Source organism: Paenibacillus sp. FSL E2-0151, assembly GCF_037993015.1.
GTDB lineage: Bacteria > Bacillota > Bacilli > Paenibacillales > Paenibacillaceae > Paenibacillus > Paenibacillus amylolyticus.
The window spans coordinates 5,935,168-5,992,838 of sequence record NZ_CP150308.1; the positions used below are offsets into that span (position 1 = coordinate 5,935,168).

Below are 57,671 nucleotides of genomic sequence, written 5' to 3' on the forward strand. Positions count from 1 at the left end.
AGAAAAAATGTTGGCCTGGGTAAAACCAAAGGTTTTGAGCATTTTATCAGGTTGCCCTTGTGGGGCTTTTATAAAACGTATAAAATAGGTACATCCCGTCCAATCTGGACGGCTCACTGTAAGACCGGGAGGGAAATAACGATGAGCGAAAATAACGAACCGAAAAAGGTCAGTTTGCAGGATGCTATACGCCAAAAACTGGCGCAAAAGAAAGAACAAGCAAATTCTGGTAACCAATCCAGCGCCTACTTTGAAGGCGGACCTAAAGCGATGAAGAGTCAAAACAACAAAAAGCCTAACAACCAACGTCGCCGTACTGGTGGATCTTAGGTCTTAAAGCCGCCGAGAAACCATTGAATTACAAAAAGAACCGCAAGCCCTCTTCACAGAGGCTTGCGGTTCTTTGGTGTTCCTATAATCATGTGCCGCAGATGATGCTTAGATTAAGCTTCTACCGGATACATTTTATTGCGCAGTTCTTTAATTTCATCACTTTCCAGATATTCGTCATAGCTCATTTGGCGATCGATGATGCCTGTTGGCGTAATTTCGATAATCCGGTTAGCAATCGTTTGGATGAACTGATGGTCATGGGATGTAAACAGCATTGTGCCGTCAAAGTCAATCATACCGTTATTCAGTGCTGTGATGGATTCAAGATCCAAGTGGTTCGTTGGCTCATCCAGAATCAGTGCGTTTGCACCTGTCTGCATCATTTTCGCCAGCATACAACGAACCTTCTCCCCCCCGGAGAGTACGCTAGCCTTCTTCTGGGACTCCTCACCGGAGAACAGCATACGGCCCAAGAATCCACGCAGATACGTTTCATCCTGATCTTTCGAATACTGACGGAGCCAATCCACGAGAGTGATGTCTACACCGTCAAAATACTGAGAGTTGTCTTTCGGGAAATAAGCCTGAGTCGTAGTTATACCCCAAGTATATTCGCCGCTATCTGCTTCGGTTTCACCCATGAGAATATCAAATAACAGTGATTTGGCATTTCCGTTCGGGCCAACAAATGCAATTTTGTCACCTTTGTTCACCACAAAGCTCACATCATTCAACATTTTCACACCATCGATGGATTTGTCAATACGATCTACCGTCAGCAATTGTTTACCTGCTTCACGTTCAGGCTTGAAGTTGATAAACGGGTATTTACGGTTGGATGGACGAAGGTCATCCAATGTGATTTTGTCGAGTGTTTTCTTCCGGGAAGTCGCCTGTTTGGACTTCGAAGCGTTCGCAGAGAAACGTTGAATAAAGGCTTGCAGCTCTTTAATCTTCTCTTCTTTTTTCTTGTTGGCATCCCGCTGCAGAGCAAGTGCCAATTGGCTGGACTCATACCAGAAGTCATAGTTACCTACGTACATCTGGATTTTACCGAAGTCAATATCTGCGATATGCGTACATACCTTGTTCAGGAAGTGACGGTCATGGGATACCACAATAACGGTACCTTCATAATCCATCAGGAAGTTCTCCAGCCATTGAATGGATTCGAGATCCAAGTGGTTGGTAGGCTCATCGAGCAACAGGTTGTTTGGACGGCCAAACAACGCTTGTGCCAGCAATACACGGACTTTTTCGTTTCCGCTCAGCTCTATCATTTTTTTGTCATGCATGTCACGAACAATGCCAAGACCGATCAGGAGCGCCGCTGCATCTGGTTCAGCATCCCAGCCGTTTTGCTCAGCGAATTCCCCTTCAAGCTCACCTGCACGCAAACCGTCTTCTTCTGTGAAGTCTGCCTTCGCATACAAAGCATCCTTCTCTTTCATGATGGAATACAGACGACTATGACCCATAATTACCGTTTCGAGAACCGGATACTCATCATATTCAAAGTGGTTTTGCTTCAAAACGGCCATACGTTCGCCCGGGGTGATGTGCACCTCTCCCGAGTTGGCTTCAATCTCACCAGACAAAATTTTCAAGAATGTTGATTTGCCGGCTCCGTTGGCGCCGATCAGGCCGTAACAGTTCCCTGGCGTGAATTTGATATTTACATCTTCAAAAAGTGCACGTTTTCCGTAGCGGAGCGTGATGCCGCTTGTACTGATCATTAAGCATACCATCCTTTATTGGTTAATCTGCATACTGCATGAATAGCAAGTTGCGTAAATCATGGATTCAATATCCCGATGCCTATTCTGGCACCATATTATAACACAAAAAAGCGGCAAATTCGAAAATTGGCCGCTTTTTACTTATTAAAGATTTGGTAAATGTACTGTTCATGCAGGCATACCCCTACATTAACATATTTGGCTCACTTTTGTTAGTCCTGTTTACCTTCCTCGTGGTGAATGCGGAGTGTTTCGCCATGACCAAGCACCCGAATCCGCTCTTTACCAATGCCTAAACGTTCACGTTCAACTTCCAGCCGATCCAGCGCTTCCTTGGGCGTATCATCCGCCAGCTTGAATGTGCCGTAATGCATTGGCACCATGAGCTGTGAGCCGGATTCAACGAACCCCTGCAGCGCTTCTTCGGGTGTCACATGCTGAGAAGTCATGAACCATTCCGGATCGTAGGCACCGATGGGCATCAGGGTAACACCAATGTCAAAGCGTTCTCCAATCGTTTTGAAACCCTGGAAGTAACCTGTATCACCCACAAAATACAACACAGGCGGACCGCCTGATGTTTTGAATGTTTCGTTCTTCCCTGATTCCGTGGATGATTCATCCTGATTGCTCGTTGTTGCAACACTTTCCGTTGCTGAAGTCGTTGCCGAATGATTCGATTCCAATACATAACCGCCCCAATGGGACGTATTGGTGTCAAACAACGTTCGGCGCGTCCAGTGCTGTGCAGGAACAAAAGTTATTTTGACTCCGCCAAGTGTCATATGATCCCACCATTTCATCTCCTGGCATCGATGAAATCCTTTGCGAATCATCTTGCGCTTCAGACCATCGGGTACGATGAGCAACGTCTTGGCTGTAATCAGCTTACGCAAGGAAGCCAGATGCAGATGATCATAGTGGGAATGGGATATCAGAATCACATCCAACGGTGGAATATCCTGAATCGGAATGCCGGGGGCACCGAGCCTGCGTTGAAATCCCATTTTTTCGGCCCACACCGGGTCAGTCACGATGTTTAATCCATAATATTGAATGAAAAACGTGGAGTGACCAATCCAGGTAATACTTGTGTCATCCCGGTTGGCATGCAGATAATCCAGTTCAGGCGGGTGTTTGGGCACGGTGTAGGAGTAGTCCTTCACTTTGCTCCGCCGTTGCTCCCTCCATTGTTTGAATTCCTTCAGCGTTTTGTCCGTACTTACATTATCGATATTGTTATAACGGATTTTCGGCATGAAAGGGCCCTCCTCCCTTCCTCATTTCTTAACAACAGATTACCCCAAACGGGAATGGACGTACCAACCAATCAATCCTTTGGGTTCTTATATACGGCCAGATATACAAACAGAAAGACAATAGCAGCCGCAATGATCAGTGGAGGGGCGTACATAATGGTGAATGTCTCAAAAAAGCTCAATCCGGTTATACCGGGTATCCCCGTGACTCCCTCAGTAGATAGTGGGTCCATCAAGGGAGTCATGAGTAAGAACATGTTTGGGTGCATGAACAGACTCATCCTTTCTTTTTACCAGAATTACCGCGCACATAATTGGCATCAAACAGGAACAGCTTCATAATCAGCACAAGCGAAGGAATGAGCACGAGTAACCCCAGACTAAACGCTGTAATGAGCGCAATCCCCATCGTGCGATTCGTAAAGCCGTCGTAAATATTGATGTAAGGATACAGAATGTACGGAAGGTGGGATCGCCCGTAACCATACCAGGCAAAGGCAAACTGAAGCATGACAGCAACAAAACACCAACCCAGATATTTACTTTTCCACACCAGCGACACGGCAATGACAAAACAAATAAACGAAGCGATGAACATCCACGAAATATTCACCATCTGCTCAAAGTGTGCGGGATTCTGTTTGTTAATCTGCAGAAAAGCCAGAAAGCTTGCAAAAATGGTAGGCAAACTCCAGAGCAGCGCGTACTCTCGAAGCACCTCATATGCTGGCTCATCCCCCGCCCGTTTTGCATAATAGGAAAGAAACATCGCCGAGATGTACAGCACACTAACCAGTGCAAGCAAAACAACCGACCAGGTATAGGGATTCGTCAAAAATTCACGCCAGCGAAAAAACACCTGATCGCCCACCTCTTCAATGATCCCGCCTTCGGATATTGCCAAAATGGTGGAGAACACGGCTGGAATCAGCAATCCCGTCGCCCCGTACAATGCCATATAGATCCGGCTGTTCTGCCCATGATTGCCATAGGTATTGTAGGCGTAATACACGCCCCGGATCGCAAGCAGTACAATGGCCAGGGAACCCGGAACCAGCAAAGCCGTCCCGTAATAAAAGGCGCTGTCCGGATAAAACCCGACCAGTCCGACCACAAAAAAGATCAAAAACACATTCGTCACTTCCCACACGGGAGACAGGTAGCGCTGAATGATGTTATGAATTTTGTTCTCATGCCCGGTCAAAATGCTATAAAAGCTGAAGAACCCGGCGCCAAAATCAATCGACGCAACGATCAAGTAACCGAACAAAAACGTCCACAATATTGCGATGCCTGCAATTTCGAAACTCAATGCACGATCCCTCCTTCAAGCCCCAGAGACTCTAGTTCCTTCTCTGCTTCCTTGTTGCGGAACAGCTTGCTGAGTACCCGAATGCACGAGAAACACAGGATCAGATACAGCAAGATGAACAACACTAACATCCATCCTACCGAAGTTGACGTCGTGGCCGCTTCCGCCACCTTCATATATCCGCGTAAGATCCAAGGCTGCCTGCCCACTTCAGCGAACATCCACCCCAACTCGATCGCAATCATGGCCAGAGGCCCCAGCAAGACGATGCCAAGCAACAGCCATTTGGGGTATGGCTTACGCCCTGGCAACCAGCGCCGCAATACATATAACACAGGAATCATCAGGATGATTACTCCCGTTGTGACCTTCAGGTCGAACATATAATGAATGGACAGTGGTGGCCTCAGATCCGCCGGAAATTCTTCGAGACCTTTCACTTCCGTATCGGGACGATTCCCCGCCAAAATGCTAAGTGCATAGGGAATCTCAATCGCGTATTTCACTTCATTGTTCTCATCCAAAATCCCCCCATAAACGAGCGGTGCCTCTTTCATCGTCTTGAAATGCCATTCTGCGGCAGCCAACTTCTCCGGCTGATATTTCGCAAGAAATTTACCGGAGGAATCGCCGATCATGACGGTACTAATGGCAAATACGAGCGCAGATACCGTCGTGAGTTTCAGTGCTTTTTTGTAATACACATGATCCCGTCCCCGAAGCAAACTGAAGGCGGCTATCCCCGCCAGGATACCTGCACTCAAGGTGTAGGATGAGGCGAGTACATGGGACACTTTGGTTGGCGTTGCCGGATTCAACATGGCAGCAATCGGATGAATGTCTTTCATGATGCCATTAATCAGGGTAAATCCCTGAGGCTGGTTCATGAAGGAGTTCACCGTTGTAATAAAAATCGCAGATGCAGATGAGCCGAGAGCTACCGGAATCAACAGCAGCATATGCGTATATTTCTTTTTGAAACGATCCCACGTATAGAGGTAAATTCCAAGAAAGATCGCCTCTATAAAAAAGGCAAACGTCTCCATGAACAGCGGCAGGGCGATTGCCTGCCCCGCTACCCGCATAAACATCGGCCACAGCAGACTGAGCTGTAATCCGATCGAGGTGCCTGTAACAACGCCCACGGCAACGGTGATGACAAAACCTCGTGCCCACCGGCGTGCCAGCAAGGTGTAATGCATATCATTGGTTCGGAGTCCTCGCCACTCGGCCAAGGCAATCATAAGTGGAACACCTACACCAATAGAGGCAAAAATAATGTGTACAAACAGGGTAAGGCCGGTTAGTATCCGGCTGAGCAAAACAGGGTCCAGGGATGACATGGTTACACTCCTCTTTCACATAATCGTTATGTACGACAGCAGTTACTCTGCTTGAACGTGTATCTCAATAACTCATGATTCGGATGATGCTCTTCACAACGGCATACAGCACAACCACAGCTGCAACCAGACAGACGATAATGAGTGTTTTCTCTTGTTTACGGAACATATACCTGCCGTCCTCCTTTTGCACGGGATGCAAATTATGGCTCTATAGACAGTTTGCAAAAGAAGTTGTTTTTTTATCCGGGGAAATTGAAAAACAAAAAAAGCCTTTCCCCTTATCACGCTCACGCGCTGAAGGGCAAAGGCTCTATTCGTAGGTCTCGTACATAAACTTGGTTCATAAAAAAAGTGAAATACATTTCTTCATCCAATCTTAAATTCACACCAATACGTCCTGCTTGGGCAGTCTGACCTTGAACGTACTTCCTTTGTCCGGTGCAGATATAAAAGTCAGCGTACCCTTGTGATCCTCTACAATTTTACGGGAAATGTACAACCCAATTCCTGTTCCACCAATCTGCCGATGATCCGAATTATCGACCCGATAGAATTTATTAAACAGCATGTCCTTCTCTTGCTCCGCAATACCTATTCCGTAATCACGCACATCAAGACATAACCATTCCTCTTCTTCCCATAACGTAATATCAATACGATCGGCTCCCGGAGAATACTTAACTGCATTGCCCACCAGATTATGCAGAACCTGAACCATCCTGTTCTGGTCCGCATAAGCAAAGAAGTCTCCATTAAACGTATGCACGTAGATACGTTGGGCAGACTTCATATTCCACTGTTCGGCAACCCCTTCTACCAACTCCACCAGCGGTACATACGTCATGTGATAAGTCATACCTTCGTTGTCGAGGCGCTGAATATCGAGTACATCATCGAGCAAACTGCTCAGCCGCTTGCCCTCCGAAGAGATGGTCTGCATGAATTCCCGCTGTTGAGCTGCCGGAAGGTCATACATCATCATAAGTTCCACATATCCCATAATGGTGGCTACAGGCGTTCGAAGCTCATGAGATACCACACTGATCAGCTCATTTTTCATCCGATCCAGCCGTTCTTCTCCTGTTCGGTCACGGAACACCAGCAGAAACCCATGGTTTTTACCGGGGACATCCATCTGCTTCATGTACAAGGAAAATACACTTTTATCCACATTATTGAATATAAATTCGGTCTCGATAAACGCCGTTTCTCCATTCAGGAATGCTCTCGTCTGTTCCATCAGATTGAAGTTGTCCGTTAATACCATCGTATCAATCGCCTGCGCCAAATCCTCAATGGATCTGCCCATAAAATCACCCAAACCAAACATCTCTTCTATCCTTCGATTGACGATGGTTATGGTACCTGATCGATCAGACATCACGAGCCCTTCTCGTACGGATTCAATAAATTGCTCACTGATATCTCGCTGTTCCTGGATGGCAATCTTCTCATTGAACAACTCCGAGTTCAGCTTCTCCAGCGCAAGGGCATGACGTACACGATCTTCTTCTGCTCTGGTCCGCTCCGTAATATCCTTAATAAACAGGTTATATAATGTCTCATTTTTGCCCAACTGGATCTCAACAATTTTGTACTCAATCGGAAATACGGAACCATCCCGTCGGATACCTGAAATTTCTTCAACGATGGTGTATCTTTTACCTTCAACATATTCAAATCGCTCCAGCAAATTCTTGATCTCCTTGCAGCTGGCCCCTTGAAAAAGAGATGGCGCTTCCTTGTGCAGGATCACTTCTTCCCGACGCAATCCAAACATTCTTTCAGCCTCCGGATTAAACTCAACGATCAGCCCATTGGAGTCCACAGCGATAATCGCATCAATAGAGGATTCAATAATGGCACGTTTGACCTCTTCACTATTCTTGAGTTCCTTGGTACGCTCGATAACCCTGTCCTCCAGCGTTAACTTGTCGTGACGAATCTGTTCGAATTGTTCCAGCAGCACATCGGCCATTTTGCGCAAATTACCAATCAGGATCTGTACTTCGGTTACATGGCTGGTTGGCCACTCCATCTTCCCATTTCGAAACAGCAGTCTCGGAAGAGAGCCTGTCATTCGGGTCAGTCTTAACAGCGGGCTAACAACCTTACTGCTGAGAGGAGCCGCTACGATCATGGAAGCCACGATGATGATGAACAGGGATTGCAGCGTGGTCAGATAAATGGATTCGATTCGGGGGTAATACTCGGACGAGTCAGTCACAATGAATACCCGATAAGGTGTTAACCTTGTCATTTCTGCTTCATAGATAAAAGAGGCTTGTTTCCAATGATTCAATACATCGCTGTAATGGATATTTGCGGAACTTAACAGAATGAGGTTATCCCTCGACTTCAGAAGACGGAATCTGTCCATGTCCAGATACTCGCCCACCTGTAGTGTATTCAAACCAGAAGCGACGACTGTATCATTGCGATTCAGCAGAATCACATTCACACCCAGTAGATGATGATAACGCGCCATATTCTGATCCATATTCTCAGAGGTAACGTACTCTTCATCAAGATCCTGAACAACCGCAGTTGCTGCATATTTCATATCACGTAATATGGCATCATTCATTTGCCCCAATTGTCTGCGGCTATCTGCGGATAACAGTACGAGAGAAACAAATACCACAAAGGCGACTACGTATTTAAACGCAATTCTTGTTAGTGGAATGGTTCCCATGCGTTTTGATTTGTGTTCACCCGTGGTGATCCAAAAATCAACTACAATTCCCGCAATCAGCGCATTCACCATACCAATCACAGCAATATACATATACTCATACTTCAAATCGTCTATATTTAGACCCAACATAAAATGCCCGCCATAGATAACAGGAAGTAACATCACTACCCAAAAGACAGCATCAGCCTTGATTAAGCTGCCATTCTTCCAGCGGATCTGCCAACCGAGCATCCAAATTAATTCCATGAAGTGGGCAAGCATGACAGTTAAATTGTGCGGCACAAAGCCGACAAAGACGGTATTCAGGAGATGGATAACTGTAAGGGTGACAAATCCATAGATGGCCCCATGCAAACGAAGAGCAATGAGTGCTGCCGCGCTACCAATCATAAACTGTACACCATAGAATAAAGTAAACGGAAAAATAGTGCTTAATGAGCCCAGAATGATCAGAATGCTGGTCCCAATCCAGGGTATTCTCAGCTTCAACACGACCCAATCTAGCATAAGTCTTACCTTTATACGATCCATAAGCAATTGCCCTCATGGACCATTTTTTCTTCTGTTTTCAACAACAACGTTGGTTCCCCCTATAAACTTAAGCGGATACAATATTACTTTTTTCCCCTTAACTCGTTCTGATCCATTATACTGTAATTAGTACTTGGTGTAGCTTTGGGAAATTCTGATTGATCGGCAACCAAACTACATTCATGCTAGAATATTGAAGTTCATTCAAAAAGCGTATTCTTTCTCTACATATACATCCTATATTTTGGGATAGAAACATTAAAAAATTTGCGGTATTTATTCGCAATTCACCTTGTTTTTTTAGCATTTTCTTAACATATTATTTTCACCAGGAGTGTGACCCTATGACTATCAAAGTACTTCTTATAGAAGATGAGAAAAATCTGGCCGACATGATTGCTTTCTTTCTTGAGGAGGAAGGATACATCACTGAACGGGTTCATCATGCCCGCGAGGCACTTCAACTGTTTCCACAATTCCAGCCGGATATTGTTGTAACGGATCTCATGCTTCCTGAAATGGATGGAAATGATCTCGTAGAAGCCTTTCGCCAGCACTCCACTGTGCCCATTCTGATGATCTCGGCAAGCACCATGCTGAATGATCGACTTCGTGCATTGCATAACGGTGCGGATGACTTTCTGTGCAAACCATTTAGTTTGAAAGAGTTGGATGCCCGGATTAAAGCACTCCTGCGAAGATCAATCATTTCCTATAAGGATAAACCGGTAAAAGAAGATAAGCAGGCAGAGGTTACTGGACATGTGAATGTGAATGAATACAGGAGAACTCTGTTTGTGGATGGCGTTGAAATCGAGGTCACTCATATTGAATTTGAGATTATGAAGGAATTGTACCGAAATCCGGGCAAAGTGTTCACCCGCAATGAATTGATGGATCGGATCAAAGGCTCCGAACGCGCCTATCTGGATCGTACTATTGATGTTCATATCTCAAGTCTGCGTAAAAAAATTGAGCCTGACCCCAAGAACCCACGTTATATTAAGACGGTTTGGGGAACAGGCTATAAATATGTGATCTAATACGATCGTAACGATTAAACAGTTAAACACTTTTGGCCATATCCCTCTTTTATCTCATGGATAAGATGGGTGGTATGGCTATTTTTGAGTTATGGATAGACGAAGAATGAAACCAATTTTCCATATCCTTGATGAGTTGATTCGGGTCTTGCTCATTCCAGAGAATCATCTTCATCTCACCCGTACCTGTAATTTCTTGCAGGTGACGCTTACGAATAAGGGATTGGAAATCCGTAATGACTAGTAACGGAAGTTGTGGCATAAAAGCCCGAATGGCATTTGCTGCTGACACCGCTTCTTCGGCAACCTGATAATCAACAATACAATAACGGGCATTTTCCCAACTTCCCCGATGTGTTTCTATCGCAGAACCAGATGTTGAGTCCTCAATCCAGTTCGTGAACAATTGAATAATATTCTCATATGCAATACGACGTTTTCCATCCGAGAGCACGGTAATGGGTTCCATAGGTATACCTCCAGTTGATTCTTATCTTTATTGTGCCAATTTTCGTTTAAAAATGTTTGTGCGTGAACATGAAAGAAGTGTTAACAAATTTCGCACTTCTTCACATTAAGTGTTAGACACGTCCACTTCACTTCTGGATGATTTCGCAGATTCCACACATTGATGTAAAATAGAGAAATACCCGTGTGATTTAATTTACGGGAAGTTAAAGATGAATCTGGTACTATAGGAGGTTACATTGATGAATATTGTTTCCATTGAACCAACACCGAGTCCAAATACGATGATGTTACATCTCGATGAACGTCTGGAGGACGGAATTCGCAAAACATATACACTGGACAACGAACGATCTGCTCCGGCGTTCATTCGCCAGATGCTTCATATTCCCGGTGTAAAGAGTGTGTTCCACACAACAGACTTTGTCGCACTTGATCGTAAAGGGAATGCCGACTGGTCCGTTATCTTGGGCGAAGTCCAAAATCGCCTTGGACAGCACGGCATCGATCTGGACTGGATTGAATCCGAAGATGGTTCAGGCGAGCACTTCGGAGAAGCACAGGTATTTGTACAATTCTTCCGAGGTGTACCGATGCAAATTAGGGTCAAGGCCGGGGTCAAGGAAGAACGAATTTCGTTGTCAGACCGCTTTGTCAAAGCCGTAACAGAAGTCGCCAGTGCAACGATGATCAAAGAACGTAAACTGAGTGATTACGGTGTTCGATATGGTGAATTGCCTGATATTGCACGTGAAGTCGAGCAGGAATTGGAAGCCGCTTACCCGCCGGAACGGCTGGAGCAAGTCATTAAACAGGCCATTGAACATGGTACCAAATCCGAAGAGTTCGTCGAGCGCCGCCGTGAATTGGATGGAGCCGAACTTGAAGAGGCTCTGCGAAACGAAGACTGGAATGTTCGCTATGCGGCATTTGACAGCATGGAGCCTACGGCAGAAAGACTGCCTCTCGTAGCCCATGCCTTGCATGACAATAAAATGCAGATACGTCGCTTGGCTGTCGTATACCTGGGTGACATTCGTACACCGGAAGCGATGGAACTGCTGTATGAAGCACTTCAGGACAGTTCTCCTGCGGTACGCCGGACTGCCGGGGATACCTTGTCGGATATCGGTGATCCTGCCGCCACTCCAGCCATGACAGCTACGTTATCCGATAAAAGTAAACTTGTACGCTGGCGTGCAGCACGTTTTCTCTATGAGGTCGGAACTGAAGAAGCAGAGCAAGCGTTGCGCGTTGCAGCCGATGATCCTGAATTTGAAGTCAGCCTGCAGGCCAAGATGGCTCTGGAGCGGATCGAATCGGGCGAACAGGCTGCTGGAACGGTATGGCAGCAGATGGCTGGCCGTAACAAAAAAGAGGAATAGTCGTCTCTCAGACCTCATATCCAACAATTGTTATTGCACTGGAAAACCATGCGCGTTATACTGATTGTCTGTTTACTAAACAGGACACACGGTGTTAAGTTGTGTTGTTCATAATTTCATAGACAATAGATACACCTCATCCATTGATGGTGAGGTAGAGGTCGCGGGTGCGATCAGTACGCTGATGGAGGCGCTAAGGAGCCGCTTATGAGATCAGCCGAAAGGTGTACCCGCCGAAGCTCGCTGGACGTTCCTTATACGGTCCAGTGAGCTGGGGCTGCTGTCGAAAGGCGCAGAACTGTCACGGAAGTACATTTCCTTTATATAAGGTATGAATTCTTCTGTGTTGAGCTATCTTAATCATCTGGGACATGGTGCGGACATTGAAATATTAAAGACCGCAGGCTGATGCCTGTGGTCTTTTTGTTTTTATGAATTCAAGTATCGCAAACATCAGTATATCGAATGAAGGAGTGTTTCCATGCAAGACCGCAGTAACCCAACAACAACTGGACCTTCCCTGAAAAAAGGATTACGCGCACGCCATATGACGATGATCGCCCTCGGTGGCTCAATTGGTACCGGGCTGTTTCTCGCAAGTGGTACCGCCATCTCAACCGCAGGCCCTGGTGGAGCATTAATTGCCTATGTGGCCGTTGGCATCATGGTTTATTTCCTAATGACCAGCCTTGGTGAGCTTGCTACCTTTATGCCGGACTCCGGTTCATTTAATACGTATGCCGCACGTTTTGTCGATCCTGCTCTCGGGTTCGCCATGGGCTGGAACTTTTGGTACAACTGGGCGGTAACCATTGCAGCAGAGCTTGCTGCCGCTACTGTACTCATTAAATACTGGTTCCCCGACAGTTCATCCATGTTATGGAGCTTATTGTTCCTCGTGCTGATCTTTTCCTTGAACGTGTTGTCTGTTAAAGGTTATGGAGAGTCCGAGTACTGGTTCGCCATTATCAAAGTCGCTACTGTTATCATCTTCCTGGCCGTTGGTGTGCTCATGATCTTTGGTATTATGGGCGGAGAAGCCGTTGGTTTCAGCAACTTCACCATCGGTGATGCGCCCATCCATGGCGGATTCTTCGCTGTGCTTGGTGTGTTCATGGCTGCTGGATTCTCATTTCAAGGTACCGAGCTTATCGGAGTAGCTGCCGGTGAAAGTGAAAACCCGCGCGAGAATGTCCCTCGTGCAATTCGTCAGGTATTTTGGCGCATTCTGATTTTTTACATTTTGGCGATTACCGTGATCAGTTTGATCATCCCGTATACTCATCCGAATCTGCTCAAAGGTGACCTGGAAAATATCGGTGTCAGCCCGTTCACACTGGTGTTTGAGAAAGCTGGCCTCGCCATTGCGGCTTCCGTCATGAATGCCGTTATTCTGACTTCTGTACTCTCTGCCGGTAACTCAGGCATGTATGCTTCAAGCCGGGTTCTCTATGCTCTTGCCCGTGATGGTAAAGCCCCTCGTTTCCTCGGCAAGCTGAATAAAAAAGGCATTCCAATGAATGCACTTTTGCTTACAACAGCCGTTGGTATGTTGGCATTCCTTGCCTCCCTGTTTGGAGATGGGATTGTGTACACCTGGTTGTTGAATGCATCCGGGATGTGTGGTTTTATCACTTGGCTGGGTATCGCTATCAGTCATTATCGCTTCCGTCGTGCATACGTTGCACAAGGCAGGGATCTGAGCGATCTGCCTTACCGTGCACGCTGGTTCCCGTTTGGGCCGATCTTTGCTTTTGTCCTGTGTATCATCGTGATCATCGGACAGAACTATCAGGCATTCACGGGTGATCAGATCGACTGGAGTGGAGCCATCGTTGCCTACTTGAGCGTACCCCTGTTCCTGGTGTTGTGGCTCGGTTACAAATGGATCAAAAAGACCAAAGTGGTGCCGCTGCAGGAATGTGATTTCACACCTACCGATTCACCAACTGGTAAGCACTAACGAAGCAATATTTACACTTGCCACTTCGATGACAGAATAACCTTCCGATCGCTGTTATCCCCAGATTTTTTGATTCACTTTTACAAAGGTGAAAATCTGGTGATAAAGGCGCAGCGTATGCTTACGAAGTAGCTTTCTTGCAGAAAGCTTTTAGCTTCGCTTCTTCACGTTATTTCTGTCCTCTACGTTCTCATGTAAATGGTTAGTTCAGCTTATACAGCTGATACGATTTAACTTCATATTAAAAAAACCTCCCCTTGGCGTTGCAGTTTTCCTACTGTAGTGAAACGGGGAGGTTTTGTTTTGGGTCTACTCTTTCCCTGATCAATTCCTGTACGTCCTTTCGTCCTGTCCATATTTTGTATAGGTCGGTAAGTAAAATAGAGAAAGGTATACTATTTTTCTTGGACAATGGGAGTTGGTGTATAATGAAAAAATTCTCTATTCTGCTCGTTCTATTGGGCATCCTGATCATCAGCTTTCCTTTCCTGCGGGAAACGTATTATGACTGGCAGCAAACCCGTGTCATGAACGATCTGGAGCAATTGCAAAACGGCTTGTCTAAGCTTAATCACTCCTTCGAACAAGGCATACAGGATGCAGCTTCTGCCGAGCCAACTACTGACAATACAGGTACAGTGCAAGAGGCCTCATCGGATACGTTGGGGGTGTTATCGATTGACAAGATTGATGTCCGCTTACCGATTCTGGAGGGTGCAACGGAAGCCAACATGAAGGTAGCTGCAACCCATCTTGTTGAAACCACCCGTATCGGGAACAAAGGTAATGCTGCCATAGCGGCTCATCGCGCCCACAAAAAAGGACGGCTGTTCAATCGTCTGGGAGAACTACAGATTGGTGATTCTATGGAAGTCACCCTGGCAGATCGAACGATTATTCAATACAAGGTAGATCAGATATCCGTTGTGGAGCCAACTGACTTATCTGTGCTGGAGGATCCCGGGCTTGGACAGGTCCTTACCTTGATTACCTGTGATCCACTCGTCAATCCAACACATCGCCTAATTGTAAGAGCTATTGCAGTGAAACCAACTGTTACGGGGACCTGATCCTCCCTAAATATCACCCAAAAATACCCTCTTAGCATATTCACACGTCGACGCTAAGTCTTCGTAGTGATTGCTAGAGGGTATTTCTATCTCACACGATGAATTTTAGATACTGCGTGTTTCGATCTAGCGATGAAGCTGTTTTCTGCGGCGGAAGTACATGAATCCCGCGCTACCTAGCGCCATCAGCATCATGCCCACAGCAGTGTAAGCCATTGTGCTCTCTTCACCTGTTTGTGGCAGCATTCCCTGAGATCCAGAATTTCCGTTTGGCTGTGATGCGGAATTTCCATTGCCCTGTGATCCATCTGTATCCGTTCCAGCAGGAGGTGCAAGTGCACCATCCCCATCAGGTGCATCTGTATCCCCAACTGGAGGTGCAGTATCGTCACCGTTGGAATCGCCTGGTGTCGGTGTCACTACCCCGGAATCTTCATCTGTCGGACTTTCGCTTCCTCCCCCAGACTCTGTAGGTTCAGTTACAACTGTGCCTGGAACCGACGGATTTGGTTTTCCTGGTTCCGGAGTTACTGGTTTCTCTGGATCTGGTGTTACACCCGTAGTAGGTGTTCCCGGATTATAAGGTCCACTAGACCCACCACCCGATACCGGGATAACCTGATTTGTTTTTTCCACAACTACGGCTTCTGTTTGTATGTTCGTAATTTCAAATGGTACGGGTGTTGTTTCCAACATGTATCCGTTAGGCGCTTTTATTTCAACCAACTGATATTTATTGATATCCAAGCCTTCAAGTACAATTTCACCTTGTTGATTGGTTGTCAATGTAGCTTCATCTAGACCTGTTACCTTGTGGAACTCCCAATTCCCATTTGCATCCATCAATGCAGTCTGAGCCCGTAATTCAAATACAGCTCCTTGAAGGTGCTGAGTTCGACCCGCATTGGTTTTAATCAATTTCACAGAACGATCATTTTTTTTATTTTCAATGGTTATTTGAGTTTCCGGTTTGATAATAGATACAAGGGTCTCCGGCTGTTCAATAACAAAGCCTTCTGCCTTGGTCTCTACCAATGTATATGAACCATAGTCCAAACCATCGAATTCAATGACCCCATTTAGGTCGGTTACTTTTGTATCGATGACAATGTTGGAACGATCACGCAATTCGAATTCAATTCCGCTTAATACGGACTTATCCTTGGCATTTACTTTGGTAACGACAAGTTTACCACCTGCACCCATTGCATTAGACTTCGTCAATGTAATACTCTCCGTCTGATTCTCTACAATCGTAAACGGAATTGGTGTAGCATCCAATTGATAAAACTCAGGTGCCACGACTTCTACCAGCTCATAATCCCCTGGCGACAGTCCACCTTTGGCGATCCTTCCATCTTCCCCTGTCGTTAACTCATCGATTTTCTCTCGCGTTGCGCCGTCCTTGGAGTACAATTCGAAAGTTGCACCCTTAAGTGTCTTGGAGGAGTCCACCGCATCTACCTTGGTTAATTCAAACCCTTGACGAATCTTTTTATTTTCAATTTCAAAAGCGATATCCGCATCCTTGAATTCAATCGTTTTACCTGAGGCAGAGCCATATTCAGGATCAACCAAATATCCTGCCGGTGCAGATAATTCTTTTAACTTATAAGGTACACCGTTGGTTAGATTGTTTAATCGATAGTTTCTGGAGCTTTCAACCACACCATTCTCGTCCGTTGGTTTCAATGTTTCCAGAAGCGTAGTTCCAGAAGCATTATAGATTGCAAATATTGCCCCCTCCAGCGGAACTCCTGTATCACTGACTTTGTGAATTCTGATTTTGCCCAGACCTGTAGAGGCTCCTCCACCAGCTCCAGCTAAGGAAACTTTGATTCCCGACTGATTACCTTCTCCGATTACCGAGGAAGATTGGCCTGCAAATTCAACCTTATTCTCAATTCGGGCGCCATGATCGGCATTAATATAAGACTGATATTCCAAAATGAATGCGGTATGGATATCTTTCTTGAAGGTGAAGGTAAATGTATTGCCCTCTGCATTCAATTCATAATCAGCCGGATCAACAAGTCCAGCTTTGGTGGATACATTGCCTGAATTGTTGGCAGGTAAATTGGTTGCATATAATTTCAATGAATCAGCCAATAAAATCTGGTTCTCTGACAAGGTATCTGTTAATTGATTACCCGCAGGAATGAAAGATTGACTTGGATTGATATTTACCGTCCATGATGCTTTATCCGTTGTACCTTCTTGCTTGCCTGCTTTGCGCACGTATACACCACCGTTGGCAGGTGTAACACTGGCTGATCTATTAAATCGTATTGCACCACCCTCACCATCCGTCAGAACAGCCTGGTTGGCATATGCGCCTGCGACAGAATATGGTCCATCCAGACTTGTTTGGTACTGAATGCGATAAGCCATTTTGCCCATGTTACCCAGATCCAACACAAAACTTTTACCGTCCGGGTTCAGCTGGAATTGACCAGGTGTGAGCGGAACCTCGCTACCTACAGCAGTAACATTATTGGCTCCCTGCAACTCTAACTCATGAACTTTCAATGAGCTGTCTACGAAAGATTGGTCTCCAGTGTAAGCATCCTTAAGGATTGCGTCCTGAATATCAAACAAATTGTAGTTTACATCGATTGTCCAGGTGATCTTTTTATCTTTGGCGCTATATTCACCCTTTTTGTTACCATTTTGAATCGTGTAGTCCTGCGGTTTGACCGCAGCAGATTTTGTAATCGAAGTCTGTTTTACATCAGACTCTTCCCAATCGATCTTGGCTGAGTTGCGATATTCATCATTCGTTGGCATACCCGCTGTGGGATCAAAGCTTGTCTTATAAGTAATAACATGCTCCGTACTGAGCGTTACGCCGTCTTTCAAGCGAAGTGAGAATCCTTTTTCATACGTTGGATCAGCCGGGTCTGGAGTCAGTTCAAAGTCCTCTTTGTTAACACCACTCACTTGAAGACTACCCGGAATCAGTTTCATATGTCTGCCTTCGTAATTGTCGGTGATGACGATATCCGTCATGTCCTGCAAATCACGGTTCAAAACAATCTGCCATTCGATTTCTTTTGTGTTGAAGTTTTCACTTTTTACACTCTTTGCAAAAATGACTTCCTGAATATCTCTTCGGCCTGTTTTGGAAGTACCATCATACATGTTCACTGTGTTCGTAATGGTGTCGTTTGTATACACACGATGAATAGATTGAGTATCATATTCGATCTCATAGGCCTTTGTAATATCATTCTTAAAATGTAATTTGAAGCCATTATCGAACCCTGTACCCATCGCTTCGAGTGTGTATTCATTTGGATTGATCAGTGTTCTGTTGGAAGCCGCTCCACTTGCATTAATGTCCACTTGATACACTTTGACGGAATTGTTGATCAGTTGCTGTTTTGCCGTATCAAAGCGGTCTTCAATCCATGCATTCGTTTGCATAATTTCTTGCTGATTGTAGTTATATTGTACTTTCCATGTGACCGTCTGTGTCACCGGATCATACGCACTATCTTGCCCTGATTTGTTCAAAGGCTCATTAAAACTCACACGAACTCGGCCAATATCTGTTTCGTTGTGCTCGCTCTGATCTGTTGTAAGCGCAACCTGGTTTTGATACTCCACGTTAGTGAACGGAGCAGTGGTTGGTGCTTTAACACTTGTCGTATAGGTTACACGATAGGCCTTATCTGTATCTCCCAATTGAATTGGAAACTGTGGTTCCGTTTGAACTACTGGGCCTTCTTTAACAGATCCATTCAATTGCACTTCCAATTCGCGAATTTCGATATCGCCCTTGAGCTCTAGCCCTGTTGGGAACGTGTCTGCAAGAACAGCATTTTTCATAGCCTTCTCACCTTGGTTAAAATCTACAGTCCATTTAATTTCATCCGAGTTGAAGTTCTCTTTGTTTGCGCTTCCCGATTTCTTCAACTTATCTACGGCTGTGTTGGCAAAATGTACATCAATGATGCCCTGCCCTACGGAACTAAAGTCTATCTGTTGTTTCAAGCCATCTTCCATCTTGCTCTCATCGAACTTGATCCACACGTAGAAGTTACCTTCCAGCTTCGCATGCTCGATCAGTTCATTAAAGGTAAAGATGATTGTGCCATCTGGATTCACCACATACTCTCCAACACCGCCATCCAGATTACCCTTAAGCTGCGATCCGATGATGAATTTATCGGGCAAGTTAAAGGTGAACGTAGAGCCATCGCTGTAGTTGTGGTTGTCATCTGCAAGTCCCCATGTAAAGACTACAGCCACCTCATCCTGAATGCGTGGTCGAATATCCCCGATTTTATCTCCTTTGACTTCAATCGTGCCATTCCCGTTGTCTTCTGGTGCCTGATTGTACATCTGCACACTGGTAATCAATTGATCTGTAATTACCGGACCTGCAGCTGCCATTGCTAAACTGCTCTGGTTGAGGTTTCCCTCCCCCTCTTCTTCCGGAGTGGCAGCAACGTCAACGTTGTCCACCTCTTCCGAATCTGCCAAACCTTCTTCTGACGCTGTATCGCTGATTGCACTGGCTGGCAAATTAGTTAATTCATCCTGAGCATGCATTGTTGGTGTAAATATCCAACCCTGCATCATTTGCGTGACCAGTAACAGAGCAATGATCACTATGCTCACTTTTTTCCTCATTGTTTGCATATCCTCCTCGTACATAGTGTTGGCATACGCCGAAGATTAGAATAGCAAAGCGACATATACAAAAAATAGACAACACTAAAATCCTCGTTTTTGAACACAAAATTGAACACAAAAAAGGATACTCCTCAATCGGAGCATCCTGTTCAAATGGTTGTTATAGTGTCCAGTTAATTTTGACGCGCAGATCCGTAGTACCTTCCATTTTGGATACATAATAAGATATCGATTTCATGCCAAGTTGGTACAAATCCTGCAAATCTTCAATCAGCCCAGCCTCCGTACCCTTGTACCTGAACGTGAGCGAGGTTCCGCCTTCCTTCAGCTTACTCTGAACCTTGGTCTTCAGCGCAGCATGGCCTTTAACCGCATCCTGTTCATCATACAGGGAATAGTCCAGAGCGTGGTACAGCTTCTGATAAGCGGCTTTTTTGCTATCTCCAGCCTTCACCAGCTTTAATAAAGCTTCTCGATATGGGGCTGGCGCAGCGGGGTACTTGCTTTTGCCTGTCCAGATATGGTCACGTGCCATCTCATCATCACTCAGCAAATAGTAGCTGTGGCTAACCTTACCTTTGCGGTCAGGGGTAGGATCATCCCAGGTGGTGTCCATGTGATACCACTTGCCGTCCAGGCTCACGATATTCCAGGCATGAAGCTGCCCGCCCGCTGTACCTTCCACAATCCGGTTATCGATACCTACTCGCTCCAGCATCCGATATGCCAACAGTGAATATCCCTGACAGACGGTACTGCCTGTAACAAGCCCGTCGTAGGCCGTATATTTCTTCAACGAAGTATCGTAGGAAAGGTTAAGTACAATCCAGTCATGGATGACCTTGACCTTCTCATGATCCGTCATGCTTGGTTTGACGATCTCTTTCAACACGTTTGTGACTTTACGATTCACATAATCGGTCTGCTCCTTGGTCTCCCGGTAGGAGAGAGTCACATGCACCTCGGCCGACACATTGGAGCCTTTATAATTAAATGCATAACTTTTAACGGTGTATTGGATATAGGGGTCACTCTTCATTGCCTCATCGATGGAGGTTTGTAATTGTTTTTTGAGGCCTTTCACATTGCCTTTGTATGTAAAAACAAGTTCCTCCGTTCGCTGTGACATTGCGGTAAGCAAGGTCTGGCGCAAATCTGTTGCCGTGGATATATCTGATGTCCCTGATGCAGCATACAGTTGATCCAGATCAACCGTACGTGGTAATGCTACAGCAATCAGACAGCCTGCCAGCAGTATGGTGATAATTCGTTTCCCGTTCTTACCCATGAAAGGAACCCACCCTTCTTTGCAAAGTTCTCACGCCCTATTGTATCACAAAAGGCTCTGTCGTCATTGTAGTTTTGTCAAAGCAAATCAAAAGAGACCTTCTATGGAAGGTCCCTTTGATCTTTAGTTCATTGAATCACGATTACCCGTTATCTTCATCCTATGTTTCGTTTGGTCACGATATGAGTGATTCCTCGTCTAATACAGGCGATTACCACTCATAAACGTATCTGTCTTACCTTGAAGCTTCGCCAGCCGTTCCAATACCTGTGACGCTTCAGCTACCGTCACTTTACGTGCAGGCATGAATCGTCCTTCAATCGAAGGAAGCAATCCCAGCTTCAGACTCAGGGAGACCGCTCCCTTACTCGTAATGGCACTTGCATCCGCAATGTTGGGAAGATCCGATGGCAACGAATAGAATCCGGCCAGCTTCTCATAGCGTAAAATACGTACGAGCAGCACTGCCAATTCTTCACGTGTCATCTCTTCCTGCGGATTCAAATTCTGTTCAGGGTCCGCTCCGGCAAGCCAGCGCTGATCGATTAATGCCCGAACTGCCTTATAATACGGGCTGTCAGGTGTCACATCAGCGTATAACTTGTCATCTCCGTCCCCACTGTAGTACAGATCCATATTTGGATTAATCGCTCTTGCCAGATAGTTAAACCAATCTCCTCGGGTGATCACACGATCCGGGAATACGCGTCCCTGTTCATCAGCAAGCAATACGCCATGCTGGGTCATATTGCGTAGAGCTGCTTCGGCCACATGACCCAAGATATCCGTAGGTTCAGCCTTGGTTGCAGAGCTTGTGTCCCCGTATAAAAGCTTCCACTCCCCTGTGTTCGCATCCAGCGCTTCATAGTTGCCATAGATCGAATTCTCATCACGTGTAGGCATATAAGCAAGGTTCACCCCCGCTGGGATGACTTGACCACCGTTCATACCATATCCGCCATAACGGGAATATGCGAGGATCAGCTTGAATTCCTCCAGATAGAGTGCCTTGGCCTCTTCATAACTGATGGCTGGCTTAACATCTGCTGGCAGTTGTTCAGGCGTTGCCGCAATACGTGTATAGAACTCGTTAATCGTCCCGTTGTTTAACACCTGTACTTGTGCCGTATCTTCCTTAACCGGAATTCCGTTCAGATAACGCTGGAACAAAAATGTGCGAGCATCATCCACCTCAATCACGTTAGCCAGTCGGAACTGCTCCGTTGCGTCTGGAACTAGCGCAATCACCGTGTCCATCGCCAGTTTCTCAGCCTGCTTCCGGGTTACCAATTTGCCTGCCTTCTCCTCAGCCGGCTTCTCCTGTTCCATCTCCGGTCCCATTCGTTGCATCATCGTATAACTGTAGATCTGCCCGGTAACTGCATCTACCTGTGCTGAGATATCCCGCATGAACATATAGGACATATTGGCACTTCGATCGCTCCAGCTCAGACTCCACACCTGATTGTTCGGACTTGAGTAATATCCCTTGCCCAGCTGGTTATGCTCCAGCTTATATCCCTTGGGAATATCAAAGTTTGTTGCGACCCGATTGGCGGCCTGCTGAACATTTAACCTCGTACCATTGGCCGGGACAAAAGGCGTTACATCACCTTTTAACTTCGTATCCTGCTGCAAAGAATCTTCATCTACAGCTTTACCTGTTAATGTATTAATCCGTTCCAACGTATTGGCTTCAATCGGAATGATACTGATATTTTTTGGTGTATATGCAAGGTAATACTGCTGACCCTGTTTGGAAGATAGACGATCTTTGGCGATATAAGCCAGCTCCACATCGAACTGTTCTTCAAACTGCTGTCTGGCCTTCTCTTCTGAAGCTGCCGGTTTCGATGAGGGATACTTGGCTTCAATAGTACCCCGTGAGTAACCTGTCACCAAACCACTTTCATCCACATTAATGTAGACTGTCTCTGCGTCAGATAACAATCCATCATGTTTTAACTGGTACCCGTATCGATACTCTGTTCTGCCAAACAATGACTCTTGTTCGATGGAAGAATACAGATCTCCAAGCGGAGCATATTCATTGTCCTTAAGACCCGGAATCGCTTGGTACAACAGTGTCACGGCCTTTTCTTCAGCTTGAGCTTTGGTTAACTTCACATCTGATTCCGAGACATGTTTATCCAGGATATCCGACGGCAAATGTACACTTAACACTTCCCCTGTGCCTGCATGTACAGTTCCACTGAATCCCGACGTATGATTACCTTGTGTAATCTGGAACCCGATCTCCCACGCCTTGTAGTCTGGCGGTGGATAGGAATTAGGTGAATCGAATCGTGCAGATGAGATCGTTGCTTTTTTTAATAATGGAAATAATTTCAGTATATTTTCACTGGCTTGCCTGGATGAGATTTTCGCTCCCTCAGGCACGTCATTGCTCGTTGCGTCTAGTTGTTCATTTTCCCCCGTTGTCGCTGCGGTCAACTGCTCTGCTTGCGCGGCTGATGCACTGCCTGCAAAACCTGGTGTTTGCGAAGCAAGCAGCAGTGTTGCCATCGCTGCGGTTGTTGCTTTGGTTGCGAACATTTTCAAACGTAGATTAAACTTCCAATTCAAACTCAAATCTGGACCTCTCCCTTCAATTTCATACAAAGAAGCATAACAAATAACCTCGCATGAATATTGCCAGTCTATTCTATGATACCATAAGCTTCCTTTTTAATCGTCGTTTTCCGGGCAATTTTACAAATGTGAATTTCTGCATATTGCTAGTAACAGCAAAAAAAACGCCAATTACGTTGGCGTTTTATCTGTTAGCCTGCACTCTTATGTAGGCTGAATCTACCTTGTCAACTACTCGCTTTAGACGAATCGTTCAACTTCGCCTGACCTTGGACATGGGTTTTCAAAAATGGAATAACGGTGTCCCAGAAGGTGGGATCTTCCTCAGAACAACTGTGTCCTCCGCTGTTGACCCATAGATGTTCAACAGGCGGATCGGCTTTGGACATAAAATATTCAAGCTCACTCGGGGGAATGAAATTATCTCCCTTGGAGTGCACCATAAGCATCGGCAGTTGCATCCCCCTGCGCCGTTCATTCAGCATCATCACCGGATCACGCTGACGATAAGATTTCAGAGATTCACCCAGTCGCCAGAACCAGATTCTCGGAATTAACTGGGCCAGTGGAAACAAGGGCAGACGCCGGCGTCTCAGCTCTGCACTGACGATTACTTCAAATTGCGATGGCATCGAGTCCGTAATCACTGCTGATACAGGAATTCCCTCCGTCACTGCAAGAATCGTACCCAATCCCCCCAAAGAATGACCAAGCACTCCGATGGCATCCGCATCAATCTCTGGTCGTGCAGTCGTATACTGCAATGCCGCGAGCAGATCATCCCGGAACAGGTAGGCAGATGCAGCACGAACCGGATCACTGGCCCCATGACTACGCACATCATACATAAATAAGGCATATCCAGCTTCCCAGATCGGACGTGCGTAACGAAGAACACGGGAGCGATTGGAGCCCCAGCCATGTGCAATAATAACGAGCGGCCATGGTTTCGGAATGTCGGCACTGGCCGGGATGAACCAGCCATGCACCCGACCTCCCCCACTGTCAAAGGTCACATCCTCAAATGGCATTGGGGGTGTGAGTGTGATTGGAATCTTCTTGGGGGTTTGGCTCTTTACCGCTGCCTTCCATAATCCACCTGCCGTTACTGCGGCCACGGCGAGCATGCCGCCTATCATTGTTTTAGCTTTCACAGGGCATCTCTCCTCTCCGAATTCTGGCATACATCCATCATAAAACAATAGAATGAACGGCACGTTAAGCGACATGGGTTTTTATGATAAAGATTAATCCAACAATTAATCTAAAGGCACCTTCATATATATACCCAAATATACATATCCCTCATCTGACGTTGGAAACCTAGGCTTCAGCTGCTTCCACAAATCTCCGTGCACATGCTGCAATCTGCTCATGATCTCCTGCCACAAGAGCTTCTCGTGGTAAAAGTGCACTTCCCAGACCCACTGCAGCAGCGCCTGCTGCGTAATAATCAGCAATATTCTCCAGTGTGGCACCACCTGTTGCCAGCAGTGGAATATGATTCAGTGGAGCTTTGATCTCCCGCAGATACGGTATGCCCAGACTCGCCATCGGAAACAACTTCACAACTCGTGCTCCCGCTTCATGGGCAGCGACAATCTCCGTAGGTGTCATGGCTCCAGGCCAGATCTCGACACCATGTTCTACAGCATATTCAATGACAGACAGATCGACATTGGGAGACACCAGAAATTGTGCTCCTGCAGCGACTGCTTCCTTCGCCATCTGCACATTCAGTACCGTACCCGCTCCAACATAAGCCTTTCCTTCATGCCGCTCACGCCAGTCTGCAATAATATCATGTGCTCCAGGTGTGTTCAGTGTGACTTCCATTAGTCGGATGCCGCCACCTGTCATACCTTGTCCAGCTGTTACTGCCGCTTCGCGGCTTATACCGCGCACAATCGCAACCAGCCTTGACTCCAATAGTACTTCCGTCAAATTCATATCCAGTTCCCCTTGCTTCATCAATTCGGCAGCCGAAGACAGGCAATCATGGTCACCGCTTTTCCGTTATTCATTATTGTAAGGCATATCCTCTCCTGGATGAAATCATTTGATCCAATATTCACTTCTTCCTTTTAAAAAGACATTGAATTCAACTTGGTTTTGTAGTCAACCTGAAGGAAACAAGGGCAATCGCCAAAGCCAACAGCAGGACCATACCACCAATCCACCCCAAATTTTGAACGGAATTGTATTTCACAACTACACCTCCCAATCCGGCACCGAAAGTCATACCTATGTTCATTACTGCCGTATTGTAACTCAGGACTGTTTCAGAAGACTGTGGTCTCAATGTTATCAAATAGAACTGATTCGCGGGCGTTGTTATCCAGGCAGCTGTGCCCCAAATCATGATGGTCAGAAGAATACCTATTGTGGAACCTGCTGTGATGGGCAAAATAAAGAGGGCACCAGCATGAATAATCAAACTGATTGGAATCGTGCGAACAGGTCCCCATCGATCTACCGCATAGCCACCAAGACGGGAACCTATGAATGCAAATACACCCAATATAAGTAACGCCGTACTAATCATTTCTATTGAAAAGTCGGCTACAGAACTTAAAAGTGGAGCGATATAAGCAAATACCATGGTGTAGCCCAGAATCCAGAAAACAGTCGTTAATAATCCGGTGATAACCTTTTTATCTTTGATAATCAATAATTGTTGCTTCAGGGAGAGAGACGGGTTACCCTCCATTCGAGGAATAAATCTGTACAACAGCATGAAATTAGTAAATGCGATAATTGCAATCATGATATAAACGTAATGCCAATCCATGTAGGCAGCAATGAAGGTACCAATCGGCACTCCTAATACCAATGAAACGGTGAATCCTGTGATGACAGTTGCAATGGCACTACCCTGTTTGCCAGAAGGAGCTAGTCTTGCAGCATAGTTCGTGGCTAGGACAAAATATAGACCACCACTCATGGCCAATACGATGCGTGAGAACATAAGCATGCCAAAGTTCAAACTGAAGAATGCAATGATATTTCCCAAGATAAAAATAAGCATGGAATACAGAAGTACTTTTTTACGTTGTAACTTGGAAGTCAGCATGACCAGAGCCCAGGCTCCCAATGCATGAGATAGTGCATATACGGTGACCAATTGTCCCGCTAATGAGATCGAAACCTGTAAATCGCGGGCAATAATATCTAAAACGCCAGATACGACAAATTCGGCTGTTCCCACAACAAAGGCTCCTAAAGCCAATAAATAGATAATAAATGAATTCATTTCAATCTCCTTTATTCAAAAGAATAGTGTGTGAAATCTTCTGGATATATTCGTTTGTTGAAATTTATAATAGATATAAAAGACAAATTATATCTATTAAAAAAACAAAAAAATATTTAATGCATCATTGATATTTTACCGGCAATCGAAGATAATTTTCGATTTTTAAACACTTCTTCCATCTGTCCTTCGGCAGTGATCATGGTTTCTTGAATTAAGCATCCCTGTTTATGATGACAACAATCAAACAGAGAGGTTGTACCCTCAATGGCCTGGATGATGTCCAAAAACGTAAGATCCTCCCACTTCTCCTGAAGTGTATACCCGCCATGGGCACCAGATGAAGAATGAATCATCCCCTCTTTCGTCAATTTGGTTAAAATCTTGGACAGATATGTGGGTGAAACATTCTGCCACTTTGAAAGCTGCTGCACACCCACAGGTTTATCTGAATTGGATGCCGCAAGAAAAAGCATCGTGTGCAGGGCGTAATTGGTAGCTTTGGAATACTTCATCATCTCATTCCTCCCTAATAAAAGACTTAATATATCTACAATAACTCCTTTAATACAATTACGTCAATAACCCCCTCTCATAAAAGTGGCACATTGCGTCCACTCTTTTATCAGAGGAGGCTCTTGTTACAAACAACTGTTCCAGCAATATCTATACCTACAGTTCCAATCTATATGCATGCTTTAGGCATTTTCCAATACGTTATCCTTCTCCAAATCTTTAAAGTATCGATCGTTATATAACATGCTTGGATGTGTTGGATGATAGGCGAGTGCGATATCATTATGTTCCCGGGCCTTGGCACGGTTACCCATCCGGTCATAACACACACATAGTTGCAGATGCGGCATCCAGGTCCAAGCTGCTTCATTCAGCACTACCATAGGGTCATCAGGACGTACAGCACGAGTCGCCTGTTCGTACCAGAACAGGGCCTTGCGATAATCTTCACGGTCGGCAAAATAACCACCCAATCGACAGCAAATCTCGGCTCTTGGCAAATCATAGGCAAATGATCGGAACAACGCCGTGACTTCCTGTTCCGGATGTTCAAGTGCAGCTTCACAATCCGCAATTTTCTGGCAAGCAGCGATCTGATCTTCCACCCAGCCCAATCCGGTATCCAGAAACTTCTCATAGTACTTCACCGCATCCTCATGCTGTCCATGGTCCTTCAGCTCATTACCGAAATAGTACAAGTCACGCGGCCCGAATTCCTCTCCGGCCTGTTCCCTTTTGCGATAGATCCGCAGATTACGATCGGTATACACCTTATCTTTCTTGTGGGTAACCGCTATATCACTATGCAGCAGATTGCCCGCTACAGCCAGATATTCATGGACCGCGCCAATCCAGCGAAATTGCCGATCCCGACGCACCAGACGATTCCGGCGCAGGCTGTAGGCTACCTTGCCATCTGCTGTGAATGACAGATTATAATCCATTGTGACACTATCAACATCCGGGTCCAGCGAACGTTTCAAGGCGATCAGTTTCGCCCGATCTTCCGGTTCGAACACATCGTCTGCATCCAGCCACAGAATATATTCACTCTTTGCCTGATCGAAGGCATAGTTGCGTGCTGCTGCAAAGTCATCCACCCATTCAAAATCAACGATACGATCCGTATATCTGGAAGCAATCTGACGGGTACGATCCGTTGATCCGGTATCCACGATTACAATCTCATCGGCAATACCGTTGACCGAGTCCAGACATCTCGCAAGGGAAGCTTCTTCATTTTTCACAATCATACACAGGGTAATACTGATCGTCTCCTCACCTCTTCTCGCCCTGCGATTAAAGGCGGAAACCCCCGGCAGTTCGGACAATCGATAGATGTGGTACGCAGGGAAATGAGTATCAACGAACAAACGAAAACCCAGTGCTTGAGCACGGATGCAGAAATGACGATCTTCGCCCCAGAAGGATACATTGGGAATCTGGTCATATGAAGCTCCTGCTGCCAGAACATTTTTGCGAATAAGAGTACATGCCCCTAGCCCTCCAACTTCATAACAACCCGGGATCCGTAGCTGATTTAGAAAAGCAGTCGTTTGCGTGCCCTCGTCCTCCGTCTCGGTTCCGTCTAATGTTTTGCCACCGCGGCGAAACAAAGCATACTCATCTTGCAGCCATACCTGCGGCATTTCCCTGGCATCCGGCTGCCAGCGGGTCCAAAAGATATTGGATACAATGTCTTTGCCACTCGATACAAGTTGTTCCAGCGTCCGCGGATGCAGCACCAAGTCAGAATCAATCAGGAAAACCGCATCGTAGTGATTGTCGCGTGCATATTGCAATATGCGATTTTTCAAACCGGCTACACGCCAAATCTGATCATCCTGCCAATAGTGTCCTCCCTCATCCTTGCTGTACACCCCTTTGTTGTCAGGACTACCGCTACCATGTTCATCTGCTTGAATAACCGTCCCCTCATGCTGAAGCACAAATTCACGTAATATATTCGATGCGGCTTCTTCCACGTTATCGTCAACAAACAGATAGTCCGTCTTCACTGTTGTTCGTTCCAGTGCATGCAGAGAATCCAGAAATTCACGGAGCACTGGAGTTGTCTGGCGAACCGGGCTGGCGATCAGTATTCTTTCCTGGCCAAGCTCTTCAAGCTTTTCCGATTGGCGGGTTTCTTGCGATGTAGCAGAACCTCCGGACGGTGGATGATTACTCTGGCTCTCTTTCTGGCTCTCATGTTGCTCCTCTTTTTGATGTTCTTTCTCATTCTCTTTTTCTTGTGAATTCAGCTCTATTTGAGGTTGGGATTCTTCTTGCGATTTGCGTAACGGTTCTTTCTTCAACGTGCTCACTCCCCCTCTCCTTATTCGAACCATGCCAACAGTCGTGGCTCTTGATCCAATATCGATTCGTACTGTTCCTTCCAACCGTATCTTGCTTCAGGGTCCAGTGCTTGATAGCGTTCATATTTACGGATACGGTCTTCTTCCCGCGCCCAACCATAGTGCTTCACCCGGGGAGCATGACATCCATAGGACCAATGCTGGATCGTTAACGGAAAACGACCACAATGCTGGGGTGTCTCCTTCCATTCATAGCTCATCCCCGGGTGATAACGAATCAGAAATGGCCGATAATAGGCATGCGCCTGCCAGAACTTATCTTCCCGATAATGCGTCTCACTCCACATATCAAACAATCTGAAATAGATCGCATCTTCATTGCCACTGAGCAGCAGATCCCGTACCACCCCAAAGTCACTGGTTAGAATCTCATCCGCATCCAGATTCAAAATCCACTCTGGATTGGTCGCCACCGTCTCTTCCCATTGTTGTTTTCTCAGGCTTACCTCGTCTGCAAAACGTGAAGCAGTGTTCTCCACTAATACGAGTGGAATACCGTCCAGAAGTTCCCTGCACAGCGCGACCGTTCCATCCGTGCTTCCGTCATCAATGATTACTGCGCGATCAATCCAGGGACGATGTCTCTCCAGTGCCTGCCTGAGATAACGATTTTCTTCATTACGAACGATCATCGACAAGGTAATATGTGGTCTTCCATGTTCCTCATGTCCATCCAAAGCTTCACCCCCATGCTCAAGCTTCTACCTATTTAAAATGTCGGACACACGATGCCTGGACGAATCACAATCCTCTATTTCCAATCTATGCAGAGCCGGAATGCGGATATGCAGGCCAAGTAAACCTTTCATGGGGTTAATCTTGATGAACGACAAAAAAAGCACCCGCCTTCGCGGATGCTTTTAGATGTAATCACAAGATTAATGTAGTGAAATAAATGAATTAACGGTATTCAGCCAAACGATCATTGAGACTACGTGTCTGTCCATAGACTTCCTGATACAGTGCGAACAGTCCATCATAGACGGCAACCGTTTCCGGGTTCGGCTCATAGGACTTCGCTGGACGAATAAACGCTGTTGCACATTCTTGCAAAGACGGGAACCAGCCACAGCCATAGGCAGCCAGCATCGCTGCACCCATCGCTGGACCCTGTTCGCTCTCCAGCTTCACAATCGTGGCGTTAAAGACATCAGCCTGCATTTGCAACCAAGCTTCGTTCTTGGCGCCGCCACCAATGGAGATGACTTCATTGACGGTTTTGCCTGCACCACGCAGAATATCAATGGACTCGCGTAGCGAGAAAGTAATGCCCTCCATCACCGCACGTCCAAAGTGCTCCAGCTTGTGCCCTGCATCCATACCGATGAAGCTGCCACGGATATTCGCATCCGGATGAGGTGTACGCTCCCCAACGATATATGGTGTGAACAACAATCCGTTACTGCCCGCCGGAATCTGATCGATGCCCTGCAAGAGCACATCAAACGATTTATCCGCTGCAAACGTATCCTTGAACCAGGACAGGCTATATCCTGCGGCAAGCGTTACACCCATAATATAGAAGGCATCTTTCTCTCCGTGGTTAAAAAAGTGTACTTTGCCTTCGAAGTCGAGATCTTTACGCTCTTCGTAGGAAAGCACAACCCCGGACGTTCCGATGCTGCACATCGTCTGTCCTTCACTCAGAATGCCTGCGCCAATGGCACCACACGCATTATCCGCACCACCTGCGTATACTTTTGTTGCAGCCGCTAGACCCGTTTGATCCGCAATCTCAGGCAGCAACGTGCCCACTTCCTCAAACGATTCCACAAGACGTGGACAAAGAGAGATTGGCAGCTCGAAAGCTTCTGCAATCTCGTCGCTCCACTGTTTGCCTGCAACGTCCAGCAACAAAGTTCCCGCTGCATCAGAATAATCCATAGCGTAATCCCCGGTCAGGCGATAACGCACATAGTCTTTAGGCAACAGGAACAAGGATGCTTGCTGTAACAATTCAGGCTCGTTCTCCTGAACCCACAGAATTTTTGGCAAGGTAAAGCCTTCCAGTGCACGGTTCCGGGCAATACTTAACAGCTTGCCATCCAGCACTTTTTCGATGCGACGGCACTGAGCCGTTGTGCGTGTATCGTTCCACAGGATTGCGTTACGCAGCGGTTTACCTTCTGCATCTACCAAGACCAGTCCATGCATCTGGCCCGAGAAGCTCAATCCTTCGATTTCCGAAGGCTGCACGCCAGACACTTCAAGCAATTTACGCAAGGAAACAATCGTCTGCTCTACCCAATCTTCGGGATTTTGTTCACTGTATCCAGCCTTGGGCTGGTACAACGGGTATGCCTCGGATGCTTCAAATGCCACTTTTCCTTCGCGATTGACCAACACGGTTTTGACCGCGCTGGTTCCAAGATCGACGCCAATTACGTAACTCATAGGTTAACTCCTCTCGTTTATCACAGGTTATATCCACGAAAGATCCAAGTACGCATGAAAGTCACTCCGTGATCAGAAAACCCTTGGATCGCCGTTACCCCCAGATTTCCTTTATACCCTTTAGCAAGGGTGAAATCCGGGGATAAATGCGACCGCTTTGCTTCCTCGGGTCCTTTCTGCTCACTCCGTTTTGCATGCATGATATTGGACACACATGGATATGAAACGTGTAAAACATACTCGTTCTTATAACAGAAAGATTGATCCAATAACCTTGATTCGTCATTGGTTATAAATGAAACCTTGATGCTCATGTGGTCACTCCGTGATCAGAAAACCCTCGGATCGCCGTTACCCCCAGATTTCCTTTATACCCTTTAGCAAGGGTCAAATCCGGGGATAAGCCTATGCTTCCGAAGCCAGCTTTCTTTCAGAAAGCTCTTAGCGCACGCTCCGCTTCCTCGGGTCCTTTCTGCTCACTTCGTTCTGCATGCACCATCTTAGACAAACATTTATATCAAAAATTTTAAAAAATAGCGTTGTTTGTTTAATCAAAAAACCGCCCCCGTCTTCCCAAGGGAAAGTCGGGGACGGTCCGAATGTCATGCTTGTTCAGGCGTTCCATGGTACAAGCTAATCTTGTGCACAGGCTAGTTTGGATACTAATGTCCAACACATATGTGTTGAGTAACCTTCGGTGGTCGACGTGCACCAACCCTTCCTAATGCGCTATTAGTCAGCCAGAATGTACTGGTTAAGTTGTGCTCTCAGCAATTCCTGACGTCCGGATTGGTTTTTGCGTGGGCTTTCGTTGTTGAGTGCATACTCAGCAAGGGAAGCCAATGTTGCTTTACCTGCAACCACATCTGCACCAATACCTTCGCTGAAGCTGCTGTAACGTTTTTCGATGAAGTCATCGAATACGCGATCTTCAATCAACTTCGCTGCTACTTTCAGACCTTTTGCATACGTGTCCATACCTGCGATGTGTGCCAGGAACAGATCGTCAGCTTCGAAGGAACCACGACGTACTTTCGCGTCAAAGTTCACACCACCACGGCCGATACCGCCGTTTTTCAATACTTCATACATTGTCAATGTAGCATCGTACATATCAACCGGGAACTCATCCGTATCCCAACCGATCAACATGTCGCCTTGGTTTGCATCGAGGGAACCGAGCATACCGTTTGTACGAGCAACGCGGATTTCGTGATCAAATGTATGACCAGCCAGTGTAGCATGGTTTGCTTCCAGGTTAAGTTTGAAGTGTTTGTCCAAACCGTATTTTTGCAAGAAAGCAATCGAAGTTGCTGCATCATAATCATATTGGTGTTTCGTTGGCTCTTTTGGTTTAGGCTCGATCAGGAATTGTGCATCAAAGCCAATTTCCTTCGCGTAGTCTACAGCCATGTGGAACATGCGAGCAATGTTGTCTTGCTCCAGTTGCATGTCTGTGTTCAGCAATGTGTCGTAACCTTCACGACCGCCCCAGAAGACATAGTTTTCAGCGCCCAGACGTTTACCAACTTCCAGACCTTTTTTGATCTGTGCTGCAGCGTGAGCATACACGTCTGCGTTGCAAGTAGAAGCCGCACCAAACATGAAGCGTGGGTTCGAGAACATGTTGGCCGTGTTCCAGAGCAGTTTTTTGCCGCTGGATTTCATATGATCTTCAATCAGATCAACGATTGTATCAATGTTGCTGTAGAACTCACGCAGGTTGTTGCCTTCTGGTGCAATGTCCACATCGTGGAAACAGAAGAACGGGAGATTCATTTTTTCCAAAAATTCAAATGCTGCTTCCACGCGTACTTTCGCGAGGTCCAGACCCGAGTATTTATCCCACGAACGAACAGCTGTCTCCGCACCAAACGGGTCACTGCCGCCTGCAGTTAATGTATGCCAGTAAGCCATGCCAAAACGGAAATGTTCTTCCATCGATTTGCCGGCTACCACTTCTTCCGGATTATAATGTTTAAAAGCAAAAGGATTCTTGGAATCTTTACCTTCGAATGCAATTTTATTAACGGATTCAAAATAGGCCATGTGTAAAATGCCTCCTCAATAGTTTTAAGAAATCGTTTACACCGTTATCCTATCACATCGAATTTACTTTGTCTATTGGTTAAACAAAGTAAAATAAAATTGTTTTTTACATGGTTGTTTACGCTATAATAGTCGAATAACTTGTTTCGGATGTGGGTCAGAACCCTTTTATCAGAAGAATAGGAGTGCCTTAACCATATGAAAATTACCGGAGACCAGATGCTGGTCAAAAAAATAAACAAGTCGATCGTTCTCGATACGATCCGGCGCCATGCCCCTCTTTCTCGCGCACGAGTGTCCGAGGTTACGGGGCTGAACAAAGCAACGGTATCCAACCTGGTTGCTGATCTGATCAGTGATGACCTGGTGCAGGAGATTGGCCCTGGTGAATCCAGCGGCGGACGTAAACCACTCATGCTGCTGTTCCGAGGGACATCAGGCTATGCAGTCGGTCTGGAACTCAGTGTGACCCACTTGAAAGGCGTGCTTACAGATCTGGAAGGACACATCATTACAGAGTACGCAGTGACCTTGGAACATCATGACGTGTCCTCTGTACTGGAGCAATTGAAATTGGCAGCAAAACAGCTCATTGAAGCAGCTCCTGCTTCCCCTCATGGAGTCATTGGTATTGGCATCGGGGTGCCCGGCATGGTGGATGAGGCAGGAACGGTCCTGTTTGCACCCAACCTGGGGTGGGAGAAGGTAGCTCTGCGCTCGATGCTTGAAGAAGAATTTCAACTGCCTGTAACGATCGATAATGAAGCCAATGCTGGTGCCCATGGAGAGTTGAATTTTGGGGCAGGTATCGGTGTACGTCACATGATCTACATCAGTGCAGGCATGGGGATTGGTTCAGGCATCATGGTAGATGGTGAATTATACAAAGGCGCGTGGGGCTACGCAGGAGAAACAGGCCATATGTCCATTGAAGCGGAAGGTCTGCCCTGCTCCTGTGGTAATCGTGGTTGCTGGGAGTTGTACGCATCGGAAAAAGCCTACGAGCACCCGGATCACCAGCTAAAATTACCTGCTTATACCACACGAGAGCTTATTCATCATGCGGAGCAAGGCCACGATGCTGTTCAAGAATTATACAACACGATTGGACGCAAACTGGGGATTGGCATTACCAATATCGTTAACAGTTTCAACCCGGAACGTATTATCATTGGCGGTCCGCTCTCTGAAGCAGGTCCATGGATTGAAACAGCGTTAAAACAAGTTGTCGAGGAACGTACATTACCTTATCACCGCCGCAGTTTGCAGATTGAATGGGCAGCTCTGGGCAGCCGTTCCACCCGCGTTGGTGCCGCTTACTCTGCGATATCCCAGTTTTTAGGTAAAATTAGGGTGTCTGTCTAATAACAGATGAAAATTGACATCATTTCGCCCCATTTCCTCCCTTTTTGTTAAAGAAATCCAGATGTATAATGGGGTTATGTGATTTTTGTCATGGCTGTGTGAATCAAGCTGTGTTAATTCCGATAACGAAACGGAGTGAAAAAAAGCGTGACCTACGTGGATACTTCAGATATCTCGGCGCAAATGTTTGTCACCGTCCTCCTGTTCCTGATTGTGCTTGCGCCCCTGTTCAGCCTTGGCATACTCCGATTGTTCCAGAGCAAAAAGAAGGCTGGTTTCATGTACATGCTGTCAGGATTGCTGGTGTATGTTGTATTTCAGACTTTCATGAGTATTTTTTTCTAGATCATATTCTGCGTTTGCACAAAAAACCGTACCCTTCCGGGTACGGTTCTTTCTATATCCTAACGGCTCGCGAAAACCGGAATTGCATATGAATCGAAAATTTCTTTCAACATATGATGATTCAGATAATCAGCCTGATTTAAGCGTCCAATGCTTTGGCAAATTGGGTTTTGTTCATACCCAGAATGCGGTGTTCACCAATGACAGTCAATGGCACGGCACGTACACCCATGTCCCATACTTGTTGTGCAAATTCATCGCTAGTTTCGATGTTGCGCTCTTCATAAGAGATACCTTTGTCAGCCAGGAACGTTTTTACGGATTTGCAGTTCGGGCAGTTGGTAGATGTATATAAAATTACGTTTTCCATGTTTAATTCACCTCATATGTTTTTTATTAATCTATAGTTTGGTTGGAATCAGCTCATTCTATTACAGAACAACTGCGCTGTGCTCCAAGCTCTCAATGTATTTCTCTGTGTCCATGGCAGCCATACATCCGCTACCTGCAGCTGTAATCGCTTGTTTGTAACGTGTATCCTGAACGTCACCACATGCGAATACACCTGGGATGTTTGTCTCGGATGTACCTGGTGTAGTCAGGATATATCCATGTTCGTCCGTAGTGATCTGTCCGCCAAGGAAACCAGTGTTTGGTGTGTGACCGATCGCTACGAATACGCCACTTGCCGGAATCACTTCTTCTTCACCTGTTTCGTTGTTTAACACTTTCAGTCCGGTTACGCCGTTGTCGCCAGCAAGTACTTCGAGTGGTGTACGGTTCAAAGCCATTTCTACTTTTTCGTTGCTGCGTGCACGATCCTGCATGATTTTGGAGCCACGCAGTTCTTCACGACGGTGTACCAGTGTTACTTTGGAACCGAAACGGGACAAGAAGCTTGCTTCCTCAAGGGCAGAGTCGCCACCGCCGATGACGATGATTTCTTTGTTACGGAAGAAGAATCCATCACATGTTGCACATGTGCTGACACCGCGGCCTATATTCGTTTCTTCGCCAGGGATACCCAGGTATTTAGCAGTTGCGCCTGTGGACAGGATCAATGTTTCCGATACGAGTTCACCCATACCTTCAACTTGAATCTTGAATGGACGCTCGCTCATGTCGATGTTGTTCACCCAGCCTGTGCGGAATTCAGCACCGAAGCGCTCCGCTTGTTTACGCATGTTGTCCATCAGTTCAGGACCCATAATACCATCAGGGAAACCTGGGAAGTTCTCCACTTCAGTCGTTGTTGTCAGTTGGCCACCAGGTTGTGGTCCTTCAATAACGAGTGGGTTCATGTTGGCACGTGCCAGATAGATTGCTGCTGTCAGCCCTGCAGGGCCTGTTCCAATAATAATTGATTTATACATGTATAGTTCCTCCCCCGGGTTCTGCAAAAAGGTTAGACCCTCCGGCATCAAAAGCTTAGGCTTTTGCATACACTAGAACGAAAAGCCCACATCATGTCCACAAGACCTGCCTGTGATATGACAATGGCCCTATGCAGAAACGGAATTCTAATTTATAATCATTCTAATCTGTTGTTCATTATGATCTCTTTTATGTACGGTGTCAATGCTCGGCAGCGATTATGAAGAAGTCTTCATCAGGAGGGAAAATGGAAGCATGAACGATGCACTCATTGGCAGTTTTATATCAGCCATGTCTACCGGCCTAGGGGCCGTACCGATTCTATTTATGCGCAAAATATCGCACCGTCTGCGTGATATCTTGCTGGCATACGCCGCAGGTATTATGACCTCGGCCTCGGTGTATAATCTCATTCCGGAAGCGCTTGGCCAATCGAATCTCTTTGTACTTGCATTTGGTATTATGCTTGGTAGCCTGGTTCTACTGGTGCTGGAGATGAAGATCCCACACGTCGATCTGGAGAATCCCGAGAAAATGCCTTTTAAAATTGAAACCAAAGCCTTCATGATTATTGCAGCCATCACCATGCATAACCTGCCGGAAGGGTTATCCGTTGGAGTCAGCTATGCAAGCTCGGATGAGAACCTTGGCAATCTCATTGCCTTTTCCATTGGATTGCAGAATGCGCCGGAAGGATTTCTGGTGGCCCTTTTCCTAGTAAACCAGAACATTGGCCGCTTCAAAGCGCTGGGTATTGCCACCCTGACCGGAGCGGTAGAGATTATAACAGCTATGATTGGTTACACCTTAAGCAGTCTCGTAGCTGGTCTTGTGCCTTATGGTCTGGCCTTTGCAGCCGGTGCGATGATGTTCATTGTTTATAAGGAACTTATTCCCGAGAGTCACGGCGATGGCAATGCACGTGTGGCGACGATGTCCTTTTTACTCGGGCTCATCACGATGATTGGTCTGACCGAACTGTTTTAATTGAAGACTAAAGAACCCGGCGAACAGTACAAGACTGTCGACCGGGTTCTTTGTTTAGCCACAAATGAAGATTCCATGAAATTACTGGGACCGTCTGTCAGAGGTATTGCGCCCTCTCCTGATCAGGATTGGATGAAACGAATCAGTTCCGAATTGAATTTTTCCAATTCATCATAGAATGCACCATGACCACTCTCTTCAAAAGCAATCAGCTGAGACGAAGCGATGCCTTGATGCATCTGCTCGGCGAACTCAAACGGACAGATCTCATCTTTTTTCCCGTGCAAAATGGCTGTTGGCACTTGAATGGAACTCAGGTCACCTCGCAAGTCCTCATCCCGCAACGCAATTGCACTGCGAATGGTACCATAAGATGAAGCTTCCATGCCGAGGGCGTGGAACCAATCCATGAATGGCTGACTGTGTTTCTTCGCGAAGAACATGCCGCCAAACGTCTCCAGCAACTTCGGACGATCTGCAAAGATCGGCTCAATGATCTGCTCGTTCAGTTGCTCTGGAGTCAATCCATACGGATAACCTTCACGCTGTGTGAACACAGGTGCTGCCGCAGATAACAAGGCCAGCTTGGAGACGCCATGTCCCTTATGGCGAGCCATGTAATGTACTGCGATCGCTCCACCCATAGAGAATCCTGCGAGTACCGCGTCTTTCAGCTCCAGATCATCAATAACGGCACGAACATCGTCTGCCATGCGATCATAATCATATCCTGTGGAAGGCTTATCCGATAAGCCATATCCTCTAAAATCTATCGCGATGGCACGAATGCCATGGTTCGGCAGTACGTTCAATTGGTATTCAAACATTTTATAATTAACAGGCCAGCCGTGCAAAAAGACAACCGGGGTTCCTTCGCCAATATCTTCAACATATACTTTTACATTTGGTTCCACTTGTACATAACGTCCCATATTTCACAGCTCCCTTATTATCGAATCGTCTCTTCGAATCATTACCCGCTGACCCAAGGTTCAAACGTAAGCTGTTCAACCAGCCGCATACTACTAGCGAAACCAATTAACCATCTTCCTCTCCAAATCTGATTACCGTAGCAGCCTGAGCCCATTCAGAATAACCAGAATTGTACTACCTTCATGACCTACCACACCCAGAGGCAATGCAACGTCTTGGAGGAAGTTACCAACAATTAAAGCCAGAATAACGGTGATGGCAAAAAACATATTCTGCTTCACCGTGCGCTGTGCTCGACGAGCCTGCCCAATCACCCAAGCGATCTCTTCAATGTTATCGTTCATAAGTACCGCATCAGCGACCTCCAGTGCAGTCCCGCTGCCGGACAATCCCATCCCCATACCCACAGTAGCTGCTGCAAGTGCCGGTGCATCATTGACACCATCCCCTACCATCAGCACAGGACCATACTGTTTGCGGAGTGCTTGTACCTGCTTCACCTTATCTCCAGGTAGCAAGTCTGCATAGACCATGTTTACTCCAGTTTCACACGCAATTACAGAAGCTGATCTGGCCCGATCACCTGTTAACATGGCAACTTTTACACCCATCGCTTCAAGCTTTTTCACTGCAGCGGCTGCCTGTGGCCGTACCATATCCCGCATCGCGATCAGCCCGACCAATTCACCATCAGCCATAACAACGGATACAGTTTTCCCCTCCCCCTCAAGACAGGAGCATACATCACCCCACTCAGAAGATACTTTCACAGGGTTAACATCATGTTCATCTGAATCATCAACGTTAGCGTCCTTTATCTTCTCTGACTGCAACGATTCCATTACATTTGTTTTGCCAATGCTCCAGACCACATCGGTTACCGTTCCTTCGATGCCCCAGCCTGTTAGAGCCTGTACGTGCTCTGCTTCCTGAAGTGTAATGTTTTCCTTGTTCGCCTGATCTACGATGGCACGAGCTAAAGGATGCATCGAGAGGTTCTCAATTGCCGCTACCGCAGCTAACAGCTGGGTACGATCTACATGTTCAGCCGTAATAATATCGGTGACTTGCGGGGTGCCCATGGTCAATGTACCTGTTTTGTCAAAAGCCACGACCCGCGTGCGAGCCATATTCTCCATATGGGCACCACCCTTGAAGAGAATACCACGGCGCGCACTGCTGGACATCGCGGACAAAATAACAGGCATGATGGAAGACACCAATGCACAAGGTGAAGCAACAACCAGAAACACCATCGCTTTATAAAATGCCTCATTCCATGTCCAGCCAAGCAGTAGTGGAGTTCCTGCAATCACAAGTAAAGTTACCCCTACAACAATACGTGCGTAAATTCCTTCAAACCGCTCCATAAAACGCTGGGAATCCGGCACTTCTGCCTGCGCTTCTTCCACCATTTTAATGATTTTGCCAAACAGTGACCCTTCAGCCGATTTTGTAACCTCTACGTATAATGCACCCTCCCCGTTTACCGTACCTGCATAGACTTCATCCCCCGCAACTTTGTCCACAGGCAGGGATTCTCCGGTGATGGATGACTGATTGATAAAAGAACTCCCACGGTACACCACGCCATCTGCTGGGATGAGTTCTCCCGGTTTGACCAACAGCAGATCACCCGGCTCCAGATCATCAATAGCCACGAGGTTCATCTGTCCATCCTCAATACGCAGTGCAGTCTCTGGCTTGAGCGCCAGTAAAGATGAGATATCCTTATGACTGCGCTCTGTCGCGTAACTTTCCAATGCACCACTGAGTGCAAAAATAAAGATCAGCATCGCGCCTTCATTCCAGTAACCGATGGCTGCTGCCCCAAGGGATGCGGCAATCATCAGCAGGTTTACATCCAGATCACGTTCCTTCACCAGTGTCTCGATGCCTTCCTTCGCTTTGGTCCAACCGCCAACGGCATACGCCACAATGTAGAGCATGATGGATAAGGTACCAAAATAAGGTGCAGTTCCCCAGGCAATCAGCATCAACAGCCCGCTGCCCAATGCAGATTGCATCTCTTTATTCTGCACCATGGCTCGAAAATCAGGCTTACGTCCCCGGTTTGGGCCTGGTGTTTGGGATAAGCGCTGTTCCGCTTGTTTCTGTCTGTGTAGTGGTTGATGTATCGCTTGCATATGAATCACGTTCCTTTCGAATGGTAGGTTTGCGGATGAAGAGTCTGCTAAATTCCGCTCCCAAAAATGAAGTTGTATTGAGAATGAGAGCCATTGTTAATGCCCTAAAAATGACACATGCTGCTGCGGGATTCCCGCAGCAGCATGGTTTTGTGAATGATTTTGACATAATCTCGAATGAGAATGATAATCATTTTTGCACTTATGCAATTGTGTTTACTCAATACAACTTTTAATCAGTATATGCCTGCGATCCACATTTGTAAATGGGCTTTTTTCGATGGATAGTCATACATGCGTGTTCAAAAAGACAAAAAGCCGCTGTCCCGGGGGACAACGGCTTTAACCATCTATTGATATTCATATGACCTGTTTATGGCATATCACTTAAGTGATTGTTTACACATCCACCCAAATGCCATTTACGCGCCTACACTTGCTCCCTGACTTGCTTTGATGGCTTGCTCCAGATCATAGATAATGTCTTGAATGTTCTCCGTACCCACAGAAAGACGAATCAACTCCGGATTAACGCCTGCTGCAGTTTGTTCATCTTCGGTCAACTGCGCGTGAGTTGTACTTGCCGGGTGAATAATCAGTGACTTGGAATCGCCCACGTTTGCAAGGTGAGAGAACAGTTTGACACTTTCAATCAACTTGCGACCCGCGTCCGCACCACCTTTGATTCCAAAGGTTAGAATCGCACCCTGCCCTCTTGGCAGATACTTCTGTGCAAGCTCATAAGAACCGTGGCTCGGTAGACCTGCATAACTTACCCAAGACACATCCTCATGTTTCTCAAGGAATTCTGCAACCGCAAGGGCGTTGCTACTATGACGCTCTACGCGCAGATGTAATGTCTCGAGTCCTTGCAGCAACAACCAGGAGTTGAATGGAGAGATCGTTGCACCCAGGTCACGCAGAAGTTGTACACGAGCTTTGATAATATAAGCAATCGGTCCAACCGCTTCCGTATATACTACACCGTTGTAACTGGAATCCGGCTCCGTCAATCCAGGGAACTTGCCACTTGCTTTCCAGTCAAATTTCCCGCTATCCACGATAACGCCACCAATGGATGTACCATGACCCCCAATAAATTTCGTCGCAGAGTGAACGACAATATCTGCGCCATGTTCGATTGGACGAAGCAGGTACGGACTTGGGAATGTATTATCCACGATCAAAGGAATTCCATGTTCATGAGCGATGGCTGCCACCGCTTCAATATCCAGTACATTCCCCTTTGGATTACCGATCGTTTCGGCATACAATGCTTTCGTTTTCTCCGTAATCGCAGCCCGGAAATTCTCAGGATCACTGGAATCCACAAATTTTACGTCCAGACCCAGTTTCGGCAAAGTCGTCGAGAACAGATTGTATGTACCTCCATACAAACTCGCCGAAGATACGATCTCATCGCCTGCACCAGCAATATTCAGAAGTGAAAACGTTATGGCTGCCTGACCAGAAGCTGTAGCCAGCGCTCCAGCTCCGCCTTCCAACGCCGCAATCCGTTGCTCAAACACGTCGGTTGTTGGATTCATCAGACGGGTATAAATGTTGCCAAACTCTTTCAAACCAAACAAGTTAGCTGCATGCTCGGTGTCCTTGAATCCATACGATGTTGTCTGATACAAGGGCACAGCTCGTGCGTTGGTGGTTGGATCAATCTCCTGGCCTGCATGAATTGCCAATGTTTCAAATGAAAGCTCACGTTCGTTTGACATAAATCTGAATCCTCCCTCAATATATACGTTCTTTAAGTTCCTGATGTCTTCGCATGGTGGCGTATGTTTTCCATATTCTCTCACAAGATGTCGCATTTGAAAAGACTTATTTCCGATTGTTCCGATAAGAAAAATTAAATATGTACATTATCGATTTCTGTACCAAAAAAAACCTTTGCACTCGCAAAGGTTTTTCAGCTACTTTGGCTTCGGTATGCAATACCTCATCCTGGGTTTGGTTAGACCCGAACTGCACTCCATACTTCACGCAAATGTTTGGCCGAAGGTACAGCTTCCTCCGCAGTTACGCCTTCAAGTGAAATATCGATATGTGGCTTATACGTTTTTAGCAATTCAAAAAATAACGGGTAGTCCAGTATACCTGCCCCAGGTACCGGATTGAATTTCTCTCCCTGTGCATCGAAGGCTACGTCCTTGGCATGGATCACAATCATGCGCTGATACAGCGATTCCATCACCTCGCGCAAGAAAGCCCCTTGATCTGCAGCATGTGGTTGCTTGATCAGATTACACGGGTCGAACAGCATCCCCAGATTGGATGAAGGAATCTCTTCAAACAAACGTGTCATATGTTCATGGGTATGAAGAGTATGGGTGGACACAGGCTCAATCGCCGCATGCACGCCCCACTTCTCCGCTTCCTCAGCCAACTCCTCAACCGTTTCTTTCAGCACACTCCACGCCTTCTCTTCATATCCATCCGGGTGCGTACCCTGATAGGTGGTCCGTTCTCCGGTTTCCGTTGCAACCATACTGCAGCCAAAATCCCGCGCATAACGCAGATGCTCCTTGAATCGATCAATGTCCGCACGTCGTCTTACCGGATCAGGGTCAATCGGATTAATATAACAGCCCAGTACCGCAATCTTCACCCCGCGCTGTGCAAATTGATCTCCGATTTCATTCGCTAGCCCTGGGCTCAGCTTGCCATTCGATGAGTCCACATCGGATAATGCTTTGGCCAGCGCCAGCTGTACGGAATTAAATCCGTTATCCGCAATCGTCTGCGCAAGCTGTGCTGTAGGCTGTTTGCCAAATGTATGCGCCAGAATACCAAGTTTCATCTCACTGCCTCCTTATGCTAATCCGATTATCAAGTGATTAACGTGCCATCCAGCCGCCATCGACATTCAGCACATGACCATTCAGATAATCCGAAGCGGCAGATGCCAGAAAGACAACCGGGCCTTTCAGATCTTCAGGTGTTCCCCAACGCCCAGCAGGAATACGGGCTGTAATATCCCGGTAACGATTCTCGTCCGCACGGATCTGGGTAGTATTATCGGTTTCCATATAACCAGGTGCGATACCGTTAATCTGGATTCCTTTACCTGCCCATTCATTGGCGAGTGCTTTGGTTAAACCGGCAACGCCATGTTTACTGGCTGTATACCCTGGCACGTTGATCCCACCTTGATAGGACAACATGGATGCAATATTAATGATTTTGCCACTTCCGCGTTCAATCATATGTCTGCCTGCCAATTGGCTTAGGAAAAATACAGTGTTCAGGTTCAGACCAATTACATCATGCCAGTCCTGAACTGCATGATCAGCCGCAGGTGTGCGACGAATGATTCCGGCATTGTTGACGAGAATGTCAATTCTGCCCTGGAACGCAAGCGCCTGTTCGAACACAGCCGACAACTCATCTTCACGACTTAAATCCGCTTCAATCACATAAGCTTTGCGTCCGAGTGCTTCAATGGCACTTGCCGTTGCCGCAGGCTTGGAATAAGAGACCAGCACCACATCAGCACCTGCTTCTGCCAAACCAATGGCCATCCCTTGTCCAAGTCCTCCCGAGGTACCTGTCACCAGTGCAACTTGTCCGCTTAAATCAAATGGGTTCATGAATGATTCCTCCGCATGGTTTTGATATGCAATTCTTAGATCCGTCCGTTCTTTAATCCCATGAATGATGAATGAGGTTAACTTTGATAATCCACTGTGACACCGCTCTGCTCGTATAAGGTAGCCGTCTCTTCATCCAAACGACTATCGCTGATAATGTAGTCCAGTTGCGAACACTGGGCGAAAGTTCGCAGTGCAAATTGTCCGAATTTATAATGATCCACAACGCCGTATACTTGCTGCGAGGCAGATATCATTGCTTTTTTCAAAGGAACCAGATCTCCCGTGTATATGGATAATCCAAATTCCGGATGAAGGGCTGTGGTGGATATAAAGGCTTTATGAATGTTAAGACTGGATATAAACGCAGCCGTATCATCCCCAACCAGCATATTCCGTACACGAGCCCCGCCAGGCACAACCAGTCGCACTTGCTCCTTTTTGGTCAACTCCGCAATAATGAACAGGTCATTGGTCACCACCGTCAGCGGTTGATTATCGAGACGTTTGGCCATCTCCAGCGTAGTGCTGCCACCATCGAGGGCAACGATATCTCCAGGTCGAATGTAAGCAAGGGCACGTTCAGCAATCTCCGTCTTCTCCGAATGATGCTTCTCGGTAACTCCGCGGCTATTCAAGATGCCATACTGGTCATTCTGAGCCAGCATAGCACCACCATGGACACGTACGAGCAGTCCCATACTCTCCAACTTGTCGAGATCCTCTCGCACAGTCTTCCCCGTCACCTGCAACAACTCACTCAGATCACTGACGGTTACTTCCTGGCGTTCCAGCAGAGCCTCCATAATTTTTTCATGTCTTTTCAATGGATTCATCATAATCAACTTCCTATACCACCTGAGTTAAATGAATGAGTGTTCTAGTGTCTACCCTGTCCATTTAACTCAGACATCTGTAATTTATTATTTCAGGTCTTTCATCGCTACGCCGTCCATATCTTCGAACGTCTGGTTCTCACCAGCCATCGCCCAACAGAAGGTGTAATTGCTTGTACCCACACCACTGTGAATGGACCAGCTTGGGGAAATGATCGCCTGGCGATCACGTACAACCAGATGGCGTGTTTCGTTTGGCTCACCCATCATATGGAATACAACACCGTCTTCAGGCAAGTTCCAGTACAAGTATACTTCGGAACGGCGGTTATGGGTATGTGCAGGCATCGTGTTCCACATGTTACCCTTGTTGAGTTCGGTAATGCCCATCACCAACTGACAACTCTGAATTCCGCCTTCTCCTTGGTGAATGTAACGATAGATCGTACGCTCATTGGAAGTTTCGATGCTGCCCAGATGATTTGGCTGAGCTTGTTCTTGTGTTGCTTTTACCGTTGGATAGGTGTGATGAGCCGGTGTGGATACAAAATAGAATTGGGCAGGTTGAGCCTTGTCACTGCTTGTGAACACAACTTCCTTCACACCTCTACCGATGTAGAGACATTCCTTCGCTCCAATCTCATAACCTTGTCCGTCCGCTGTCACTGTTCCGTGACCACCGACATTAATGATACCGATTTCACGACGCTCCAGGAAAAAGTTCGTTCCGATATCTTTCAGGTTCACTTCAAGGGTAATGTCCTTGCTCTCAGGTACAGCCGTTCCCACAATATAACGATCCACATGAGAATACACCGTTACCAATTCATCGGTTGCAAACAGTTGCTCCATCAAAAATTCCTCACGCAGGCGAGATGTATCATACGTTTTCACTTCATTGGGATGTGCAGCATAACGATTTTCCATTATTAATCCATTCCTTTCGTCATTTAAATTAGTTGGGATTGAGTTTGATAATGTTCATATAAGTTCATTTTAGTTCATTATGTATCTTTTGTGTACCTTTATTTTCGAAAAAGTAATTTATGTGATAAAACATTTATGATTCTAACTGCCTTCGATATAATACAAGACATGGTCAGTCAAAGGAGAGATGCAAGTTATGGATTACCAATCGTGGATCGGAGTACCTACTCCTCCCAAGAAAATGGTTATTACCGCAGATCAGATTGTCCAGTTCATACAAGGCTTTCCAGAAGAATTTCGTCCCGACGCAAGATCCATTCCTCTCACCTTTCCGATGATATGGTGGCAACAGACACACTTACCCTGGATGGAGCTTCCTGGGAAAATTATGATCCATGGCCAACAATCGTTTACATACGAACGTAAATTGAAGTATGATGCAGCTTTATTTTACAGGATTGAACTTGCAAACGTACGCGAAACAACTGGATCTTTGGGGAAGATCCAGCTCCTTGATTGTACAATGAAGGTTACGAACGTCATGAAACAACCCGTACTCGTTGCTAACACCACATTAATACTTCTAGACTCTCCAGCGTTGCAGCCTTCGTACTCCGAACTCGAGCCTGTGTATCCGCAATATCCCTCGGAGATTTATTATCAATGGGATGGGAAACACCGTCTCTCACCTGGTGAACTCCTGTTCGACGCTTGTCTTGGAACCATAACCAGTGCTATGCTCATCGCCTATGCAGCCGCATCGAACGATAACAACCCAATTCATCTGGATGTTCTCAAAGCACATGAAGCAGGTGCACCTCGCCGAATTGCACAAGGTATGCTTATCGGTGGCATGATTGGAAACCGACTACAAATGCTGTGGTTGGATAACTGGATTCTATGCGATATAAAATACCGATTTCGCTCACCCGTGATGGAAGGGGACGTCGTCCGTGTCCTCGTGAGTGTCATCAACACGGATAACCTCTCCCATCTGGCATGCAGTATCACAGTCTATATTGAACATCGAGCGGGTGTTCCTTCTAACTTGCTAGCCTATGAAGGATCCGTTCGTTACACGGCCCGTTAATCCCACTCTCCAATTCGGACATGACCCTTAAGCAGATTGCGGGAAATAATCATGCGTTGAATCTCGTCTGTGCCCTCGAAGATTCTCCATACTCGCATTTCCCGATACCAACGCTCGATCGGCAAGTCCTTCGAATATCCGATTCCACCAAAAATCTGAAGGACCCGATCCACAATATCGTTTGCTCTACCTGCACCGTACAACTTGGACATCGTTGCATGATGTCTTGCATCCAGCCCCTGATCCACCCTCCAAGCAGTATATAATACCAGCCATTTCAGAGCCTCCAGCTCAACCGCAGAGTCGGCAATCATCCATTGGATGCTCTGCCGACTTGCCAACGGCTCTCCAAATGTCGACCTTTCTTTAACGTAATCAATGGCCATATGGATCAGCCTGCCAGATGCACCCACAGCAATAGCCGGAATCACCCAACGCCCTCGACTGATCCACTGCATCGCTGTTGTTAACCCCTGCCCCTCTTCACCGAGCACATTTCCGTTTGGCACGAACACTTGGTTAAACGTAAGTACAGAAGGGCTTTTATCCCCACCCATCGTAGGAATCGGCTCTGACGTCCACCCCATGTCCCGGTCCACCAGAAAGCAAGTGATCCCTTTGCCCGGCTCTGCCTGGACATCAGTCACTGCAAAAACAATTGCAAAATCCGCCTCGTTTCCGTTTGTGATAAATACTTTCTCTCCATTGAGTACCCAACCATCCGCTACACGCTCAGCACTCATCTGAATTCGACTTGCATCGGAACCTGCCGAACGCTCCGTTATTGCAAAACAGGACTGTCTCTCGCCCGCAATAACGGGAAGCAAATACTTGTTCTGTTGTGCCTTGTTGCAAAGGTACAGAATATTGTCCGCTTCCCCCCCGAAGACAAACGGAATACACGTGCGTCCTAGCTCCATTTTCAGGAGTGCACTAGTGACCGTCCCAAGATTTGCTCCCCCATACTCTTCTGGTGTCTCAATACCCCATAGGCCCTGTGTTTTCGCCTTTTGTTGAAGCTCTCTAATCTGTCTAAGTTCGATTCCGGGTCTTCCCTCACGCTCGTTACGCAATAATTCAGGTTCCAACGGAATCAGTAGCTCGTCCACAAAATGGCGTGCGGCGGATTGAATCTGCTTCTGTTGCTCTGTCAATTCAAAATTCATGTCAACCTCCCGTATAAAATGTCATCATTTGGGGCCAGAACAGCTGATCCATGATCACTTGAAAATTTCATGTTTCACAATTCCCCTGACTGCATACTGATGGTACAAGTCAATTAACTGATCTTCCGAAGGATGCTTATAATACAAAACATCAAATTTCTCGTTAATACATTGGCACAAGATATCCAGGTCCGATGATGGTGTCTTATCTATAACCAACACTTCTCTATGGGCAGCTTCTGCCGAAATGGTCTGGATCAGTTCTGGGCCCTCGGCATAGACAACAATGATGCTGACAGGTAATCGATCCCCCTCGTAACCCTGATGTGCTCTTACAACCTTCTCAAAGCGAATATAACAATCCCACCATGATTTTCTAATCTCTGGGTCAAAAAATTCCTTTAAGATGTTTTGCGCCTGTACTTCAAACATCGGATGACATTCGAGGAAATAATCTAGATTCGTTTTCCAACCATCATAACGATTCTCATCAAACTCGGAAGGGTGAAAGATATGGAAGGTTAACGCTTTTTTGTTCAATACGAACGTTCCTCCAGCCTGTTGCAGACGATAGCCAAGCTCACTGTCTTCCAACCCCCATCCCTTGAACCCTTCGTCAAACATACCCGATCGGATCAGTACTTCTCTTGTTACCGAGAAATTGCAGCTGAAAGACAGATGCCACGCTGTGCGGAATGCGCTTCCATTTTCCGAAAAACGTTCCATGAGCTGAAATCGTTCATCTGCTTCTGATGATGTAATAGCAGTATGCACCCATCCCGAATTTAACGACGTTATATCGATGCTCTCTTCACCCAAATATCTTCGAAACCCTATGACAAGTTTCCCCTCGGCTAGCTTGTGCACTCTCAAATGTTCATAGATAAAGTCCGGTCCGGCGAGTTGATCTCCATCAAGGAACACGATCACATCTCCATTCGAGATAGTAATCCCCTTGTTTCGTGCCGCTGCCCGACTTGATTGCTCCGTAGAAGGAATGTAATTATATCGTATAGGAAAATCATACGTAAGCCTGCCGATCATCTCGCCCGTGCCGTCTATAGACCCGTTATCGATAACTACAACTTCGTATTGATCGCCTTCACACAAACGCTGTCTCGATAAGGAAGACAAACAGGCCTGAATCACTTCTTTCTGATTATGCGATAGAATAATTACACTAGCTTTCATACGTATCTCCTCCCACATGCCGGACTACCTCTTTATTTGCGTTTGGCACCAATAATAATACAAATCCCAGGAAGGCAAGTGCTGCCGAACAGGCAATCACTATTTTAAAACCAAAATAATTTCCGACTGCTCCGGCTAGTAATCCACCACCCATGGAACCAATGATGTTTGCATTGTTGTACAACGTTGTGGCCGTACCTGTCATTTTAGGAACCAAATCCTGAAAAAAAGTCATTCCAACTCCAAGTACAATCGCGATAAAAATGGCACTGAATATCTGGATAGCAATGATCTGCCATCCCGATTGGGTAAACCAAAATAGTGAAAAATAGGCGACTCCAAACAATCCCGCGCATTTCATAACTGTGATACTACCAAACCTTTTGGCCAGTATTCCCAAAATGATCATGGTGGGAACCTGCAAGGCTGCGTTAACTCCCGAGATCATGCCAACGTCCAACTTCCCGCCTTGTAACTCTTGCGTAACATATAAGGGAGTTACAATGCCCCCCATCGTATTAGCCAACTCAAATGCCATGAAAGCAAGTAATGAAAATACAATCTGCGGTGCCATCAGCAGGCGCTTGAAGCTACGTACTGAGTCAGATGATAATTCCGTTCCGCCCCCCGGTTCCCGACTCTCGTGTACTCGAATCATCAGTACAAATACGGCAACGAGCATGTACATCAACGAAACAACCAGAAACAGGCCTGTGTACGAGAACTGGTAGATTATAAAAGACGCCATTACAGGACCAAGAATCCAGGCCAGAGACACCAGAGCTCGCAATACAGCCATAACAACGGTGACATCTTCACTCGCCTCCCTCTCGACCACTTCTCTCGCAAGAGCAAATAATTGCGGAAAGGCCGAGAATGACAAGGCCATGAAAGTACAGGAAACCAGCATTAACACAATATAACTGTCCGTATTTGCATAGAATACATAGCCTACAGAAGCAGATACACATGATCCAACAATGATCCACTTGCGCACAGGCTTTTTATCGGACAATCGACTAAACAGCGTACTAATGATAATGCCGCTTAACGATCCACACGCCATAAAGATCCCTAATGATAAGGGGCTCATTCCAGCCCGTTCTACTCCGAATAATGGCATGAATGGTAGCGTTAATCCGTATCCCAAACCAATAAAAAAAATGCATACGGATAATAAAAGTAAGGCCGGGCTTCTCAGGACAACCAAAAGACTTTTCAATAGAACCTTGCCCCCTCTTTACAACAACCGACGAATGAGTTCAGCTGCACGCTCGGCTCCTCCGTACTGCGAAGTACAGACGTTTTCCTTCAGCGCCATAGCCTTATCCATGTCTCCATTAGTCATCATCGCGTTAACAGTCTCAGCTAGAGCGGATCCCGTAACCTCATCTGGGGACATTACTCTGCCACCGCCAACGTCCTGTAACTGCTTGGCGTTAAACTCACGTTCTGCCCAGGTCGGAATGACCAACGACGGCGTGCCTGTTAAGATCGTCGTCATGCAACTTCCATGTCCGCCATGGTGAATCATCACATCGCTATGCTCGGCTGCCATAACTCCCGATACATATGAGGTGAAGTGTACATTAGGGGGAACTTCCACGCTGTCCCCTTCCAATGGATTAAAACCAGTAGCAATCAAAAGCTCCGTCGAAGTGTTACCGAGTGCTCTAACGGCTTCCCTGAAAATATGACCACCACTCTCCACACCCCATTCCACGAGACGACTTGTGTACACAAATACACGTGGCCTCCTGTCGTTGTCTGATTTCTTCAACCAGTTCGCAGGCATTCCTGTCTCATTTGTATCTCTCCATACCACGGGACCGATATATTCAATTGGAACGGGCAGCTTCCCGATCTGTACCGGATCAAAATCCGGTATGCTCGGAAGAAGGGCAAGATTACCCGCCAGAAATGTGAGAAGGTTGTCCGTTTCAGGCAGACCATACTCAACCAACGCTCCGTTCAATACATTCGTGACATCTGGTATGTCTCCATATAATCCATAATTCGTTGTAAAAGGAAGACCACCTGGAAGTGTGCTGGACTGATTCATAGAAACGAGAGGAATGTCCAGCTTACAGGCAATGAACGCTGCGGGGACACTCGAATCGGAAATAACAAGGTCCGGTTTAAAACCGATGGTTACCCGCAGACGAGCTTCAAGCTCATTTCGCATGTAAACAGGGTCCGAGTACCCCATCATGGACAAAAAGTGATTCATATCCTTGAAGTTTGGGTGGAAAACCTGTCCCTTGGGAGCAGGAATAACTGGAATCGGAATATAGGTAAAACCCATCTGTTCCATCGCGACCCCGGCATTTCCCCAGATTGTGAACGCCACCTCATGTCCCATCTCTCGTAACTTTAGTGCTATGGGAAGACAACGATTCACTCTCCCCATCCCGGCCATCATCCCAATAAAAATGCGTTTTTTCTTCAACGAAATTCCCTCCATCAATTCGTATATTTCGGAAATAGTTCTACACTTTCACGTAGGCTGACAACACTTGCTCAAAGAGTTCGCCTGCTTCCCAACCGTTCTCCCTACTGGATTGGGTGGCAACTATACGGTGCTCTGGAGGGGACCACACACCGATCTTTCCACCATTAACAGAGAAGATCTGACCGGTAACCTTACGGCAACGCGGCAGACATAAGGAAAGCATCAATTCGGCCACATCTTCCGTTGAACCTACTTTCCAGTACTCGGGAAACGACTCACCTTTCATTTCAGCGGTCTGCTTCGCCCGTTCGATATAGGGCATTGTCATGTCAGTACGCGCTGCGGGAGAAACTGCATTCACATTAATACCATAAGATTCAAGTTCCAGCGAAAGTGTCCACGTCATGCCTATCAGTCCGGCTTTGGCAGCACTATAATTTAATTGTCCGATCATTCCGGTCAAGCCCGCCACGGAGATCATATTAATAATGCTGCCTTCCCTTCGTTCCCTCATGCCCGGCAGAGCGGACCGGATACAAGCAAAGGCTCCCTTAAGATGCGAATTCAATACAAGATCCCACTCGGTTTCACTCATTTTATGGGCCATCTTATCGTGAACAACTCCGGCGTTGTTCACCAGGATATCAACTTTGCCGAATTCGCGAAGACCCTCCGATATGATGCGTTCACCACCGGCCATGCTTGCGACGGATTCAACGACCCCAATAGCGGTCCCTCCCTGATTCCGAATCAACTGAACAACGTCCCATACCCCACCTTCTTGTACACCGTTGACAACTATCTTGGCTCCTTCTTGTGCCATACGTATTGCGGTTGCACGCCCAATTCCGCGGCTGGAACCCGTAATGACTGCTACCTGTCCCTCTAACAACAACGGCTGTTTCCTCCTATTCGCACTTCTCCCACAATGATGCAAGCCCGATCCCGCCACCAATACCCAGTGTTGTGATTCCCCGAGCCCCCTTTATATGCCTCATCTCGTTGAATAGGCGTGTAACCAGGATGGCTCCCGATGCACCGAACGGGTGTCCAAGCGCCAGTGCCCCGCCCCCCACATTAACAATGTGAGTTGGAATATGCAGTTGTCTTAAAGAGGCCAGAACTTGTGAAGCGAACGCTTCATTGAATTCCACAAGATCAATGTCTTCCATTGCCAAACGATTTCGGCTGAGCAACTTGGTAACGGCAGGAACCGGACCGATACCCAAGTAGTTCGGGTCAACGCCCACTGCCACACTGTCGATAAATTTCATTAGTGGTGTAAGTCCTAACGATAATGCTTTTCCCATTGACATGATTAAAACGATAGCGGCTCCATCATTCAATGGACATGCATTACCAGCCGTCACTGTACCATCCTGTTCGAAAACAGATGGCAATGCTGCAAGCTTCGTAAGTGTTGTATTCGCCCGAGGACATTCGTCTGTATGAATGATTCTGAATTGCTTACCCTCCGGGATAGACAATGGAACGATTTCGTTGTCGAAACGCCGGCTTTGTATTGAAGCAATCGCTTTCCTATGACTGGAAAGCGCATATTCGTCCTGGTCCATTCGAGTCACACCGTACTTCTTAGCGACGTTGTTAGCCGCCTTCCCCATATCCGGATCTCCGATCCATTCCGGAGAGAATCGTGTGCGAGTGATTACTTGAGGTACTACACTCCCGTACAGAGACAAGGGTTTCTCCAATCTCCAGGGTGCACGACTTGTGCTTTCGACACCACCAGCCAGGTACACTTCCCCGGCACCTGATTGAATCAGCCTCGCTGCTAAATGAATGGCTTCAAGACCAGATCCGCATTGACGATCAATCGTCACGCCAGGGACCTCTACTGGGAGTTTGGCTTGTAACGCGGATAACCTGGCGATGTTACCTCCCCCGCCTACTGCATTCCCCAATAGAACATCATCAATGTCACCGGGAGGGATGGGAATTTCGCTTAAAATGGCCTGAATGACTTCTGCAGCCAGTATCTCCGGCGGTGTCTCCTTAAACATCCCCCCGTATTTGCCGATTGCAGTTCGCTTCGCGGAAAGAATAACAGGAATCAACATATTGTTCATATCTTTATTTTCAGTAACTCGTTCAGTTTTGTTCGCGAAATCTTTCCACTCGTTGTATAGGGGAAGGCATCCACCCGTATAATTTCCTTTGGACACTTGTAGGTAGCAAGCTCACGACGGCACAATGATACAATCTCATCATCACTAACCTCGCTACCCATTCTGAGCTTGATAAGTGCAGTCACCTTTTGGCCCCAGTATACATCGGGTACACCTACAACGATGACCTCCTCAATGCCTTCCAATGTTAACAACAGCTTCTCGATTTCCTCCGGATATATATTAAGCCCTCCGCTAATAATCATGTTTTTCTTTCGACCAACCAGATATAAATAGCCTTCGGAATCTCGTGTTGCAAGGTCTCCCACAGTTGCCCATTCACCATGTACAACTTGGCTGGTTTCTTCCTCGGAACCATAATATCCGGCAAAGATCATCGGGCTCTTCACAAACAATTGTCCTACTGCGCCTTCGGTTACTTCCGTACTATCCGCTTCACGAATGGATACCTGCACACCGGCAAACGGTTTACCGATTGAATCAGGTTTATACCGATTTCCTTCCGGATCAAGTACTGTGACAAAGCTTAGCTCGGAGGCACCATAAAATTCATACAAACCTGCATTTTCAAATACCTCTGTCACCTTCCGTTTGGATTCTGGCGACCATTTATCACCTGACGTAATGAGAGATCTGACAGATGGCAGCGCAATAACTGAATCAGAAGCCATGAACGCTTTGTAGAGTGCTTCAAACATCGTAGGTACAAGATAAAGATGTGTAACCGCATGTGTTGCTAACGTCTCCAATACGTATTCCGCTCGGAATTTGCTTGTTAGATGGAATGTCCCGCCAATATACAAAGTTTGAATGCACGCATATAACGTAAGTGAATAGACCAAAGAGCCCGGCGCCAATACATGGTCTCCTGCATCATGCACGAATGTTTCACGCGCATATGCAAAGCTCTCGATCCATGAACGCTGAGAACGGAGATAGCCTTTCGGTCGTCCGGTCGTCCCGGAGGTATATCCCATGTAGAACAGGCTATCTTCAGTTGAGGATCGCTGTGGTTCGGCTTCTTCCCTTCTGAGAGAACGAGGTTCACCTGTATCCACAGTAATCACCCTTGTTGACGATGGAATATGAGGTATTCTGGCTTTGAACTCCACATCTATGACAAGCACACGAGGTTCACATTCATTAATAACCTCCGTCAGATTTGCATCGCTCCACTTGGGATCAAATACAGCAGCACACATTCCAAATTTGGTGGCTGCAAGAAAGTATTCGATCATCACGGCACTATTGTTCATCAGCAGGCCGACAAGAGGAAGTTCATCGGCTTCGAAATCTTCCTCAGTAGCCAGAATTGTATTTGCTGCCAGCTTTATTCCATGGTATAGCTCGGCGTACGAAATCTGCCGGGCATCATCAAAGATGGCAGTTTTCTCAGGATTCTGGGAAGCATGCATGCGTATCGCATCAGCCAGTAACATCATTTCACCTTCCTTACTGTATTAACTAAGGGGGTAGCCGGGAGCACTATCTCACCTGTTTTAACCAGATACAACCCTTTGTCCGATACACGAATATGCGGCAAATGTGAAGCTGTCAGAAATAAAAGAGAATACAGAGGATCACCAAATCGGTAACCGTGGACACGCATTTTCTCATTGAAATGATCCACACTAGCGCCGATTGATGCCACGCTCTCCAAGCTCATAGCTCCACTGAGAGGAAGAGGAATGTACAGTTGCTCCCCATCCACGAAATATACTAATATTCCTTCCCCGCGAACTTCCAACTCCTGAGATGCTTCGCGCATGACAGACAGAGATCGCCCAAGTAAAAGTGTATCGTTCGAAGCGTTGTAAGTACTTGCTAATGCCTTGATCCCACACGCTAAACCTTTGATTCGGGTGTTAATCACCCAACTTCCGTTAACATCCAGTAATGTCATCCAGTTCTCATCCGTTTCCAATTCCGCTCGGGGATCAAAATGGTACGATTGGGTGATGACATCGTTCACCAATTCAATACCGATGTCGGTTCGAGTTTCCATCTGGTCCAGCCTCAGGTTAACGATCGTTCGACGAGACCGAAAAGTGGAGCGCAACCAAGTTTGTCTCTCTGCTTCATCTGGCTCTACTACTCGCCTTTGATTTTGGACCACCCACTCACCTCGTTGCAGGACATGCAGTGGATCAGGTTCATTTATGGAGGTTAAGACGTTCAAACAAGCCAGTCTGCCTGGTGCAATCCCGCCTAAGTCTTCATCCAGACCGTAATATACTGCCGGATTTAAGGTAGCAAGACGATAGGCATCCGCTACAGATATTCCCGTCTCCATACAGATCTTGATCATGCTGGCACAGCTCGTCCTCTCCACATAGTTTGGTGACGGGCCATCGCTAGTAAGCATCATTCGGTTCATATTGAACCGGGAATCACCTTTCATCCCTTTAAGGAGGTGTGGCAAATCAGGACGAATAGATGAGTATCGAAGAGAGGCGTATAGCCCCGCTTTTAATCGTCTAAGTACATCTTCGGCATGGAGAGCTTCGTGGTCAGCTGTGATGCCCGCTGCAGCCATAGTACTTATTTTTTCATAAGATACGCCCGGCAAATGTCCTTCCGCCCTCATCCCATGATGAGCCTTCGTTAGATAAAGTTGCTCTACCAATACTTCGTCGTTCGCCAGCAGTTTGGGCCATTCGGTCAGCTCCCCGCTCTGTATCACAAGGTTATGTTGTAGCCACTTGTCCATAGTCATTGGATCAGCTCGATCAGGACGGTCAATGTTACACCACCATAGGAACATATGGTGACTTGTCTCCTCCAGCTTCTCAATGAATGACAAAGCTTCAGTTCCTAGAAACGTTAACAAAGACAGATTATCATTAATGGA

44 protein-coding genes and 1 riboswitch (1 of these 45 running past the window's edge) are annotated in these 57,671 nt (G+C 46.6%); of the genes, 9 read left to right on the forward strand and 35 right to left on the reverse strand.

The genetic code is table 11. From position 1 onward, the window contains the following. Positions 1–141 precede the first annotated feature (141 nt). Positions 142–330 (forward strand): hypothetical protein, encoded by a 189-nt coding sequence (locus MHI55_RS26535; RefSeq protein WP_017692261.1) that lies wholly within the window; start codon positions 142–144, stop codon positions 328–330. A 113-nt stretch (positions 331–443) separates the two neighbouring features. Here the strand turns inward: MHI55_RS26535 and MHI55_RS26540 are convergent, their stop codons facing one another. From MHI55_RS26540 to MHI55_RS26565, 6 genes are all read right to left on the reverse strand, one after another. Continuing rightward, complete coding sequence (locus MHI55_RS26540) at positions 444–2,069, reverse strand: ATP-binding cassette domain-containing protein (protein WP_076253592.1); 1,626 nt, start codon at positions 2,067–2,069, stop codon at positions 444–446. A 215-nt stretch (positions 2,070–2,284) separates the two neighbouring features. Beyond that, positions 2,285–3,331 carry an MBL fold metallo-hydrolase gene (locus MHI55_RS26545; RefSeq protein WP_340387575.1) on the reverse strand — a complete coding sequence of 349 codons (1,047 nt, stop codon included), beginning with the start codon at positions 3,329–3,331 and terminating at the stop codon, positions 2,285–2,287. Positions 3,332–3,402: 71 nt separating this feature from the next. Continuing rightward, positions 3,403–3,576, reverse strand: a complete 174-nt coding sequence (locus tag MHI55_RS26550) for a hypothetical protein (protein WP_340387577.1) — start codon at positions 3,574–3,576, stop codon at positions 3,403–3,405. A 32-nt stretch (positions 3,577–3,608) separates the two neighbouring features. Continuing rightward, the gene (locus tag MHI55_RS26555) at positions 3,609–4,643 is read right to left on the reverse strand and encodes a cytochrome d ubiquinol oxidase subunit II (protein ID WP_076328904.1); all 1,035 of its coding nucleotides are present in this window, start codon (positions 4,641–4,643) and stop codon (positions 3,609–3,611) included. Next, positions 4,640–5,986, reverse strand: coding sequence for a cytochrome ubiquinol oxidase subunit I (locus tag MHI55_RS26560; protein ID WP_036606964.1), 1,347 nt, complete (start codon positions 5,984–5,986; stop codon positions 4,640–4,642). Before MHI55_RS26560 ends, MHI55_RS26555 begins: the two co-directional genes overlap by 4 nt. Before the next feature lie 385 nt (positions 5,987–6,371). After that, a complete protein-coding gene (locus MHI55_RS26565; protein WP_340387579.1) occupies positions 6,372–9,218 on the reverse strand; it encodes an ATP-binding protein in 2,847 nt (948 codons plus the stop codon). A gap of 344 nt (positions 9,219–9,562) precedes the next feature. On the opposite strand from MHI55_RS26565, the gene MHI55_RS26570 reads away from it, so the two are divergent. Next, positions 9,563–10,261 carry a response regulator transcription factor gene (locus tag MHI55_RS26570; RefSeq protein WP_036668013.1) on the forward strand — a complete coding sequence of 233 codons (699 nt, stop codon included), beginning with the start codon at positions 9,563–9,565 and terminating at the stop codon, positions 10,259–10,261. A gap of 49 nt (positions 10,262–10,310) precedes the next feature. On the opposite strand, the gene MHI55_RS26575 is transcribed toward MHI55_RS26570, so the two are convergent. Continuing rightward, entirely contained in the window at positions 10,311–10,730 is a 420-nt protein-coding gene (locus MHI55_RS26575) for a hypothetical protein (protein ID WP_036606962.1), read from the reverse strand. A 241-nt stretch (positions 10,731–10,971) separates the two neighbouring features. On the opposite strand from MHI55_RS26575, the gene MHI55_RS26580 reads away from it, so the two are divergent. The 3 genes from MHI55_RS26580 (at position 10,972) to MHI55_RS26590 (ending at position 15,147) form a co-directional block, all read left to right on the forward strand. Beyond that, on the forward strand, positions 10,972–12,114 hold the full coding sequence (locus MHI55_RS26580) for a virulence factor (protein ID WP_127546582.1): 1,143 nt from the start codon (positions 10,972–10,974) through the stop codon (positions 12,112–12,114). A 147-nt stretch (positions 12,115–12,261) separates the two neighbouring features. Beyond that, positions 12,262–12,476: riboswitch (Lysine riboswitch) on the forward strand. A gap of 119 nt (positions 12,477–12,595) precedes the next feature. Then, positions 12,596–14,077: an amino acid permease gene (locus MHI55_RS26585; protein ID WP_036668017.1), complete on the forward strand. Its 1,482-nt coding sequence runs from the start codon at positions 12,596–12,598 to the stop codon at positions 14,075–14,077. Between the two features lie 428 nt (positions 14,078–14,505). Next, positions 14,506–15,147 (forward strand): class D sortase, encoded by a 642-nt coding sequence (locus MHI55_RS26590; protein WP_076319645.1) that lies wholly within the window; start codon positions 14,506–14,508, stop codon positions 15,145–15,147. 126 nt (positions 15,148–15,273) lie between these two features. Here the strand turns inward: MHI55_RS26590 and MHI55_RS26595 are convergent, their stop codons facing one another. The 11 genes from MHI55_RS26595 to xylA form a co-directional block, all read right to left on the reverse strand. Beyond that, the gene (locus MHI55_RS26595; protein ID WP_340387581.1) at positions 15,274–19,785 is read right to left on the reverse strand and encodes a collagen binding domain-containing protein; all 4,512 of its coding nucleotides are present in this window, start codon (positions 19,783–19,785) and stop codon (positions 15,274–15,276) included. Positions 19,786–19,948: 163 nt separating this feature from the next. Further along, positions 19,949–21,076, reverse strand: a complete 1,128-nt coding sequence (locus MHI55_RS26600) for a transglutaminase domain-containing protein (protein ID WP_340387583.1) — start codon at positions 21,074–21,076, stop codon at positions 19,949–19,951. 198 nt (positions 21,077–21,274) lie between these two features. Then, on the reverse strand, positions 21,275–23,668 hold the full coding sequence (locus MHI55_RS26605) for an S-layer homology domain-containing protein (protein WP_340387585.1): 2,394 nt from the start codon (positions 23,666–23,668) through the stop codon (positions 21,275–21,277). 227 nt (positions 23,669–23,895) lie between these two features. Further along, positions 23,896–24,822: an alpha/beta fold hydrolase gene (locus tag MHI55_RS26610; protein WP_340387587.1), complete on the reverse strand. Its 927-nt coding sequence runs from the start codon at positions 24,820–24,822 to the stop codon at positions 23,896–23,898. A 169-nt stretch (positions 24,823–24,991) separates the two neighbouring features. Next, a complete protein-coding gene (locus MHI55_RS26615) occupies positions 24,992–25,618 on the reverse strand; it encodes a bifunctional 4-hydroxy-2-oxoglutarate aldolase/2-dehydro-3-deoxy-phosphogluconate aldolase (RefSeq protein ID WP_047841586.1) in 627 nt (208 codons plus the stop codon). Positions 25,619–25,769: 151 nt separating this feature from the next. Further along, complete coding sequence (locus MHI55_RS26620) at positions 25,770–26,921, reverse strand: MFS transporter (protein WP_340387589.1); 1,152 nt, start codon at positions 26,919–26,921, stop codon at positions 25,770–25,772. A gap of 116 nt (positions 26,922–27,037) precedes the next feature. Further along, positions 27,038–27,436 (reverse strand): Rrf2 family transcriptional regulator, encoded by a 399-nt coding sequence (locus MHI55_RS26625; protein WP_127546709.1) that lies wholly within the window; start codon positions 27,434–27,436, stop codon positions 27,038–27,040. A 183-nt stretch (positions 27,437–27,619) separates the two neighbouring features. Beyond that, complete coding sequence (locus MHI55_RS26630) at positions 27,620–29,761, reverse strand: glycosyltransferase (RefSeq protein ID WP_340387591.1); 2,142 nt, start codon at positions 29,759–29,761, stop codon at positions 27,620–27,622. 11 nt (positions 29,762–29,772) lie between these two features. Continuing rightward, positions 29,773–30,489 (reverse strand): glycosyltransferase family 2 protein, encoded by a 717-nt coding sequence (locus MHI55_RS26635; protein WP_340387593.1) that lies wholly within the window; start codon positions 30,487–30,489, stop codon positions 29,773–29,775. A gap of 223 nt (positions 30,490–30,712) precedes the next feature. Then, positions 30,713–32,206, reverse strand: coding sequence for a xylulokinase (gene xylB, locus MHI55_RS26640; RefSeq protein WP_076253582.1), 1,494 nt, complete (start codon positions 32,204–32,206; stop codon positions 30,713–30,715). A gap of 732 nt (positions 32,207–32,938) precedes the next feature. Next, positions 32,939–34,255, reverse strand: a complete 1,317-nt coding sequence (xylA, locus tag MHI55_RS26645) for a xylose isomerase (protein ID WP_036606941.1) — start codon at positions 34,253–34,255, stop codon at positions 32,939–32,941. A gap of 198 nt (positions 34,256–34,453) precedes the next feature. On the opposite strand from xylA, the gene MHI55_RS26650 reads away from it, so the two are divergent. Both MHI55_RS26650 and MHI55_RS26655 read left to right on the forward strand, forming a co-directional pair. Then, positions 34,454–35,620 carry an ROK family protein gene (locus MHI55_RS26650; protein ID WP_036606939.1) on the forward strand — a complete coding sequence of 389 codons (1,167 nt, stop codon included), beginning with the start codon at positions 34,454–34,456 and terminating at the stop codon, positions 35,618–35,620. Positions 35,621–35,767: 147 nt separating this feature from the next. Next, positions 35,768–35,965 carry a hypothetical protein gene (locus MHI55_RS26655; RefSeq protein WP_017692236.1) on the forward strand — a complete coding sequence of 66 codons (198 nt, stop codon included), beginning with the start codon at positions 35,768–35,770 and terminating at the stop codon, positions 35,963–35,965. A 139-nt stretch (positions 35,966–36,104) separates the two neighbouring features. On the opposite strand, the gene MHI55_RS26660 is transcribed toward MHI55_RS26655, so the two are convergent. Beyond that, the gene (locus MHI55_RS26660; protein ID WP_036606936.1) at positions 36,105–36,335 is read right to left on the reverse strand and encodes a glutaredoxin family protein; all 231 of its coding nucleotides are present in this window, start codon (positions 36,333–36,335) and stop codon (positions 36,105–36,107) included. Between the two features lie 61 nt (positions 36,336–36,396). Then, the gene (trxB, locus tag MHI55_RS26665; RefSeq protein WP_036606934.1) at positions 36,397–37,338 is read right to left on the reverse strand and encodes a thioredoxin-disulfide reductase; all 942 of its coding nucleotides are present in this window, start codon (positions 37,336–37,338) and stop codon (positions 36,397–36,399) included. Between the two features lie 256 nt (positions 37,339–37,594). Between trxB and MHI55_RS26670 the strand changes: the two genes are divergently transcribed. Then, entirely contained in the window at positions 37,595–38,326 is a 732-nt protein-coding gene (locus MHI55_RS26670; protein WP_036606933.1) for a ZIP family metal transporter, read from the forward strand. Positions 38,327–38,448: 122 nt separating this feature from the next. Here the strand turns inward: MHI55_RS26670 and MHI55_RS26675 are convergent, their stop codons facing one another. The 7 genes from MHI55_RS26675 to kduI form a co-directional block, all read right to left on the reverse strand. After that, the gene (locus MHI55_RS26675) at positions 38,449–39,258 is read right to left on the reverse strand and encodes an alpha/beta hydrolase (RefSeq protein ID WP_127546588.1); all 810 of its coding nucleotides are present in this window, start codon (positions 39,256–39,258) and stop codon (positions 38,449–38,451) included. Between the two features lie 132 nt (positions 39,259–39,390). Then, positions 39,391–41,406, reverse strand: a complete 2,016-nt coding sequence (locus tag MHI55_RS26680) for a heavy metal translocating P-type ATPase (protein ID WP_340387596.1) — start codon at positions 41,404–41,406, stop codon at positions 39,391–39,393. A 422-nt stretch (positions 41,407–41,828) separates the two neighbouring features. Next, a complete protein-coding gene (locus tag MHI55_RS26685; RefSeq protein WP_036606925.1) occupies positions 41,829–43,136 on the reverse strand; it encodes a homocysteine synthase in 1,308 nt (435 codons plus the stop codon). 239 nt (positions 43,137–43,375) lie between these two features. Continuing rightward, complete coding sequence (locus MHI55_RS26690; RefSeq protein ID WP_340387598.1) at positions 43,376–44,221, reverse strand: sugar phosphate isomerase/epimerase; 846 nt, start codon at positions 44,219–44,221, stop codon at positions 43,376–43,378. A 37-nt stretch (positions 44,222–44,258) separates the two neighbouring features. Continuing rightward, entirely contained in the window at positions 44,259–45,011 is a 753-nt protein-coding gene (gene kduD, locus MHI55_RS26695) for a 2-dehydro-3-deoxy-D-gluconate 5-dehydrogenase KduD (protein ID WP_036606921.1), read from the reverse strand. 77 nt (positions 45,012–45,088) lie between these two features. Further along, the gene (locus tag MHI55_RS26700) at positions 45,089–45,847 is read right to left on the reverse strand and encodes a DeoR/GlpR family DNA-binding transcription regulator (RefSeq protein ID WP_340390651.1); all 759 of its coding nucleotides are present in this window, start codon (positions 45,845–45,847) and stop codon (positions 45,089–45,091) included. Between the two features lie 87 nt (positions 45,848–45,934). After that, positions 45,935–46,774, reverse strand: coding sequence for a 5-dehydro-4-deoxy-D-glucuronate isomerase (gene kduI / locus MHI55_RS26705; protein ID WP_036668043.1), 840 nt, complete (start codon positions 46,772–46,774; stop codon positions 45,935–45,937). A gap of 196 nt (positions 46,775–46,970) precedes the next feature. Between kduI and MHI55_RS26710 the strand changes: the two genes are divergently transcribed. Continuing rightward, on the forward strand, positions 46,971–47,864 hold the full coding sequence (locus MHI55_RS26710) for a MaoC/PaaZ C-terminal domain-containing protein (RefSeq protein WP_340387600.1): 894 nt from the start codon (positions 46,971–46,973) through the stop codon (positions 47,862–47,864). Here MHI55_RS26710 and MHI55_RS26715 read toward each other — a convergent pair. The 8 genes in view from MHI55_RS26715 to MHI55_RS26750 are tightly spaced (at most 54 nt apart) and all read right to left on the reverse strand, a layout consistent with a single transcriptional unit that may run on beyond the window. Continuing rightward, positions 47,861–49,030, reverse strand: coding sequence for an acyl-CoA dehydrogenase family protein (locus MHI55_RS26715; RefSeq protein ID WP_340387602.1), 1,170 nt, complete (start codon positions 49,028–49,030; stop codon positions 47,861–47,863). The genes MHI55_RS26710 and MHI55_RS26715 overlap by 4 nt on opposite strands. Before the next feature lie 54 nt (positions 49,031–49,084). Continuing rightward, positions 49,085–50,221 (reverse strand): glycosyltransferase, encoded by a 1,137-nt coding sequence (locus MHI55_RS26720; RefSeq protein WP_339185695.1) that lies wholly within the window; start codon positions 50,219–50,221, stop codon positions 49,085–49,087. Next, positions 50,211–51,443: a sugar efflux transporter gene (locus MHI55_RS26725; protein ID WP_340387604.1), complete on the reverse strand. Its 1,233-nt coding sequence runs from the start codon at positions 51,441–51,443 to the stop codon at positions 50,211–50,213. The genes MHI55_RS26720 and MHI55_RS26725 overlap by 11 nt, the downstream gene beginning before the upstream one ends. 18 nt (positions 51,444–51,461) lie before the next feature. After that, positions 51,462–52,670: a nucleotide disphospho-sugar-binding domain-containing protein gene (locus MHI55_RS26730; protein ID WP_340387607.1), complete on the reverse strand. Its 1,209-nt coding sequence runs from the start codon at positions 52,668–52,670 to the stop codon at positions 51,462–51,464. 40 nt (positions 52,671–52,710) lie between these two features. Further along, positions 52,711–53,568 (reverse strand): SDR family NAD(P)-dependent oxidoreductase, encoded by an 858-nt coding sequence (locus MHI55_RS26735; RefSeq protein ID WP_051449543.1) that lies wholly within the window; start codon positions 53,566–53,568, stop codon positions 52,711–52,713. A 13-nt stretch (positions 53,569–53,581) separates the two neighbouring features. Next, positions 53,582–54,760, reverse strand: coding sequence for a thiolase family protein (locus MHI55_RS26740; protein ID WP_340387609.1), 1,179 nt, complete (start codon positions 54,758–54,760; stop codon positions 53,582–53,584). Further along, positions 54,757–56,262: an AMP-binding protein gene (locus tag MHI55_RS26745; RefSeq protein WP_340387611.1), complete on the reverse strand. Its 1,506-nt coding sequence runs from the start codon at positions 56,260–56,262 to the stop codon at positions 54,757–54,759. The genes MHI55_RS26740 and MHI55_RS26745 overlap by 4 nt, the downstream gene beginning before the upstream one ends. Beyond that, positions 56,259–57,671, reverse strand: the 3' portion of a protein-coding gene (locus MHI55_RS26750; RefSeq protein WP_340387614.1) for an adenine deaminase C-terminal domain-containing protein. It continues 228 nt past the right edge of the window; 1,413 of the gene's 1,641 nt are visible here — the last part of the coding sequence; the start codon falls outside the window, past its right edge — the gene reads right to left on this strand; it ends in the stop codon at positions 56,259–56,261. The genes MHI55_RS26745 and MHI55_RS26750 overlap by 4 nt, the downstream gene beginning before the upstream one ends.

Excerpts from the sequence above, each read along its gene's own strand:
- MHI55_RS26535 (WP_017692261.1), top strand. The coding sequence starts at position 142 with ATGAGCGAAAATAACGAACCGAAAAAGGTCAGTTTGCAGGATGCTATA.
- MHI55_RS26540 (WP_076253592.1), bottom strand. The coding sequence starts at position 2,069 with ATGATCAGTACAAGCGGCATCACGCTCCGCTACGGAAAACGTGCACTT.
- MHI55_RS26545 (WP_340387575.1), bottom strand. The coding sequence starts at position 3,331 with ATGCCGAAAATCCGTTATAACAATATCGATAATGTAAGTACGGACAAA.
- MHI55_RS26550 (WP_340387577.1), bottom strand. The coding sequence starts at position 3,576 with ATGACTCCCTTGATGGACCCACTATCTACTGAGGGAGTCACGGGGATA.
- MHI55_RS26560 (WP_036606964.1), bottom strand. The coding sequence starts at position 5,986 with ATGTCATCCCTGGACCCTGTTTTGCTCAGCCGGATACTAACCGGCCTT.
- MHI55_RS26565 (WP_340387579.1), bottom strand. The coding sequence starts at position 9,218 with ATGGATCGTATAAAGGTAAGACTTATGCTAGATTGGGTCGTGTTGAAG.
- MHI55_RS26570 (WP_036668013.1), top strand. The coding sequence starts at position 9,563 with ATGACTATCAAAGTACTTCTTATAGAAGATGAGAAAAATCTGGCCGAC.
- MHI55_RS26575 (WP_036606962.1), bottom strand. The coding sequence starts at position 10,730 with ATGGAACCCATTACCGTGCTCTCGGATGGAAAACGTCGTATTGCATAT.
- MHI55_RS26580 (WP_127546582.1), top strand. The coding sequence starts at position 10,972 with ATGAATATTGTTTCCATTGAACCAACACCGAGTCCAAATACGATGATG.
- MHI55_RS26585 (WP_036668017.1), top strand. The coding sequence starts at position 12,596 with ATGCAAGACCGCAGTAACCCAACAACAACTGGACCTTCCCTGAAAAAA.
- MHI55_RS26590 (WP_076319645.1), top strand. The coding sequence starts at position 14,506 with ATGAAAAAATTCTCTATTCTGCTCGTTCTATTGGGCATCCTGATCATC.
- MHI55_RS26595 (WP_340387581.1), bottom strand. The coding sequence starts at position 19,785 with ATGAGGAAAAAAGTGAGCATAGTGATCATTGCTCTGTTACTGGTCACG.
- MHI55_RS26600 (WP_340387583.1), bottom strand. The coding sequence starts at position 21,076 with ATGGGTAAGAACGGGAAACGAATTATCACCATACTGCTGGCAGGCTGT.
- MHI55_RS26615 (WP_047841586.1), bottom strand. The coding sequence starts at position 25,618 with ATGAATTTGACGGAAGTACTATTGGAGTCAAGGCTGGTTGCGATTGTG.
- MHI55_RS26620 (WP_340387589.1), bottom strand. The coding sequence starts at position 26,921 with ATGAATTCATTTATTATCTATTTATTGGCTTTAGGAGCCTTTGTTGTG.
- MHI55_RS26625 (WP_127546709.1), bottom strand. The coding sequence starts at position 27,436 with ATGAAGTATTCCAAAGCTACCAATTACGCCCTGCACACGATGCTTTTT.
- xylB (WP_076253582.1), bottom strand. The coding sequence starts at position 32,206 with ATGAGTTACGTAATTGGCGTCGATCTTGGAACCAGCGCGGTCAAAACC.
- xylA (WP_036606941.1), bottom strand. The coding sequence starts at position 34,255 with ATGGCCTATTTTGAATCCGTTAATAAAATTGCATTCGAAGGTAAAGAT.
- MHI55_RS26650 (WP_036606939.1), top strand. The coding sequence starts at position 34,454 with ATGAAAATTACCGGAGACCAGATGCTGGTCAAAAAAATAAACAAGTCG.
- MHI55_RS26660 (WP_036606936.1), bottom strand. The coding sequence starts at position 36,335 with ATGGAAAACGTAATTTTATATACATCTACCAACTGCCCGAACTGCAAA.
- trxB (WP_036606934.1), bottom strand. The coding sequence starts at position 37,338 with ATGTATAAATCAATTATTATTGGAACAGGCCCTGCAGGGCTGACAGCA.
- MHI55_RS26670 (WP_036606933.1), top strand. The coding sequence starts at position 37,595 with ATGAACGATGCACTCATTGGCAGTTTTATATCAGCCATGTCTACCGGC.
- MHI55_RS26675 (WP_127546588.1), bottom strand. The coding sequence starts at position 39,258 with ATGGGACGTTATGTACAAGTGGAACCAAATGTAAAAGTATATGTTGAA.
- MHI55_RS26680 (WP_340387596.1), bottom strand. The coding sequence starts at position 41,406 with ATGCAAGCGATACATCAACCACTACACAGACAGAAACAAGCGGAACAG.
- MHI55_RS26685 (WP_036606925.1), bottom strand. The coding sequence starts at position 43,136 with ATGTCAAACGAACGTGAGCTTTCATTTGAAACATTGGCAATTCATGCA.
- MHI55_RS26690 (WP_340387598.1), bottom strand. The coding sequence starts at position 44,221 with ATGAAACTTGGTATTCTGGCGCATACATTTGGCAAACAGCCTACAGCA.
- kduD (WP_036606921.1), bottom strand. The coding sequence starts at position 45,011 with ATGAACCCATTTGATTTAAGCGGACAAGTTGCACTGGTGACAGGTACC.
- MHI55_RS26700 (WP_340390651.1), bottom strand. The coding sequence starts at position 45,847 with ATGAATCCATTGAAAAGACATGAAAAAATTATGGAGGCTCTGCTGGAA.
- kduI (WP_036668043.1), bottom strand. The coding sequence starts at position 46,774 with ATGGAAAATCGTTATGCTGCACATCCCAATGAAGTGAAAACGTATGAT.
- MHI55_RS26710 (WP_340387600.1), top strand. The coding sequence starts at position 46,971 with ATGGATTACCAATCGTGGATCGGAGTACCTACTCCTCCCAAGAAAATG.
- MHI55_RS26715 (WP_340387602.1), bottom strand. The coding sequence starts at position 49,030 with ATGAATTTTGAATTGACAGAGCAACAGAAGCAGATTCAATCCGCCGCA.
- MHI55_RS26720 (WP_339185695.1), bottom strand. The coding sequence starts at position 50,221 with ATGAAAGCTAGTGTAATTATTCTATCGCATAATCAGAAAGAAGTGATT.
- MHI55_RS26740 (WP_340387609.1), bottom strand. The coding sequence starts at position 54,760 with ATGAACAATATGTTGATTCCTGTTATTCTTTCCGCGAAGCGAACTGCA.
- MHI55_RS26745 (WP_340387611.1), bottom strand. The coding sequence starts at position 56,262 with ATGATGTTACTGGCTGATGCGATACGCATGCATGCTTCCCAGAATCCT.